Here is a 57350-nt window from a genome sequence, read left to right as displayed (position 1 = left end):
GGTGCGAAGACGGTCGAGCAGCTCGGTGCGGCTGTTCATCGCGGTCATGTTCGATCCGACCGACAGTGCCCCGCGGGCCGGGTGGTCGGCGGCGACGATCATGAGCCGGCCGTTTCCGCGGATGGTCTCACGAGTGGCGCGGGTTGCCCACGCTCGTTCGATGGCCTGCGGGTCGCTCGCACGAATGGCGGCAACCTCGGCGTAGCTGGACGCAGCAGGTGCAGGGGTCAAGGTGGTTTCAGACATCGACGGCCTCGGTCTTCTTCTCTTCTGGGGCGGAATCTTTTGCGAGAGCGGCGACCTCGGCCGCGGTGGGCATTGCGGTGGAGCACTCGAGCCGCGAGGCGACGATGGCGCCTGCAGCGTTTCCGTAACGGAGGATCTTCTCGAGTGGCCAGTCACCGAGCAGCCCGTGGCACAGCGAGCCGCCGAAGCTGTCGCCTGCACCGAGGCCGTTGACGACATCGACGAAATTGGGGGGAACGGTGACGGTTTCCGATCGGGTCTTGCCCATGACGCCCTTCGGACCCATCTTGACGATCGCGAGCGAGACTCCGAGGTCGAGAAGGGCGTCGGCGGCTTTGTGCGGGTCCGTCTCGCCGACGGCTACCTCGCACTCTTCCTTGTTTCCAACGGCAACGGTGACGTGCTGAAGTGCCTTCTGGACCTGCTCGGTTGCGGCAGCGGTGGTTTCCCAGAACATCGGGCGGTAGTCGAGGTCGAGAACGGTCAGTGGTGCGCGGCCGCGTGCCTCCCAGGCGGCGAAGTGCGCGCTGCGGCTCGGCTCCTCGGACAGCCCGGTGACGGTGGACCAGTACAGACGCGCGTTCTTCACGGCCTCGACGTCGATGTCTTCCGGTCGGATCTGCAGGTCGGGTGCGGACGGCTTGCGGTAGAAGTACAGCGGAAAGTCGTCGGGCGGGAAGATTTCGCAGAACGTGACAGGTGTTGCGTACTGCGAGTCCGTTACGACGAACCGATTGTCGACACCGAGACGGGCCAGTTCGCCTGCGACGTAACGGCCGAACGGATCGTTGCCGACGCCCGAGATCAGGGCGGACTTGTTGCCCAGGCGTGCTGCGGCGACGGTGACGTTCGCTGCGCTGCCGCCGAGGAACTTGCCGAAGGTCTCGACCTGTTCCAGCCCGACTCCGGTCTGCAGAGGGTAGATGTCCACGCCGCTGCGCCCGATGGCGAGGACGTCGAAGGCCGTGGTGTTCGCATCGGCTGAGGTGGTCAAGATCGACTCCAAAGGGTATCGGGGACACAACGTGCGAGGTGCTGCGCAGGAAAGCTTGTCTGCTAATACTGTGCTTCAGACCACAGCGTCATGTCAATACTTTGTCCTGACATTCTTACTTCCAGTCATGCCGATGTTAGTGTTCGCCTACACTCTCGATCAAGCTGGGCGTGGATCTGCTCGCCCTTCGAGGAGATATGGAGAGCTGGACTGTGACTACGTCCAACGTGTCCGCAGGCGAAACCGGCGCGCCCTCTGTGGGGGCGTCCGTCGCCACGCCCTTGTCCGTCGAGCTCGACAGGGGCAGCCCGGTACCTCTCTACTTCCAGCTCGCCCAAGCGATCGAAGCCGCGATTCTCGGTGGACAGTTGGCTCCGGGGGACCGGTTCGAGAACGAACTGGCCCTGGCCAAACGTCTCAATCTGTCGCGTCCGACCACCCGCCGCGCCATCCAGGAACTGGTCGACAAAGGCCTGCTCGTACGCAAGCGCGGCGTCGGGACCCAGGTCGTGCAGAGCCCGGTGCACCGCCCCGTCGAGCTGACGAGTCTGTTCGACGACCTGGCCCGAGCCGGCCAGAGTCCGTCGACCAAGCTTCTCGACTACCACGTCGGTATCGCGACGGACGAGGTCGCGCGTGAGCTCAACATCTCCGACGACACCGAGGTCACGACCATCCGGCGACTCAGGAGTACCAACGGCGAGCCGCTGGCCCTGATGACCAACCATCTGCCCACCGCTATCGCACCCGATCCGGACGAACTCGAGACGCACGGTCTCTACCAGTCGCTGCGGACGCGCGGAGTGCACATCCGGCTCGCGCGTCAGCGCATCGGCGCGAAGGCCGCGGACCGTGACGAGGCACTGCTGCTGGACGAGAAGTACAAGGCCCCGCTTCTCACGATGCATCGCACCGCGTTCGACGACTCCGGCAGCGTGGTCGAATTCGGATCGCACGCCTACCGGGCATCGCGATACTACTTCGACACCACGGTGGTCGACCGGTAGTACCTCAGCGCGGCGCCGCCGTCGAACCCCGAACCTGCAGGCTCGGGGGGATCAGTGTGAGCGTGCCTGGTGCGTCGGGATCCGAGATGCGGCCGACCAGCGCAGTAGCAGCAAGTCGTCCCAGTTCGTACGTCGCGTTGTCCACACTGGTGAGCCACACGTGCCGAAGTCCGGCGAGCGAGGTGTTGTCGTAGCCGACGATGGACATGTCCTCGGGCACGGAGATCCGACGTTCCTTGCAGGCTGTCATCGCGCCGATGGCCACGATGTCGTTGACTGCGAAGATGGCCGACGGTGCGTCGGCACCATCCAGAATCGCCGACGCGGCGGCATACCCGTCGTCCTCGGTCATTCCGCTCGGGAGGACCGAAGCGAATCGGTTAAGTCCGTGCTCGGCCATCGCCGTCCGGTAACTGGCGGCCCGAATGTCCGCCACCGCACCGGTTCCGGCGAGATGAGCGATTCTGCTGTGCCCGAGGGCGACCAGGTGATCGATCGCCAGTGCGGTGCCCACCGCATCGTCGTTCGCAACGACGTCCACGTCGGGCAGATCCAGATCGCGGCTCGCTACGACGACCGTCGGGATCGAACGCGCCGCCTCGAGGATCGTCGGAGTGGGTGTCCGGGTGCCGACGAGTGCGAGTCCGTCGAGTCGCAGGTCCATGAAACTTCGGACGAAGGACGAATCGGAGCTGCGGTCCAACCTGCCGTCGGCGAGGAACATCTTCAGATCTTGTTCCTGCAGAATCGAGTTCATGCCTTCGAGGCAGTCGACGAACCAGGGGTTGCGTAGGTCGTTGAGGAGCACGCCGACGATGTCGGTGCGGTGTTGGGTCAGGCTGCGGGCGCTCAGATTGGGGCGGTAGCCGAGCTCGGTGATGGCGTGCTCGACGGCGGCCCGTTTCTCGTCGCTGACCGAGCTGGATCCGCGGAGAACAAGCGACACAAGAGATTTGGACACGCCAGCATGGGCTGCAACGGTACGGATGGTCGGCCTGCTCACTGCGCCGTCCTCTCCTCGTATCCCGGTGGTCCGGGTGAACGCTAGCAGTTCGGTGTTGACGCGACCGTCTTGCGTGGTTCACACTTTACATTGATTGGACCGGTCCAAAACCGGTGACCACTCCCCATCGTCCCCTTCACTTGAGTGGAAATGTAGGCCCTGGCCTACATTTCCACTCACGTACACGTCAGGAGAACAGCTCGTGAGCCCAGTGCAGAACATTCGCGTCGGAGTTGCCGGATTCGGCTGGATGGGCCGGGTACACACTCAGGCCTACGCCCGTATCCGGCACCACTACCCGGATCTGGCGCTGACGCCCGTGCTGGCATCCGTCGCGGACGAGGTTCCCGGGCGCGCGGAGGAGGCCGCTGCGCAGTTCGGATTCGCCGACGCCACCACCGACTGGCACGACATCCAGAACGATTCGTCCATCGGTGCGGTGTCCATCACGGCACCGAACTTCCTGCATCGCACCATCGGCACCGCCATGGTCGAGGCGGGCAAGCACATCTGGATCGAGAAGCCCGTGGGACTGTCGTCCGACGATGCGCGCGCGGTCGCCGTCGCGGCGGACAAGGCGGGCGTGCAGACGGCCGTCGGCTTCAACTACCGCAACGCGCCCGCGGTCGAGGAAGCGAAAGCGCTCATCGCCGCAGGTGAGATCGGAACTGTCACCCACGCCCGTTTCCGGTTCTTCAGCGACTACGCCGCACACCCGGACGGCGCGCTGAGCTGGCGCTTCGAACGGGCTCGCGGCGGCAACGGAGTCCTCGGTGACCTGGCCTCGCACGGCGCCGACCTACTCTGGTATCTGCTGGGAGACATCGAGTCCCTCGTGGCCGACACCGCGGTGTTCGTCCCGCAGCGCGCCAAGCCGACCGGCGCGACCAGCGGACATGCGCTCGCCACGGGCGGGGAGCTGGGCCAGGTGGAGAACGAGGACTATGTCTCGAGCCAGATCCGGCTCGCCTCGGGTGCCCGCGCAACGCTGGAAGCCAGCCGAGTGTCGGTGGGGGAGCAGAACGCGTACGGCTTCGAGATCCACGGCACCAAGGGCGCTGTCTTCTGGGACTTCCGCCGGCTGGGTGAACTCGGAGTGAGCATCGGAGACAAGTACCAGGATCAGCCTGTCCAGACGGTGTACGTCGGTCCCGAGCACGGTGAATACAGTGCGTTTCAACCGGGTTCGGCGTCGTCGATGGGCTACGACGACCTCAAGGTCGTCGAGGCCGAGCGATTCCTTCGGTCGATCGCAGAAGGCAAGCCCGTCGGTGCGACGGTGTGGGACGCGGTCCGTAGCGCCGAGGTGCTCGATGCGATGACGAAGTCGGTCGCGTCGGGTAGCTGGGTGACGCCGGGCGAGTGATGCCGGATGTCACCCCGCTAGCGGGGTGACATCCCTGCAGCGCGGTAGGCGTCGTCGATCATCGCCATGTTCGTCACCGCGTCGGCTGCGTCGAGCGGAAGTGCTGCGCCGTTCACGACGTGGTCGGCAAAGGCTTCCAACTGATACGTGTAGGACGAGCGCGTACCGAGCTGTTCGACGGTGGTCGTCGACCCGACGGTGACGCTCACGCGATCGTCCTCGTTCGGCTTGATGTAGTTGTGCGCGAATGCTTCGCCCTTCGAGCCGACCACCTTCAGTGTGAACAGGTAGTCCGGGTCGATCATCGAGTTCCGCGACACACCCGTTGCCCCGCTCGGGAATTCGAGATCCACGTCGATCGACTCGTCGACTCCGGGGTAACGCTGCACCGCGGACGCCGACGCAACGATCGGTGCGCCGCCTGCGAACCGGCCGAACAGCCTTTGTGCGTGGAGCCCGTAGCAGCCGAGATCCATCATGACCCCGCCTGCCAAGTCGAGGGACCATCGCAGATCGGCGGGGTCCGGCGCGGGCATACGCATGACGACCTCGACGTGCCGAAGCTCGCCGAGGGTTCCGTCCTCCAGCAGCTGCTGAAGTCGACGAGTCACCGGATGGAACAGGTAGTGAAATCCCTCCATGACCGTGACTCCTGCCGACGCCGCAGCATCGCGAACTGTCGCGGCTTCGACTCGGTCACGCGCGAACGGCTTCTCGGTGAGCACGGGCTTGCCCGCCCGTACGGCCGCGAGATTCCACGGCGCGTGCAGCGAGTTGGCGAGGGGGTTGTAGACGACGTCGACTTCGGAGTCGTCGATGACATCCTGGTAGGAGTCGAGAACCCGGTCCACACCGTACTTTTCGGCGAAGACCGACGCTCGCGCCGTGTCGCGCGCAGCGCACGCGACAAGGCGATGGCCCAGGATCTGTGCCGGTTCGACGATGGCGACCTCGGCGATGCGTGAGGCGCCGAGGACTCCGATCCGTAGAGAGTTCACGGACTACGACGATACGCGGGCGTCGACGACACTCCGCAGGTATGCCACGCTGGCGATCACATCGGTGACAGGGCCCGCATCGGTAGGCTCCTCGGACAGGATGGTGTCCTGCTCGAGGACGAACCAACCGTCGAAACCTGAGTCGAGGAGCCCGTTCACGATCTTGCCGATGCCGACGTCGCCCGTTCCCAGCGGCGTGTACATGCCCTGCGCGACAGCCTCGGTGTAGGTGAGCTCCCCGGCCTGGACGCGTGCTGCGAGGGCAGCGTCGACGTCCTTGAGGTGAGCGTGTGTGATCCGAGACGCGTGGGCCTCGACGAGTTCGAGCGGATCGGTCCCGCCGATGAGGAGGTGGCCGGTGTCGAGGCACAGTGGGATGGTGGAGCCGTTCAGGACCCGGTAGACCTCGTCCCGTTTCTCGATCATGGTGCCGACGTGCGGGTGAAGTACCGCGCGGATTCCGCGCTCGGCCGCTGCTTCCTGTAGCCGATCGAGGTTGCGCAGCAACGTGTCCCATTGTTCGTCGTCGAGCTCGGGGCGCGAGTCGTAACCGTCGCTCCCAGTCGCCGCGGCGAGCACCAGCACCTCGGCGCGGGAGGCGATGAAGGCGTCGAGCAGCGGTGCGATTCCGGGAACAGGATCGTGGTGCGCGTGGTGCAGCAGCACCGGGGCGAACCCGCCGACGGACTTCAGGTCGAACGTGTCGAGCGTGGAGGCGAGCTCGTCCGGGTCGGCGGGGAGGAAACCCTCGGGTCCGACCTCGGTGGCGGTGAGTCCGGCGTCGCGCATCTCGGTGAGGACGCGGTCGGATGCGATCTGGTATCCCCAGCCGGGAACTTCGCAGACGCCCCAGGAGATGGGCGCGCCGGCGATTCGAATGTCGGTATGGGTCGTTGTCACAGTCGTACCTCGTCGATTCGCACCGGTCGATGCTGTTGCAGGGACAGGGTTGCCGCCTCGGCGATGTATGCCACTTCGAGAGCATCGCGTGCGGTGCAGGGGGATTCGATTCGTCCGGTGATCACGTCGACGAACGCGCCGAGCTCGGCCTGGTATGCCGAGGTGAAGCGGTCCATGAAGAACGAGTGAGGCGTCCCGCCCGGGAACGTCGATCCGGCCTCCAGATTTCGCACCGGGACCTGATCGTCCCAGCCGGCGACGACGGAATCGTCGGAGCCGTGCACTTCGAGCCTGCAGTCGTACCCGCGCGCGTTGTAGCGGGTGTTGGAGACGACGCCGATCGTTCCGTTCTCGAATGTCAGAGTGGTCGTGGCAGTGTCCACGTCTCCGTATTCGGTGAAGGCGGGATCACCCTGGTTCGAACCCGCCGCGTACACCTCGGTGACCTCGTGGCCGACGATCCAGCGGACGATGTCGAAATCGTGCACGCTGCAGTCGCGGAAGATGCCACCGGACACGGCGACGTAGTCCAGCGGGGGAGGCGCCGGATCGAGTGTGGTCGAGCGAACTGTGTGCAGCCAGCCGAGCTCACCGGAGGTCACGGCGCTCTTGGCGGCGGCGAAGGCAGGCGCGAAGCGACGGTTGTACCCGATCTGGACCGGGACGTCACTGCTGTCGATCGCGGTGACGACGGCCAGGCTCTCGCCGGGTGTCGCGGCGATCGGCTTTTCGCAGAACACGGGGATGCCGGCGTCGACGCAGGCGAGTACGAGCGCAGCATGTGCGGGTGTTGCCGCAGCGACGACAACTCCGTCGACTCCGGACTTCAGCAGTGCCTCAGCGCCGTCGACCGGCGTGGCGCCGAACTTCGATGCGACTGCGGAGGTGACGGCGGGACGCTCGTCGGTGACGACGAGTCCGTCGACCCCGGCGAGCGTGCTCAATGTGTCGGTGTGAAATGCGCCGATCCGGCCGAGGCCGATGACGCCGACGGTTACGCCCATCAGTGAAGGTCTTTCTGCAGGAGAAATGTAGACCTCGAGTGTGACTCAGATCGACGCGTAGGATCAACCGTCGTGACGCATCAAAAACGCCTCAGAGGATCGTCGTGACGCATCGCTACAAAGTCAATGAGATCGCCCAGCAAGCCGGGCTGAGTCGTGCCACCGTCGACCGCGTACTGCACGATCGACCGGGTGTGCGCAGTGCTACCAGAGCGGAAGTGCAGCAGGCGATTTCGGATCTGGACAAACAGCGGTCCCAACTGCGCCTGAACGGCAGGAAGTTCCTGTTCGACGTCGTCATGCAGACACCGGCGCGCTTCTCGAAAGAATTCAGGGCAGCGCTGGAGGCAGAACTGCCGATGCTCTCGCCCGCCGTGGTCCGGTGCAGGTTCCACTTCAGGGAGACCGAATCGGTGGCCGAGATGGTGGACACACTGGGCCGTTTCACCGCGCGCGGATCGCACGGTGTCATCGTCAAGGCGCCGGACGACCCCGAGGTGGTGGAGGCGGTCGACCGGCTCGTGGCACTCGGTATTCCCGTCGTGACGTACGTGACCGACGTGCCGAGCAGCGCGCGGCTCGGCTACGTCGGCATCGACAACCGGGCGGCGGGATCCACTGCGGCCTACCTGGTCGACTCCTGGCTGGGCGACGCGCAGTCCTCGGTACTGATCTTGCTGACCAGCAACATCTTCAGGAACGAGGGGGAGAGGGAGATCGGGTTCCGCAGCACGTTGCGGGCGCTGGACTCCGGGAGACGCGTCGTCGAGATATCCGACAGCGAAGGGCTCGACTCGACGGTGGAGGAACGGGTCTCGGCCGTGCTCGCGGAGTATCCGGACATCGAGGCCGTGTACTCCATCGGCGGCGGCAACACCGGTGCGGTCCGGGCATTCGAACGGGCGGGCAGGAGGTGCCGGGTGTTCGTCGCACACGACCTCGACGGTGACAACCGGCCGTTGCTGCGCACCGGGTCCCTGTCCGCTGTGCTGCACCACGACCTGCGCGCCGACGCCAGGACGGCCTGCCGCTTACTGATGCAGTCCGCGGGTGCCGTCGACGGCGTCACCGCCGAGCCGTCACCGATCCAGATCGTGACGCGGTTCAACACCCCGGCCGCGCGCTGAGGGCTCGGCGGACATCGCTACCGGGCGAACGGGCCGTCGGTGATCCCGAGCTGCCGGCGAATCGCGTCGATGATCGCCAATGTCTGCACTGCGTCCTCGATCGTGTGCACCGACGATTCCAGGCGGCCCTCGCCGATCGCGCGGGCGGCGTCGACGGCCGCGTAGTGGAGACCGTCCACCTGCACGCCCTTGTCCTCGCGGTACTCGAGTTTCTCACCGCTGCGGAGGGTCACGGTGAAGGATCCCGGCATGAAGAACGGGCCTTCGATCGTCAGTGTTCCGTCGCGGCCGCAGATCGTCGCCGACGTCGGAGTGTTGCTCAGGATCGTGGTGTTCATGACCGAATGGTTGCCGCCGGTGTGGGAGAGCACGGCGGAGACCTGACCGTTCAGTTCGTCGTTCGCGGGCTGGCCGACGGCGATGACGGACTCGGGTACGCCCAAGACCGCGTGGACGAACGACGCGTCGTAGGTGCCGAGGTCCAGCAACGGGCCGCCCGCGAGTGCCGGGTCGTAGATGCGGTGGTCGGTGGTGAAGTACTCGCCGTGGTCCACCAGGACCGTCCGGATCGGGCCGAGCACGCCGTTGTCGACGATCTGACGTAGGACGTCGAACTTCGGCAGGAACTTCGTCCACATGGCTTCCCCGACGAACACGCCTGCTTCGGCGCCGGCTGCTCCGATCTCGGCAGCGCGAGATGCATCGACGGCAAGTGGCTTCTCGACGAGCACGTGCTTGCCTGCAGCTATCGACGCGAGCGCGTTCGTGTGATGTTCGGTGTGCGGCGTCGCGATGTAGACGATGTCGATGTCCGGATCGGCAAGCAGCGCGCCGTAGCTGCCGTAGGACGTCGGCAGGGAGTGGCGCCCGGCGAATTCGGCTGCGCGATCTCCGCTTCGGGAGGCTACGGCCACGACCTGCTGAGTCGAGTTCTTCGCCAGCGATTCCGCGAAGCGGTCGGCGATCCAGCCAGGGCCGAGGATGCCCCAACGCAGTACCGGTGCCTCGTTCGGATTCGGCACGGTCGAGACGGGTAGCGCGGTCATCGGCACACCTGTTCTGTCGAAGGGTGGTTTGTCAGGACATCAGGATGTAATACTCGACACATGACTGTACGTGTTGGAATCATCGGAGTCGGCGTCATGGGTGCCGATCACGCTCGCAAGATCGACGGATCGATCTCGGGTGCGGAAGTGTCCGCGGTCGCCGATTTCGACACAGACCGGGCCAAGACGGTCGCAGCCGAGCTGAAGGCCGCAGACGTGGTGGCCGACGGCTTCGAGCTCATCGCCGACGACTCGGTCGACGCGATCGTCGTGGCGTCGCACGACTCCACCCATGCCGAGCTCGTGCATGCTGCGCTCGCTGCAGGCAAGCCGGTCCTGTGCGAGAAGCCGCTCGCACCGACGGCCGTCGAATGCCGCGAGATCATCGCCGCACAGGGAGACCGCAACCTCATCACCGTCGGGTTCATGCGCCGTTTCGACCCCGCGTACAACGAACTCAAGCGCGCCGCGGCACCCGAGCGGATAGGCGACACCCTCGTCGCGCACTGCGTCAGCCGTAATGTCGTGGCCGGTCCCGGCGACTCGGCGGCCACCATCACCAACTCGGCTATCCACGAGCTCGACATCATGCCGTGGTTGCTCGGTTCCCCTATCACGGAGGTCAGCTGGCATGCAGGCCGGACGTCGAAGCATTCCGGTATCCGTCAGGATCCGCAGATCATGTTGCTGCGCACCGAATCCGACGTCCTGATGACGGTCGAACTGTTCGTGGGCGCCCGCTACGGTTACGACACCCGCTGCGAGATCGTCGGCGAGGAGGGCGTCGCGTCGTTCGCGGTGCCGGCACACGTCATCGTCGACCGCGACCTGAAACGCTCCATCGAGTACCCGCTCGACTGGGTACCGCGTTATGCCGAGGCTTACCGTCTCGAACTGCAGGAATGGGTCGATTCGATCGAGCAGAACCGACCGTCGACGCTTGCCGACGCCGATGCCGGACTCCGCGCGGGGCTCGTCGCGGACGCTCTGGTGGAATCGATGAACGACGGCGGACGTACGGTTGTCGTCGAATACTGATCTAGTGTCTTCGGAGGTTTTCGTGTCACCTACCATCGGATTGAACGACGGAACTGCCCTTCCCGCTGTCGGACTCGGCACCGTGAAAGCCGACGGAGAGGACATGGCCGCGACGGTCACGTCCGCTCTGGACGCAGGGTATCGGTTGATCGACACCGCGCTCCGCTACGAAACCGAGCCCGGGGTCGGTCGGGCGGTAGCGGCATCCAGCGTGCCTCGCGGTGACATCCTGATCACCACCAAGATCCCTGGTCGACTGCACGGGTACGACGCGGCGAAGGAATCGGCGCGCACGTCTCTGGCGAATCTCGGCGTCGACTACATCGACCTGTTGTTGATTCATTGGCCGTTGCCGAAAGTGAACAAGTACGTCGATACCTGGCGCGCGATGATCGATCTGCAGAAGGAAGGGTTGGTCAAGTCGATCGGCGTCTCCAACTTCACGACCGAACATCTCGACCGTCTCGCCGCGGAGACCGGAGTTGTGCCGTCGGTCAATCAGATCGAACTCCACCCCTACTTTCCCCAGGCCGATCTACGCGCCTACCACGATGAACACGGCATCGTCACCGAGAGTTGGAGCCCCCTCGGACGCGGATCCGAGCTGTTGAACGCGGATCCGATCGCGACAGCAGCCGAGCGGCTCGGTGTCTCGCCGGGGCAGGTCGTGCTCCGCTGGCACGTTCAGCTCGGTGCGGTACCGCTGCCGAAGTCGTCCAATTCCGATCGACAGAAGCAGAACCTGGACATCTTCGACTTCGAACTCACCGATGACGAGATCGACGCGATCTCGGGCCTCGAGCGTGGACGGATCTGGGATCAGGACCCCGACACGTACGAGGAGTTCTGAACGCCCCGTCGGGCTCGGCCTTTCCGCGTGGACTCGCATTGCTCGTGGCGGGCGCGTACTTCATGGAGATACTCGACGCGACGGTGATCGCGACCGCTGTGCCCGCGATCTCGTCGTCGTTCGGTGTGGACGCCGTCGATGTCGGGATCGCGATCTCCGCATACATCCTGACGCTGGCCGTGCTCATCCCGGTCAGCGGATGGATGGCGGAACGGTTCGGGGTCCGGCGTGTGTTCCTCACTGCAATAGTGATCTTCACTGCCGCGTCCGTGGGCTGCGCACTCAGTCCGTCATTGCCGGTGCTCGTCGGAATGCGGGTGCTGCAAGGCGTCGGCGGAGCGATGATGGTGCCGGTCGGGCGCCTCGCGGTTCTGCGTGCGTCGACCAAATCCGAATATGTCCGGGCCATAGCCTATTTGACGTGGCCTGCTCTGACTGCCCCCGTGCTCGCGCCTGCGCTCGGGGGTGCGATCGTCACGTACCTGTCGTGGCGGTGGATCTTCTTGATCAATGTCCCTCTCGGCATCGTCGGGTTGATAGTCGGCCTGAAGGTGGTACGCGGCGACCCGAGTGCGACGGCAGCGCGGCCCCTCGACTGGCGCGGCATGGTGCTGACGACCGTCGGTATCGCCGCGTTGATCATCTCTCTCGACAGTATTCGCGCGGACGGAACACCCTGGGGCGGAGTAGGAATCGGGTTCGCCGTTGCGCTCGTGGCGACGGCTGTGGCCATCGTGCATCTCCGGCGCACCGAGCATCCGTTGCTCGACCTCACGGTGCTGAAAGTGGAGTCGTTCCGCAACACCGCGACGTACGGCTCGTTCTACCGCATGCTGATCACCGCGGTTCCGTTCTTGCTACCGCTCATGTTCCAACTGCGGTTCGGATGGTCACCGCTCGTGTCGGGGCTGATGGTGATCGCGCTCTTCCTGGGGAACATCGCTGTAAAACCGACGACCACTCCGTTGATGCGGCGCTTCGGTATTCGCACCGTGATCGTGGCCGACGGTGCGTTGTCGGTTCTCTGCTTCGCTGCGATCGCTTCGGTGGGTGTCGACACTCCTCCTGTTGCCGTCGCAGCGATACTCGTCGTCAGCGGGGCGCTCCGGTCCATCGGATTCACTGCCTACAATTCGCTTGCGTTCGCCGACATCTCGAGCGAGCGGCTGACACACGCGAATACGTTCAACGCCACTGTGCAGGAGTTGTTCTCCGGCTTCGGCGTCGCACTCGGCGCTATTGCGCTGACGGTCTCGACGTCCATTGTGACCGGGCTCGGCAAGCCGTCCGGCGATGCGTTCTCACTGTCGTTCGCGCTGCTGGGTGTCCTGATGGTCGTCATCGTGGTCGGTGGTGTTCTGTTGCCCAAGGATGCGGGTAGAGCGGTTACCGCTCGGGCCCGGTGACCGAGGCCAGAAGCGTCTTCTTCACCTCGTCCAGAGGTGTGCCGGCGCCGATTCGCGACCGAGTGAGGGCGACGGCGGCGACCACCTCTCCGTCACGGACGAGGGGAACGGCGACCGATTCCAAGTCCGGTCTCAGTGACCCGCTCGGTCCGACGGCGACACCGTCGGCGCGAATGGCGTCCAATTCGTCCAGCAGTGCCGTGGTTCGCTCCGGGTCGTCGCGGAGGTTCTCGGCCGCCCATGCGCGACGCGGCCGCGTCGGCATGTAGGCGAGCAGTACGCGTCCGCCCGCGGTGGAGGGCAACGGGTGACGCCAGCGGGTGGTGTCGACGAAGGCTGCGGCGTCGGTGAGCCCGACGGATTCGATGTTGACGGCATCGTCGCCGATGCGCACGACGAGCAAGGCTGCTGCTCCCGTGCGTTCGTGTAGGTCTTCGAGGCGAGTTCGCGAGAAGTCCGCAATTGCTGTGCGGCCGGAACGCCGTTCCAGCACGGCCGACAGCGGCCCGATCGTGTACCTTCCCTCGCGCTCGTCCAGAAATCCGGATGCGACCAGCCCGTACACGAGTTTCTGGACTGACGACAAGGGTGCGTCGATCGAGTGCGCCAGTTCGGTGAGCGTCAGCCCACGGGGTTCGGTGGTGGCGGCCCCGAGCAGCGCTGCGATTCGGTCGACCGCGCGGTGGTGTGGGCGGCGTTTGTCCTCGGCCATGCACCAACCCTAAATATACCTATATAGGTATGGCAACCACCTCATTGCGTAAAAGTAGTTAGCGTAGGTAAGTTTGATGTATCGGTCGGGGACGATGACAGGAGGAGCTCATGAACACACAGGGACCGCTCGACGGCGTTCGGGTGATCGATCTCGCCACCGTCGTCATGGGACCGTACGCAGCCCAGATACTCGGAGACCTGGGTGCCGACGTCGTCAAGGTCGAGTCACCGGCGGGGGACTCCACCCGGCGATCGGTGCCACGGAGAAACGACGGTATGGGCGCCCTCGCTTTGAACGTCAACCGCAACAAACGCAGTGTCGTGCTCGACCTCAAGACCGAGGCCGGCAAGAACGACCTTCATCGATTGTTGGCCGACGCCGACGTGCTCGTGACCAACATGCGGCCCGGTGCGTTGAGCCGGCTCGGATTCGACTACGACTCGCTGAAGGATAGGTATCCGCGCCTGGTCTACACGAGCGCGCAGGGATTTCGATCCGACTCCGAGTTCGCTGACCATGCTGCCTACGACGAGATCGTCCAGGCGGCCAGCGGCCTGACCGATCTGATGCGCCGTGCCACCGGAACTGCCAATTACGTCCCGACCATCCTTGCGGACAAGGTCTGCGCACTGACCATCGTCTACTCGACGCTGGCGGCCGTGATTCACCAGCGGGCGACCGGAGAAGGCCAACACATCGAGGTGCCGATGACCGACACCATGCTCGCGTTCAACCTCGTCGAGCATCTCGGTGGTCACACGTACGAGCCTCCGGTGGGGCCGACCGGTTTCTACCGGTCGATGAGCGCCGATCACGGTGCAGTGCAGACGAAGGACGGGTGGGCGTGCATCCTGCCCTACAGCCCGGCAAACGTGCACGACTTCTTCGAGGCCGCCGGCCACGGCGACTTGAACTCCGACCCCCGGTTCTCGACGTGGCAGGCGGTTCTCGACGACATGGGCGCGCTGTACGCGGCGATCGAGAAGATCGCACCCGAGCGCACCACCGCCGAGTGGGAGGGGCTGTGCGCCGCGCACAGCATTCCGATGGCCGCGGTATTGGACATGGAGAGCGCCACGGAGTCTCGGTACGTGCAGGACGGGCATCTCCTCGACGTCGCCGAGCATCCCACCGAGGGCAGCTACCGGGCGGTGGGAATCCCGATGCGGTTCAGCGGAACGCCGCTGTCGATTCGCCGCCCGGCGCCCAGCCTGGGTGAGCACAACGACGAGGTGTTCGGTGAGCTGGATCGGGTATCAGTCAGGACTACCGACAGGACGAAGGAGTCCCTTTCATGAGTAAGCACGAACCGCTGGGGCCGCTACAACCCGATTACCTTGCTGCCGATCTGTTCGGCTACCAGGGAATTCTGACCGACGACGAAGCGAAGATCGTGCTGAAGGTACGCGAATTCCTTGCCGCCGAGGTAGCGCCACGGGCCAACGAGTTCTGGGAGAAAGCTCAGTCTCCGGTGCATCTGCTGCCGAAGATCGCCGAACTCGAGATCACCGGGCTCGGCTACGAATTCGAAGGACGCACCGCCGCGCGCAAAGTGCTCACCGGGTGGCTCGGCTTGGAGTTCTCCCGGGTCGATCCGTCGACCGGGACGATGTTCAGCGTGCACAGCGGTCTCGCGATGAGCAGTATTTCCATTCTCGGTTCCGAGGATCAGCGTGAGCGCTGGCTGCCTGCCATGCGTCGGATGGAGAAGATCGGTGCCTTCGGACTGTCCGAGCCCCACGGTGGTTCCGACGTGTCGGGCGGACTCGAGACCACAGCACGCCTCGATGGCGACCACTGGATTCTGAACGGCAGCAAGAGATGGATCGGGAACGCGACGTTCGCAGACCTGATCATCGTGTTCGCCAAGGACGAGGCGGACGGTGAGGTGAAGGGCTTCGTCGTCGAGAAGGAGTTCGACGGCTTCCGTGCCGAAAAGATCGAGGGTAAGTACTCGCTCCGTGCCGTCGAGAACGCCGACGTGTACCTCGAGGACTGCCGAGTGCCGGTGGCCAACAAGCTCGAGAACGCCAACTCGTTCGCGGACACGTCCAAGGTGCTGCGCCTGACGCGCGGCGGCGTCGCGTGGGGAGCCGTCGGCGTCATGATCGGGGCCTTCGAACGGGCGGTCACCTACGCCCAGGAACGCGAGCAGTTCGGTAAGCCGATCGCGTCGTTCCAGCTCATCTCGGATCTGATCGCGCGGATGGCGGGCAACATCACCGCGTGTCTGGGCATGGCCTTGCGGGTGTCACAGCTTCAGGACTCCGGAATTCACTACGACGAACACGCGGCGCTGTCCAAGACCTACTGCACGACGCGGCTCCGCGAGGTGGTCGGCTGGGCACGAGAGATAATGGGCGGTAACGGAATCCTGCTCGAACACGACGTGATCCGATACTTCGCCGACGCCGAGGCTCTGTACTCCTACGAGGGCACATCCCAGATGAACAACCTCATCGTCGGCAGGGGAGTGACGGGCTTCAGCGCCTTCGTCTGACGCCCCACCCCGAACGCGAGAATGCGCCACTGCAGGGCAGTGGCGCATTCATGCTGTAGGGACCAAGCGACGAGCAAGCCGACTAGCGGGCGAACAACAGTGCGCGCTTGACTTCCTGAATAGCCTTGGTGACCTGAATGCCACGAGGGCATGCGTCGGTGCAGTTGAAGGTGGTGCGGCAGCGCCACACGCCTTCGACGTCGTTCAGGATGTCCAGACGCTCGGAGGCGCCTTCGTCACGGCTGTCGAAGATGAACCGGTGTGCGTTCACGATGGCGGCCGGACCGAAGTAGCTGCCGTCGCTCCAGAACACGGGGCACGACGTGGTGCAGCACGCGCAGAGGATGCACTTGGTCGTGTCGTCGAACCGGGCGCGGTCGGCCTGGCTCTGGATGCGCTCACGAGTCGGCTCGTTGCCACTGGCGATGAGGAACGGCTTGACGGCGCGGAAGGCGTCGAAGAACGGTTCCATGTCGACGATGAGGTCCTTCTCGACCGGCAGACCCCTGATGGGCTCGATCGTGATGGTCAGCGACTTGGACGAGTCCTTCGGCAGCATGTCACGCATCAGCACCTTGCAGGCGAGACGATTGACACCGTTGATACGCATGGCGTCGGAACCGCAGACACCGTGTGCGCAGGAGCGGCGGAACGTCAGGGTGCCGTCGAGGTAGCCCTTCACGTACAGCAGCAGGTTGAGCAGACGGTCCGTCGGTAGCGTCGGCACCTGGAAGCTGTCCCAGTGCTGTCCGTCGCCGTTCTCCGGGTTGAAGCGGGCGATCTTGAGGGTGACCATCACTGCGCCGTTGGGTACGGGCGGCTCGGCGACCTGATCTGGCTTGTCGAGAGTGGGGGCGCTCATATCAGTACTTCCGCTCCATCGGCTCGTAACGGGTCTGGATTACCGGCTTGTAGTCCAGACGGATGTCGGTGAGCAGGCCAGTGCCTTCTTTGTAGGCCATGGTGTGCTTCATGTACTCGTCGTCGTTGCGGTTGGGGTAGTCCTCGCGTGCGTGTCCGCCGCGCGATTCCTTCCGGTTGAGTGCTCCGACGACCGTGACCTCTGCCATTTCCAGCAGGAAGCCGAGTTCGACGGCCTCGAGGAGATCGCTGTTGTAGCGAGTTCCCTTGTCCTGCACGGTGATGTGGTTGTACCGCTCCTTGAGGGCGCGAACGTCCTTCAGTGCGGTCTCGAGGCGCTCCTCGGTGCGGAACACCGAAGCGTTGTTGTCCATCGACTGCTGCAGCTCGGTGCGGATGTCCGCGACGCGCTCGTGGCCGTGGTCGGACAGAACGAGTTCGAGCCACTCCTCGACCATCTTCGCCGGCTCCTCGGGGAGCGGAGTGAAGTCCACCGAGTTGGCGTACTTGGCCGCTGCGATGCCCGAGCGACGTCCGAAGACGTTGATGTCGAGCAGCGAGTTGGTGCCGAGACGGTTTGCACCGTGCACCGACACGCATGCGCATTCACCTGCCGCGTAGAGGCCGGGAACGATGTCGTCGTTGTTCCGCAGCACCTCACCGTTGATCTTGGTGGGGATCCCGCCCATGACGTAGTGGCACGTGGGGTAGACGGGCACGGGCTCCTTCACGGGGTCCACGCCGAGGTAGGTGCGCGAGAACTCCATGATGTCCGGGAGCTTCTCGTCGAGAACTTCCTCGGGGATGTGCGTGACGTCGATGTAGACGTAGTCCTTGTTGGGACCTCCACCGCGTCCTTCGAGGACCTCGAGGACCATCGAGCGTGCGACGATGTCGCGAGGCGCGAGGTCTTTGATGGTGGGGGCGTAGCGCTCCATGAAGCGCTCGCCCGACTCGTTGCGGAGGATGCCGCCCTCGCCTCGAACCGCCTCGGAGATGAGGATGCCGAGACCTGCGAGGCCTGTCGGGTGGAACTGGTGGAACTCCATGTCCTCCAGGGGAAGTCCCTTGCGGAAGACGATGCCCATGCCGTCACCGGTGAGGGTGTGGGCGTTGGAGGTGGTCTTGTACATCCGGCCCGAGCCGCCCGTCGCGAAGACGATGGACTTCGCGTGGAAGATGTGCAGCTCGCCCGTCGCCAACTCGTAGGCGATGATGCCGGTCGCGACCGGACCGTTGTCGGTCTCGGTCAAGCAGAGATCGAGTGCGTAGAACTCGTTGTAGAACTCCACGTCGTGCTTGACGCAGTTCTGGTACAGAGTCTGAAGGATCATGTGGCCGGTGCGGTCGGCGGCGTAACACGCGCGTCGGACGGGGGCCTTGCCGTGGTCACGGGTGTGGCCACCGAAGCGACGCTGGTCGATCTTGCCCTCGGGTGTCCGGTTGAACGGCAGACCCATCTTCTCGAGGTCGAGAACGGCGTCGATTGCTTCCTTGGCCATGATCTCGACGGCGTCCTGGTCGGCGAGGTAATCGCCACCCTTGACGGTGTCGAAGGTGTGCCACTCCCAGTTGTCTTCCTCGACGTTGGCGAGTGCGGCACACATGCCACCCTGTGCGGCACCGGTGTGCGAGCGCGTCGGGTAGAGCTTGGTCAGTACCGCCGTGCGGGCCCGGGGGCCGGCTTCGATGGCTGCTCGCATGCCTGCGCCACCGGCGCCGACGATGAGCACGTCATAACGATGTTCCTGCATGAATGCTTCAGTTCCCTTAGCTCGCCGAAATGTTCGGATCGAAGGTGAAGATGACGTAGGTGCCCAAGCCCATGATCAAGATCATCGACAGCACGAGCAGCGTCGTCAGCCAGAATCGGGTCGAGTCCTTGCGGGAGTAGTCCGCGATGATGGTGCGCAGGCCGTTGCCTCCGTGCAGCTGAGCCAGCCACAGCATCGTCAGGTCCCAGAACTGCCAGAAGGGGCTCGACCAGCGTCCGGCGACGAACGCGAAGTTGATGCGGTGCACTCCCTCGTCGAGCATCAACATGATGAACATGTGGCCCAGAACGAGGACGACGAGCGCGAGTCCGGAGAAGCGCATGAACAGCCATGCGTACAGCTCGAAGTTGCCGCGGGACTTCCGGCGCGGCGAGCGCGGGTTGTCCAGGCTGGCCGGTCGGTCGTAGGTCTTGCCGAGGGACTTGGCCTCGGATCCGTGTGTCGTTGCCATCAGTGCCCGCTCGCTGTGAACATGTTGTAGAAGATTCGGCCCGCTCCCGGAATCATGACCACGATCCACACCGCGGCGATGATCCACAGCATCAGCTTCTGGTACTTCGGTCCCTTGGACCAGAAGTCGACCAGCATGACGCGGATGCCGTTGAGTGCGTGGTACAGCACTGCAGCGACGAGACCGATCTCCATGAGGCCGACGAGCGGCGTCTTGTAGGTGTCGATGATCGCGTCGTACGTCTCGGGGTTGACCCGGACCATTGCGGTGTCCAGAACGTGGACGAACAGGAAGAAGAACACCAACACACCGGTGATCCGGTGCAGGACCCAGGACCACATTCCCGGATCACCGCGGTACAGAGACCGCTTACGCTCCTTGGCCGGAGCGACTTCCGTCGTGCTACTCATCGAGTGCAAAGCCTCCAACGTCATTGGTGGACGCGTCGAGCCTGGTAGCCGGGGCTTGAATGCCTGGCTCGATTTGTCTTACTCCGGCTCCGAACGGTTATCGAATGCCGCCGTCCTCGAACTCTAAACCCATTGGAAACTTGGAACTAATTCGACTCGAGATTCGTACTGACCTGCATTTCGTTGTTAGGTTTGCCTTCCCAATTCTTCGGTATCGGTTCAGTCGTCCGTGGTGCACGGGGGACTCGCTCGTGATTTGATTGTGAACATGCCTGAAATCGACTGGAAGACGTTGCGAGACAAAGCTCATGAGGTTATGAGGCAAGCCTATGCGCCGTACTCCGACTATCCGGTCGGCGCCGCGGCGTTAGTGGACGATGGGCGAATTGTCACTGGATGCAATGTGGAAAATGTCTCATATGGTTTGGGGCTCTGCGCCGAGTGCGGGCTCGTGTCCAACCTTCATTCGACCGGAGGCGGACGTTTGGTCGCCTTCGCATGTTGCGACAGCCGCGGGCAGAAGTTGATGCCCTGCGGCCGATGCAGGCAGTTGCTGTTCGAGTTCGGCGGGACCGGATTGCTCGTCGACACCGCCGCCGGACCGACCCCGTTGGGGGACCTGCTGCCGTCGGCCTTCGGTCCGGACGACCTCGAATCGGGCAGAGTGGGGAACCATGTCTGACGCCACTTCTGTCATCTCCGCCAAGCGCGACGGGCACGAGCTCACCGCCGACCAGATCGATTGGGTGATCGATGCCTTCACTCGAGGCGTCGTCGCCGACGAGCAGATGGCCGCGCTCGCCATGGCCATCTTCTGGCGCGGTATGACGCGCAGCGAACTGAGCCGATGGACGTCGGCGATGATCGCGTCGGGATCGACGATGGACTTCAGCGGGCTGTCCCGTCCCACCGTCGACAAGCACTCGACAGGGGGCGTGGGTGACAAGATCACGCTGCCTCTTGCTCCGCTGGTGGCCGCCTGCGGCGCCGCGGTCCCCCAGCTGTCCGGACGAGGACTCGGTCACACCGGCGGCACGCTCGACAAGCTGGAGTCGATCCCCGGGTGGCGTGCGGACCTGACCGGTGACGACATACACCGCATACTCGCCGATCCCGCGGTCGGTGCTGTCGTCTGTGCTGCCAATGCGGACCTCGCACCGGCCGACAAGAGGCTGTACGCGCTGCGGGACGTCACCGGCACCGTCGAGTCCATCCCGTTGATCGCCAGTTCGATCATGAGCAAGAAGATCGCCGAAGGAACCGGCGCCCTCGTCCTGGACGTCAAGGTCGGCTCCGGGGCGTTCATGAAGAACCTCGCCGACGCGCGGACTCTGGCGGAGGCGATGGTCGATCTCGGCAGCGACGCTGGCGTGCGCACGATCGCACTTCTGACCGCCATGGATTCACCGCTCGGACTCACAGCAGGCAACGCGCTCGAAGTCGAGGAATCACTCGAAGTCCTCGCCGGCGGCGGCCCGGCGGACATCGTCGAGCTGACCGTCACGCTTGCCCGAACGATGCTGTCCGCAGCCGGAATCGAAGGTGTCGACCCCGCGGACAAGTTGGCCGACGGCACGGCCATGGACCGGTGGAAGGCGATGATCTCCGCCCAGGGCGGAGATCCGTCGGCTCCGCTTCCGGACGCGGCCGAATCGCACGACATCACCGCCGAGACCGACGGTGTGATCACGGGCCTCGATGCGATGGGTGTGGGCATCGCCGCCTGGAGGCTCGGCGCGGGACGGGAGCGGCAGGGCGAGCCGGTGCAAGCGGGTGCGGGAGTGCGTCTGCACGCGAAGCCGGGAGACCGCGTCACCGCTGGGCAGAAGATCGCCACGCTCTACACCGACACTCCCGAGAAGTTCGAGTACGCGACGGCAGCGATCGTCGACGCGTGGTCGTTCGGAGACACGTTCGATCCGTCGCCGATAGTCTTGGAACGAGTGGGCGGGTAGCGCAGCCGTGGGTGCGGATCGGGGGCCGCACGGATCCGATGACACGCGAACGCTCCACGATCGCGCTACCGTCGGAACATGAGTACCGCGACCAGATCGACAGAGTCCACCGGCGGGTCGTCGCCGCTCGACCTACCCGCCATCGAGACCGCTCCGAAAGCACTGCTGCACGACCATCTCGACGGCGGTCTGCGGCCGCAGACCGTCCTCGAACTCGCCGGGGAATGCGGATACGACGGACTGCCCGAGACAGACGGCCAGGCTCTCGGAGAGTGGTTTCGCACTGCCGCCGACAGCGGTTCGCTCGAGCGGTACCTCGAAACTTTCGCGCACACCGTTGCGGTCATGCAGACACCGGAGGGGTTGTCGCGGGTTGCGCGTGAATGCGCCGAAGATCTCGCCGACGACGGTGTGATCTACGCCGAGGTCCGCTTCGCCCCCGAACAACATCTGGATCGAGGGCTCTCGCTCGACCAGGTCGTCGAGCACGTCCTCGAAGGATTCCGGGCCGGGGAGTCGGCCGCACGGGTGAACGGCAAGAGGATCCGGGTCGGCTGTCTGCTGACGGCCATGCGCCACGCCGCGCGGTCTCGGGAGATCGCCGAGCTGGCGGTGCGATTCCGCGATCGCGGTGTCGTCGGGTTCGACATCGCCGGTGCGGAAGCAGGCTTCCCTCCGAGCCGTCACCTCGACGCGTTCGAGTACATGCGAGCAGCCAACGCGCACTTCACCATCCACGCCGGTGAGGCCTTCGGGCTGCCGTCGATCCAGGAGGCCGTTGCGTTCTGCGGGACGGACCGCCTCGGGCACGGAGTGCGGATCATCGACGACATCGACGTCTCCTCCGACGGCGTCCCGAATCTCGGTCTGCTCGCCGCGTACGTGCGGGACAAGCGGATGCCCCTGGAGCTGTGCCCCAGCTCCAACGTTCAGACGGGTGCAGTCGACAGCCTCGAGAAGCACCCGTTCGATCTGTTGGCCCGGCTGCGTTTCCGCGTCACCGTCAACACCGACAACCGGTTGATGAGCGACACGACCATGTCACGCGAGATGCACAAGCTGGTGACCACGTTCGGATACGGCTGGACTGACCTCGAGCGGTTCACCATCAACGCCATGAAGTCCGCGTTCATCCCGTTCGACGAACGACTCGAGCTGATCGACGACGTCGTCAAACCGGGATACGCGGTACTCGTCGGCTGAACAAGCGCGCCGGACGCACAGATCACTCCTTGCGTAGGCGGGCCTCGAAGTCGCGTTCGAGCGCCCGCCACGCCTCGGCTTCGACGGCGAACGGCGGACTCGGCGCGAGCCTGTTCGGATCCGGCTCGAGGGTGTACGACACGTACCAACCCAAAGGCGTGGAACTGGCGAGCGCTTCCTCCACCGAATCGTCGTCGGCGAAGTCCGCGGCGTCGGTGAACAATTCGACGGCCAGATCCAGCTGGTCGGTATCCACCGAATCCGGACCCTCGGCCAAGTCGTCGGCGAGACCGGGGAGGACGTAGACGTTGTCGTCGGTCACCTCGATCTGCAGTGAGCCGTCGATCGCGGCCGTCTGAACGTCGGCGAACGTGCTGACCTTGGCGAGATCGTGATCGTGATCGTCGGCGAGGTAGCGGGCCAGCGAACGCTCGGACCCGAACACGGTGATGGACCCGGTGCGCCCGAGGAAGATCGGCTCGTCGTCGATGTAGCACCGCAGGGTGTAGTAAGTGTCCTCGGAGGTGATGATGCGCACCGGGTCGATACCGACGCCTGCCCAGAAATCGTCCTCGGCGGCGTGCACGGCAATGGGATCCGGGTCCTCCTCGGTGTCGCTCTCGCCGTCCTCGGTGTCCTCGTCGGTGTCGTCCTCGCTCAGATCGTCGGCGTCGACGATGTTCTCCGCGGCGGCCAGTAGTTCCGCCTCCGCGACGTCGACGGCCTTGGCATCGACGTCGGGTGTGGTGACCACCGAGTCGATGGCGTCGATGATGTCGTCCCAGCTCTTGGCGATGGACGCACCGATGCGGTCCCACAACTTCTGGCCGTCCTTGCCGACGTAGGCGTCGACGCCGAGGCCCACCGAACCCAGGTGGGGGTTGCCGGCGAAGAACGAAGCGACAGAGTTGATCTCGCAGACATCGCCGATGGTCTGAACCATCTCGAAGATGGCGGTGAGCTCGGCTAGGACGTCGGAGTCGGGTTCCTCGGCGACGAGCTCCGGCACACCGACCAGATCGAATCGGTGGAGATCGTCGGGCTCGAGCTCGTTCGCTGCAAGCGAGGACACGACCGTCCACGACGGATGGTCGACGAGGTCGTTGTCGTTGTCGTTCCGGATGAATGCGGCGAGGTGAGCCACGGCTTCGAAGCCGTAGAGGTCCTCCTCGTGCCCGAGGAACGCCTCCCACTCGTCGTCGCCCTCTCGCCACTCCGGAGCCCACAGGGTGACGAAGTCGCCGCGGGTGAGACCAAGTTCGATCGGGATGATGTCGCCAGCCATGGCCGGAAGCCTATCTCAGGTCTCTGAGAGGGAACTTTGCATCCTGTCCACGATCGCCGCGCGACGTTCGAGAGCTTCCCGTGCCGCGTCGGAGGACAGTTCGACGATTGCCTTTTCGAGGTCCCGGGCCGACTCCCCCCTGAGGTCGGATGCCAGTTCCAGCGCAGTCATCGCACCGCTGCCGTCGACGGTGACCGACACGTTCCCGTCCTCGGTGCGGCGTGTGACCTGCAGCGATGCCAGCGCCTCCGACGCGCCGTGCAGGGTGTCCAGAGCGCGCTCCGCGCGTGCCACGAGCATGTCGATTCGATCGGTCACAGTGGTGTCATCCACGACGACGGTGGCTGCTCGGCCCCCATCAGTTCGTTCTCCGCGTCCGCGACGGCGGATGCGGTAGGCAGACCCAGCATGTCGAGGACGTCTTTGTCCATCCCCGACTGTTCGAGAAGTGTTCTCCGTTCGGCACGCGCACGTTCGGTTGCGCGCTTGCAGAGATCGAGGACCGTGGCAGCCAATTCTGCACCGCCGTAGCGGAGTTCGCCCGGATCGATCTGGATCGACACGGGCGTGCCGGACTCGGACGCTCGGACCCGTACCGAGTTGTCGCGGGTTGCCGACTGCGCGATCATCACCTCGCCCACCATCTCGTTCGTCATTCGGTCGGCCTGTAGAAGCCCTTGAAGCCCATACCGGCGTTGGTCGTTCTGATCTCACCGACCTGAACCGGATCACCCGCCTCGACGAGTTGGCCGTTGCCGATCACCATCGCGACGTGCCCGTCCCATATCGCCAGATCGCCGGGCATCAGCTCGTCCTGACCGACCTGGGTGCCGACGTTCTGTTCCTGCGCCAGCCGCGGAAGCTCCACACCCTGTTCTCCGTATGCCCACTGGGTCAGCCCGCTGCAGTCGAGGCCCTGCCCGGGGGACGTGCCTCCCCACACGTACGGGGTGCCCTGCTGAGTCAGAGCACTTCTGACTGCGCCCGCGGCTTGTTCGTTGGGCGCAGTCGCGACGCTGCCGTCGGGGAGGGCGACCTGAACGCCGCGGCCGGGTGCACCGGTGTCCGCTGTCGTGCGGTCCGGAGTTCCGGTGTACATCGACATGCCCGACGGGGGAGACGATGCCGCCGGAGCCGCGGACGGTGAGATGGGCGAGGACGGCGCGTCGGGCATCGAGGGCGCCGACGCGGAGACGGTGCGAAGAAAGTTCTGACCGAACTGGCTGCCTGGATCGGATACAGGTGCCGAGGCCGTCACGGTCCTGACCGGGGTCGGGGCGGGGGAGCCGGCGGCGGACGTAGTTCCGGCGGGCTCGGGAACCGGCGGAGGCGCCGCGTACGCGCCGATCTCCGCTGCGTGTCCGGCGAGTTCGGCGCGCACACGTGCGACGACGGCGAGGGCACGCTGCAGATGATCGATGGCTGCACCGATCAGCATGGTCGACCCGGCCGGAGTGAACAGCACGGGGGCTGCAGTGGTGGCCACGGCGACGAAGGACTGCAGGATGCCCTGAAGCTCGACCAGACCCGCTTGAACCTTGTCGCACGCGCGGTCCACGACGGCCGCGATCTCGTCACCGTGCTCGGACAACCCGACCGCGCTCGTCTGCGCCCGTCCGGCGAGGTCGAGCGCCGCCGTCGCGGCCGGACCACTCCACGTGGTAGCCAACTCGCCGATGGCGGACCGTCCGACGCTCTGGACGGAGTCGAGAACCCGGGACGACGATCTCAGCACATCCGCCGGGCCGCCCGCGGGAATCACCCCTGACCCGAACGCGCCCAGCAGATCCGTGATCGGTCTCGCCAGCAGGTCGATCACGCCAGACTCGCAGCCGTCGACGCATCGGTGATGTCGTACCCAGCGGCCGACGTGGACGCAGCAACCCCGATGCTCGCGACGGTGCCGGCCAACCGGGAGACCGCGGCGGTATGGGCGCTGTGCACCGCGGTGAACGCGGCGAGGAATTCCGTCCCGATCACGCCGAACACGGGTGCGAGCACGGCCGGACCCGTCGCGGCCGTGGCGGCGGCCGCGACGGCGACCTCTCCCGCCATGGACCCCGCCGTCGACGAGAACGCGTGTATCCCCGCTGCCACTGCCGAAATCTCTGTCACCGGTTCCCCCAGGTTGCTCGAGCCGCTCGATCCACGCAGGGAAATCCCTACATCTATCTTCGACGCAACCGAGGCCCGATCGGTTCCCACAATTATCCTTGGATCCATGGAAACTCACGTGGTCGAACATCCACTGGCCGCAGCACTGCTCACGAGGATGCGCGACGAGCGCAGCGACAACGCAACCTTCCGATCCGCACTTCGCCAACTCACCCACATGTTGGTCTACGAAGCCACTCGCGACGCGGCGATCGAGACCTTCGATGTCAAGACGCCGGTCGCCGTCACCAGTGGCACTCGGCTCAGCAAGCCGCCGCTGCTCGTTCCCGTCCTCCGCGCCGGACTCGGGATGGTCGAGAAGGCGAGTGGTCTCATCCCGCAGTCCCGCGTCGGTTTCGTCGGGATGGCGCGTGACGAGCAGACGCACCAGCCGGTGCCGTACATGGAATCACTGCCCGACGACCTGTCGACGACGCCCGTGTACGTGCTCGACCCCATGCTGGCTACCGGCGGGTCCATGGTTCACACGATCGAACTGCTCGTCGAGCGAGGTGCAGCCGACGTGACGTGCATCTGTGTCGTTGCCGCGCCGGAGGGCGTGGCGGCGTTGGAGGCGTCGGGACTGCCGGTGCGACTGGTCGCCGCGAGTATCGACGACGGTCTGAACGAGGACGCCTTCATCGTTCCCGGTCTCGGCGACGCCGGTGACCGTCAGTTCGGTCCACGCTGAACGTCTCGCTGGTCCTCGGGGTCACCTGGCCTGCGCAGGAGGGTGACCCTCGGTTGCGTGTGCTGGACGTCGAGTCGCGTGAGGTGAGAACGGTCGATCTGCGCGGTGGGCATCTCGGGTTCTTCGCGCTCGGTGCCCAACGGTGGTGCACCGGGCGCGTGGCGTTCGGGCCGGCGCCCGGATATGTGCCGTGCCCGGAGCAACGTCCCGTGGACAGCGGTAGTCAGTGCGAGGAATGCGAGTCGAAGGATCCGTTCCGGTTCGTGCACACCGTCCACCGCGGAGGATTCGTGTCGAAAGATCTCGAACCTCATGTGATGCAGCCGCATTGGTTGTACATTGCGACGTTCGCCAATGCGGTGCACAAGGTCGGTACCGCAGCGGATACCAGGAAATGGGGCAGGCTCGCCGAGCAGGGAGCGGTCTGCGCCGAGTACGTGGCACGGGCCGAAAACGGGAAAGTCGTGCGGGTGCTCGAAGATCGCGTCACCGAGCGACTCCAGATTCGCCAAGCCGTCCGGTCGTCGGCGAAGGCCGCGGCTCTGGCACTTCCCGTCGACACTGCGCGGTTGGGTGCTGCTACGGCGTCATTGGCGACGGCGGTGCGCGAGGACCTCGCTCCGGTGTCCGAAGACTCCGGGTACCGCGTCGTGACCGAAGCGTGGGAAGTGGCTGGGTTTCGCGACCTAGCCTCCGGGAACAGGCTCGCCTACCCCGGCGACCTCACGAGCGGCCCGCACGGATTCTCCGTGAATGCCTGCATCGGTCAAACGGCCATCGTGGAGATCACCACGTCGACCACGGGACGAGACGCCGACGACGAGACGTCGTACGTGGTGGATCTGCACGCACTGAAGGGGCGCCGAATCAAGTTCGGCGACTACACATCCGACCTTCCCGCCGTCCAGACCGCACTGTTCTAGGTCACAGGTTCTGCGCGAAGGCCCTCAGTTCGTCGAGCGTCGCCTCCGCCCGGACTCGTGCATCCGCCAGTCCCTCGGGGGAGTCGACGGGTTCGACGACCTCGAGGTACGCCTTCACCTTGGGCTCCGTCCCGGACGGGCGAACGATGACGCGTACGCCTTGTCCGGCGAGCTCCACCGCGTCGGTGCGCAGCGAGCCTGCATTCTGAAGGAAGTCCGTGACGGTGACTGCACGAGAAGCCAATTCGGTCGGCGGGTCGTGCCTGAGTTCCTCCATCATCCGAGAGATTCGATCGGTGTCCTCGACTCGCGTGGACACCTGTGCGCCTGCGTGCACCCCGAACTCGACCGCCAGATCGTCGAGTGCGTCCAGCGGCGTCCGTCCGTTCTGTTTCAGTGTCGCGACGAGATCCGCGAGCATCACGGCTGCGGAGATGCCGTCCTTGTCGTTGACCGACTGCGGGTCCACGCAGTGGCCGATCGCTTCCTCGTAGGCGTACACCAAGCCATCGCCCGCACGGACGAGCCACTTGAACCCGGTGAGGGTCCGTGCGTAGCGCGCCCCCCGGGCGGGCGCGAGCGCCGACAGCAACTGTGAGGAGACGATGGTGTTGGCCACCAACGAGTTCGCAGGTGCGCTGCGCAGTATGTGCTCCGCGAGCAGTGCGCCCGTCTCGTCTCCGCTGAGCATGCGCCATCCGTTCGGGCCGGGGATCCCGATCGCGCAGCGATCTGCATCCGGATCCAGTGCGATCGCCAGATCTGCCTCGATCTCGTGGGCCAGTGCGAGCACGGCATCGGCGGCGCCCGGCTCCTCCGGGTTGGGGAAGGTCACCGTCGGAAATTCCGGGTCGGGGTCGAATTGGCTTGTCACCACTGATATGTCGCGGAATCCGGCACTGCGGAGCGCCGCGATCGCGACCTCGCCGCCGACGCCGTGCATCGGCGTCAGTGCGATGCGGATGCCGCGTTCGGTCGAACGTGCCAGGGGCGCCATCGTGTCGAGGTAGCGCGCGGTGATGTCCGAGCCACCCGAGAGGACGATGGTCCGTGGGACGTCGACGGCTCGGCCGACTGCGGCGATCTCCGCCTCGATTTCCTTGTCGGCCGGTGGAATCAGCTGAGCGCCCCCGCCGAGGTAGACCTTGTACCCGTTGTCCGCAGCGGGATTGTGCGACGCCGTGATCTGGACGCCCAACTCCGCGTTCAGGGCTCGCACTGCGAACGCGAGGACGGGCGTCGGCAGTGGCCGGGGGAGCAGGACGACGTCGAACCCCTGTGCAGCGAAGATTTCCGCGGCCGCTGTCGCGAAAGAGTCGGAACCGTGCCGCGCATCACGCCCGACGACGACCGTGCTTCCGCCGAGCTTCTGCACGCGCAGCCACGCTGCGATTCCGGCGGACGTGCGGGTGACGACCGCGACGTTCATGCCGTTGGGGCCTGCGCGCACTGCACCTCGTAGTCCTGCGGTGCCGAAACTCAGTGGGCCCGAAAATCGTTTCGTGAGTTCGCTTTCCGAAAGCTCGGCCAGCTCCTCCCGGGTGGCGGGGTCCGGATCGGCGTCGATCCACGCCGCGACCTGCGCCTGAAGGTCGGAGGTCACAGTGCGCCGACCAGGCGGTGCAGCAGCTCGCCCATTCGCTCCGCCGACGCCTTCCCGGCTTCGAGTACTTCTTTGTGATCGAGGTGCTCGCCGGTCATTCCGGCCGCAAGGTTGGTCACGAGCGACACGCCGAGGACACGGGCGCCGAGCGCACGTGCGGCAATGGTCTCGTGCACCGTCGACATACCGACCAGGTCTGCACCGAGCACCCGCAGCATCCTGATCTCGGCGGGAGTCTCGTAGTGCGGGCCGGGCAGGCCCGCGTAGACACCCTCCTCCAGGGTCGGATCGATCTCACGGGCCAGTTCACGCAGATCGGACGAGTAAGCATCGACGAGGTCGACGAACTCGGCGCCGATCAGTGGGGATCGCGCCGTCAAATTGAGGTGATCGGAGATCAGCACGGGCTGCCCGACGCTCATGCCCTCGCGGATTCCGCCCGCGGCGTTGGTGAGTACCACCGTGCCGACACCCGTCGCGATGGCCGAGCGAATCGGGTGGACGACCCGGCGAAGCTCGTGGCCCTCGTACGCGTGGGTGCGTCCCTGCAGCAGCAGGGTGTCGGTGTCGCCGACCTTCACGGATGTGATGGTGCCCGAATGCCCGGACGCCGACGGCGGGGCGAACCCGGGGAGGTCACTCATCGAGACCGTGGCGGTCGGTTCGCCGAATCGGTCTGCTGCGGCCTGCCACCCGGAGCCGAGCACGATCGCGACCGAATGCGACGTGACGCCGGTCGCGTCGGCGATGGCCTGCGCGGCGGTAGCGGCTGCACCGGTCGGGTCGATTGTCGGGTCTGCAGTGCTGGTGTTCGAGTCAGAAGTTCCCACGGTTGACCACCCTAGGAGATAGGTGTCCCACGGTTCTTGGACCATCGCATGTTACCGATGGGTAGGATCGCCGCATGCCATATCTCGAGCGCAACGGTGACGTCCACATTCTCTTCCTCGGCGACCAAGACGGTCCAGAGAACAACGAGAACCGCTTCCATCCCGACTGGATCGACCGTGTGCATGCCCTGCTCGACGAGGTGGAGGCCGTGGAGGGCCCGGCAGCATTGGTGACGACGGCGACCGGCAAGTTCTTCACCAACGGACTCGACACCGACTGGCTGTTCGCGAACCTCGACAAGATCACGTCCTATCTCGACCGAGTCCACACGCTCTACACGCGGCTGCTGACCTTCCCGATGACGACGATCGCCGCGGTGCAGGGCCATGCCTTCGGGGCAGGCGCCATGCTGGCCACCGCACACGATTTCCGGATCGTACGGGCCGACCGAGGGTTCTACTGCCTTCCGGAGGTGAACCTGAACATGCCTTTCACGGTCGGCATGTCGGCGCTGATCAACGGCCGGTTGCCGAAGCAGACCGCGGTCGAGGCCATGACGACAGGACGACGCTACGGAGGTGCCGACGCGGTCGCGGCAGGGATCGCCGACGCCGCCGTCGACGAGGATCAGGTGCTGGCCGCTGCGGTCGAGCGGGCAGTGGCGTCGACGAGCACGCGCGGGAAGAACCTGGCGGGGATCAAGGCAGGGATCCACGCCGACGTTCTCGCGGCGTTGAATATTCCGACGGGCGAGAGCAACTTCAGCTTCGGAAACCAGTAGTGACAGACTGGTGCGGTGATCGATGAGACCGACAGCGGTGTCCAACGCGCCGCACCAGAGCTGCTCGCGCTGTCGCATTCGATTCATTCCGAACCCGAACTCGCCTTCGAGGAGCATCGAAGCGTCGCCAAACTGACCGATCTGCTCGCCGGCCACCAATTCGAGATCGAACGCGGTGTGGCCGATCTCCCCACTGCGTTCACGGCGACGTTCGGCAGCGGTGATCTGGTGATCGGGATCTGCGCCGAGTACGACGCACTCCCGGAGATCGGCCATGCGTGCGGGCACAACATCATCGCCGCAGCCGCAGCGGGTGCAGCGGTGGCACTTGCCCCGCTCGCCGAGAGGCTCGGCATCACCGTGCGTCTCCTCGGCACGCCCGCCGAGGAGAGTGGCGGCGGCAAGGTTCTGATGCTCGAACGCGGGGTGTTCGACGGTGTCGGGGCAGCGCTGATGGTGCACCCAGGCCCCTTCGACATCGTCGGGGCGACGTCGTTGGCGCTGTCCGACGTCGCGGTGACGTACACCGGACGCGCAGCCCACGCGTCGGCTGCACCGGAGTGGGGAATCAACGCGGGAGACGCCGTCACCGTCGCGCAGGTCGCCGTCGGTCTTCTGCGGCAACACTTGTCGCCGGGGCAGCAACTGCACGGCATCGTCGGCGACGGCGGGCTGGCGCCCAACATCGTTCCCGGCCACGCCGAGCTTCTGTACTACCTGCGGGCGACGACGTCGGAATCGCTTGCGGCACTGACAAGCAAAGCTTTCGCCTGCTTCGAGGCGGGAGCCGTCGCCACGGGATGCACTCACGAGATCCGCACCGTGTCGCCGACCTACGAGGAACTGACCCCCGATCCGTGGTTGGTCGCGCAGTTCCGGCGCGAGACCGAAGCGATCGGACGTTCACCATTGGCACCTGAACTGGAAGGATTCCGCCCGCTGGGCAGCACCGACATGGGAAATGTGACAAATGTTCTGCCGGGGATCCACCCGGTCATCGGCTTGGATTCGGCAGGTGCGGTGACGCATCAACCGGAGTTCGCGGCAGCCTGCATCACCGAGTCGGCGGATACCGCGGTGTTGGACGGCGCGCGGTTGCTCGCGCGAACGGCCGTGCGCGCGGCACAGGACCCGGCTGTTCGCGATCGCCTGCTCGACGGTGTGGAAGCGCGGGCAAGCAGATGACGACGACGTCGACCGACGATCGGTTCGCCCTCGTCGACACATGGATCCTCGACCACACCGACGAGCTGTCGGAGTGGCGTCGTCACATTCACGCCAACCCCGAGCTCGCTCGCCAGGAGTTCGCCACCACCGCGTTCGTCGTCCAGAAGCTCGAAGCCGCCGGCCTGAGCCCGAAGCTTCTGCCGGGCGGAACCGGACTGACGTGCGACATCGGACCCAGCGGCCCTCGCGTCGCGCTGCGCGCGGACATGGATGCGCTGCCGCTGCAGGAATTCACGGGGGCGTCGTACAGCTCGACGGTGCCCGGCGTGTCCCACGCCTGCGGACACGACGCCCACACCACAGTTCTTCTCGGCACGGCCCTGGCGTTGGCGTCCCTGCCGGACCTGCCGTTCGGAGTCAGGTTGATCTTCCAGCCCGCCGAAGAGGTCATGCCCGGTGGTGCTCTCGACGTCGTCGCGGCAGGTGGTCTCGACGGTGTGTCCAAGATCTTCGCACTGCATTGTGATCCGAGGCTCGAGGTCGGCAAGGTGGGAGTGCGCGTCGGCGCCATCACGTCGGCGGCGGACACCGTCGAACTACGCCTGGACTCTCCTGGCGGTCATACGTCCCGACCGCACTTGACGGCAGATCTGGTGCACGCGCTCGGAACCGTCATCACAGGGCTGCCCGGGATGCTCAGCCGGAGGATCGACCCGCGGACGAGCACAGTGATGGTGTGGGGCGCGGTGGTCGCAGGTCAGGCACCGAACGCGATCCCTCAAACCGGCATGCTCACCGGAACCGTCCGTACCGGTGACCACGAGACCTGGGCGCTGCTCGAGCCTCTCGTGACGGAAATCGTGGCGGGCTTGCTCGCCCCGACAGGCGTCCGATTCGAACTGAACTACCGGCGCGGGGTTCCGCCCGTGGTCAACGGACCCGAGGTGACGCGAACGTTCGAGAACGCCATCCGCAGGCTCGGGCAGACGGCACTCGCGGACACGCCTCAGTCCGGCGGAGGCGAGGATTTCTCCTGGTACCTGGAGGACATTCCAGGTGCCATGGCCAGGCTGGGAGTGTGGTCCGGCTCCGGACCTCAGCTCGACATTCACCAGCCGACGTTCGATCTCGACGAGCGCGCCCTCGCGGTGGGCGTCAAGGTGCTGACCGGAATCGCCCTCGACCCCCACTGACGTGAGCTAGGGGGTGCCGGGGCCGACGTTCCGGCTGTTCCGAGTGCGGAGGTCTCGGACGTACTCGGCAGGCGCCCCGGCGATTTCCGCGGCCTCGGCCATGACACCGAGGTAGCGTGCCGACGGCAGACCACCCTCGTAGGCGTCGAGAACGTAGAGCCACGCGAGCACCGGCCCGTCCGCGGTGTCGACACGCAAGCGAACCTTGCGGTGGATGCCGAGCTCCGAACCCTCCCACCTGTCCAGGCTCTGCTCGTCCTCGTCGGACACGTCGTAGAGCACGACGAAGACCTTCTCGTCTGGGTCGGGTGCAACGGTGGCCAGCGCACCTTCCCAGCCGATATCGCCGCCCCCGAACGTCAGGCGCCACCCGTGCAACCATCCTGTTCCGGACAGCGGGGAGTGTGGGCAACGCTGCAACATCTGCTCCGGATGCATGTTCGATCCGTAGGCGGCATAGATTGGCACGTCGGCCAGCCTAAACCGTCGGCGCGCAGTCGGTCGCGGGCCGACCCCGGATCACGGCGTTCGTGCTGGTCGAGGCGAAGTGAAGTAATCCTTACCGCTGCATGACGCGCGTCACTGGAATAGCCTCGACGTCAGCAACGAGGCTCCCCCAATCTCCAGAAAGAGGATCAATGACGACGCGGATCGTGATCATCGGTGGCGGACCCGCTGGGTACGAGGCAGCACTGGTGGCGGCGCAGCACGGGGGAACGGTGACGCTCGTCGACGCGGACGGAATCGGCGGCGCGTGTGTCCTGTGGGATTGTGTGCCGTCGAAGACGTTCATCGCGTCGACCGGCATCAGAACGGAGATGCGGCGCGCGAGCGATCTCGGCATCGCCCTCGACCCGTCGCAGGCGGCGATCGCTCTGCCGCAGATTCACGAGCGTGTGAAGTCGCTCGCGCAGGCGCAGTCTGCGGACATCGCCGCCCGCGTGCGATCGGTGGGTGTCGAGCTCATCTCGGGTCGGGGCGAGCTGATCGACTCGAAAGTGGGAATGGCTGCGCATCAGATTCGCGCGACGCTCGCCGACGGGTCCGAGCGGATCCTCGACGCCGACGTCGTACTCATCTCGACGGGAGCGAGCCCGCGCATCCTGAAGGGCGCCGAGCCCGACGGTGAGCGCATTCTCAACTGGCGCCAGCTCTACGATCTCGACGCACTTCCCGAGCATCTGATCGTCGTCGGATCCGGTGTGACCGGTGCCGAGTTCGTGTCGGCGTACACGGAGATGGGCGTGAAGGTCACCGCCGTGTCCAGCCGCGATCGTGTGTTGCCGCACGAGGACGAGGATGCAGCCCTGGTACTCGAGGACGCGTTCAACGAGCGCGGCGTCACCCTCGTCAAGCATGCCCGCGCAGATTCGGTGGAGCGCACCGACAACGGTGTCGTCGTGAAACTGGCCGACGGGCGCACGGTCGAGGGATCGCACGCGCTGATGACGGTCGGTTCGGTCCCCAACACCTCCGGGCTGGGGCTGGAGAACGTGGGGATCGAGCTCGACAAGGGTGGTTACCTGCGCGTCGATCGCGTCTCTCGCACATCCGTTGCCGGTATCTACGCCGCAGGTGACTGCACCGGATTGCTGCCGCTGGCCTCGGTCGCGGCAATGCAGGGCCGCATCGCGATGTACCACGCTCTCGGGGAGGGCGTCACCCCGATCAAGCTGAAAACCGTTGCATCGGCGGTGTTCACGCGTCCGGAGATCGCGTCGGTGGGCGTCAGTCAGTCCTCGATCGACAAGGGTGAGGTGCCGGCCCGGACTGTCATGCTTCCCCTGGCGACCAACCCCCGGGCCAAGATGTCCGGCCTCAAGCGAGGTTTCGTCAAGATCTTCTGCCGCCCCGCGACGGGTGTGGTCATCGGCGGCGTCGTAGTCGCCCCGACAGCATCGGAACTGATCCTGCCGATCGCGATGGCCGTGCAGAACAACCTGTCCGTGGGTGATCTTGCCGCGACGTTCTCGGTGTACCCGTCGCTGACGGGATCGATCACCGAAGCTGCTCGTCAACTCATGCGGCACGACGACCTGGACTAGTTCTCGTCTCGAGATGTGAGATTCATATTTCATATCTTGAATTGTCATGACATAGTGGAGGAGCCGACCACCATACGGCTCCTTCACACCCCAGTCGATCCTCGGGTTCTTCACACACATCCGACACTGGGAGATGTCATGACTGCTACCTTTCCGGCCCTGGCCCATCGACTCGACTCCGTGCACAGTTCCGCCATACGTGATCTCCTCGCGCTCACCGCGCGAGGCGACGTGATCAGCATGGCGGGCGGACTTCCGGCCACGGAATTCGTTCCGTTGCAGAGGATTCGCGAGGCCGCGCACGACGTTCTAATTGAGACCGCGTCGGTTCAGTACGGCGAGACATCCGGCGTCCGCGACCTCCGAGGCATCGTTGCCGCCCGGGAATCGGACGCGATCGGGCGAAGGGTCGACGCCTCCGAGGTCGTCATCACACACGGTTCGCAACAGGCCCTGACCCTGGTCGCGCAAGCAGTGGTCGACCCGGGCTCAGTCGTCGTCGTGGACGAACCCGCTTATACCGGTGCGCTGCAGGTCTTCTCGATTGCCGGTGCCGACATTCGTGCGGTTCCGATCGACGACGACGGCATGGACGTCACCGCGCTGGAACTGTTGTTGGCAGACGGGCTTCGTCCTGCCCTCGTCCATACCGTCAGCAACTTCCACAATCCGCGCGGAGTGACGATGTCGTCCGATCGTCGACGCGCACTTGCCGAGCTGGCCGAACGATACGGTTTCTGGATTCTCGAGGACGACCCGTACGGGGAGATCTGGTTCGACTCGCAGCCCCCTGCACCGATCGCGTCGTACTCGGACCGCGTCATCAGACTGTCCAGTGCGTCGAAAATTCTTGCGCCTGCGCTGAGGGTGGGATGGATGATCGCGCCGAGACCCGTGTGCGACGCCGTCGAGTTGCTCAAGCAGGGCGCGGATCTGTGCGGATCGACGATGACGCAGCAGATGACGGCACGGTTGCTGGCCGACTCGCCGTGGCTGACTGCACACCTGGCCACGTTGAGGGCCGAGTACGGCAGCCGCGCATCCGCATTGCATCGTGCTCTCACCACCACGTTCGGTGACGCCATGTCGGTGTCGCCTGCGGACGGCGGCATGTTCGTGTGGGCGACGCTGAACGACGGTACCGACGCGACGGCTCTGCTTCCGCGCGCACTCGACCACGGCGTCGCGTTCGTCCCGGGTAGGGCTTTCGCCGACGACCCGGCGTACGAAAACGCCATGCGGTTGTGCTTCGCCAGCGCCGAACCCGACGTTCTACGCGAGGCCGTGCGCAGGTTGGCGTCGGCTCACGCGCTGTCGTAGGTACGCTCGACTGCTCGATTCCACCTGGCGTACATCTCGTCACGGACGGTGGGATCGAGGTCGGGTTCCCACGTCTTGTCGTCGGACCAGTTCGCACGTATGTCGTCTTCGCCGCTCCAGTAGTCGACGGCGAGTCCGGCAGCGTACGCGGCGCCGAGTGCGGTGGTTTCGTTGACGACGGGGCGCACCACGGGAACGCCGAGTATGTCGGACTGGAACTGCATCAGAAGTTCGTTGACGACCATCCCTCCGTCGACCTTGAGTGTGGTCAGTTCCACGTCGGAGTCGGCGCGCATCGCGTCGATCACTTCCCTGGTCTGAAACGCTGTGGCTTCCAATGCTGCTCGTGCGATGTGGCCCTTGTTGGCGAATCTGGTCAGTCCCGAGATCACGCCGCGGGCGTCGGGGCGCCAGCGCGGCGCGAACAGCCCGGAGAACGCGGGCACGAAGTAGACGCCGCCGTTGTCCTCGACGGTGCCCGCCAGGTCTTCGATGTCCTTCGCGTTCTTGATGATTCCGAGGTTGTCACGTAGCCACTGGACGAGCGAACCGGTGACGGCCACGGAACCCTCCAAGGCGTAGACGGTGTCCTTGTCTCCCAGTTTGTAACAGACGGTGGTGAGAAGTCCGTGCTCACTGCGGACGGGTGTGGTTCCGGTGTTGAGCAGCAGGAAGTTTCCGGTTCCGTAGGTGTTCTTCGCTTCACCGGGTTCGAGGCACGCCTGGCCGAACGTGGCGGCTTGCTGGTCGCCGAGGATGCCGGCGATCGGTACTCCGGCAAGCACTCCTTTCGGGCGTACCTCGCCGTAGATTTCCGAGGAGGTGCGGATCTCCGGGAGCATCGAGACGGGAATGTCGAAGTCTGCGCAGATGTCCTCGCGCCACTGCAACGTCTCGAGATCCATCAGCAACGTGCGTGAGGCGTTGGTGACGTCGGTGACGTGGATTCCGCCGTCGGTCCCTCCGGTCAGGTTCCACAGGACCCAGGAATCCATCGTGCCGAAGCACAACTCACCGGCCTCGGCGCGCTCACGTACGCCGTCGACGTTGTCCAGGATCCACCGAATCTTCGGACCGGCGAAGTACGTGGAGAGGGGAAGGCCGGTGATGTGCTGGTACCGGTCCGTTCCCATGTCGCCGGCCAGCCGGGTGCACAGTTCGTCCGTGCGGGTGTCCTGCCACACGATCGCGTTGTACACCGGCTTTCCTGTTGTCCGGTCCCACACCAGCGTCGTCTCACGCTGATTGGTGATGCCCACCGCGGCGATGTCCTCGGCCTTCACATCGGCGTTGCCGAGCGCAGCGCCGACCACCTCACGTACGTTGACCCAGATTTCCTCGGCGTCGTGTTCGACCCAGCCCGCCCGCGGAAAGATCTGCTCGTGTTCCTTCTGCGCGGAGCCCACAGGCTTCCCGTCGTGGCCGAAGATGATGCACCGGCTCGAGGTCGTTCCTTGATCGATCGATGCGATGAAGGTGTCCGAGGTCACGTCTCTCCTTACGTAGTGCACATGCACGGGGCGGGTACTCGCCTCGAACGGTAGCCTTGATTCGGCGCCGACAGACGGACAAACGAACCATCCACGTGGGGAGCGAGCTCTTGAGCAACCGATCGAACACCACCTTCCTTGGCCCGCAGGCACGTGAAGATGCATGGCAAGCGCTCGGTTCGGAACAGTTCGACGTGGTCGTGGTCGGCGGTGGCGTCGTCGGTGCCGGCGCTGCACTCGACGCCGCGACGCGAGGTCTGAAGGTGGCGCTCGTCGAAGCACGCGACTTCGCGTCCGGCACGTCGAGTCGATCGTCGAAGATGTTCCATGGTGGCCTTCGCTACTTGGAGCAGCTCGAGTTCGGCCTGGTGCGCGAGGCGCTGCACGAGCGTGAGCTGTCGCTGTCGACGCTGGCGCCGCACTTGGTGAAGCCTCTCGAATTCCTCTTTCCGCTGACCCATCGTGTGTGGGAACGACCGTACATCGCAGCCGGGATCTTCCTCTACGACACCATGGGCGGTGCCAAATCCGTTCCGGCGCAAAAGCATCTGACTCGCTCCGGTGCGTTACGGATGGCTCCGGGCATGAAGCGCAAGTCCTTGATCGGTGGGATTCGCTACTACGACACCGTCGTCGACGACGCACGGCACACCATGAGCGTCGCGCGCACCGCAGCTCACTACGGCGCCGTCGTGCGTACGTCCACCCAGGTCGTGGGCTTCCTGCGCGAAGCCGACCGAGTGTCCGGTGTGCGCGTGCGTGATTCGGAGAACGGTGCGACGACGGAGGTGCGTGGCCACGTCGTCATCAACGCCACCGGGGTGTGGACCGACGAGATCCAGGCGTTGTCCTCGCAACGAGGACGCTTCCGCGTGCGCGCGTCGAAGGGCGTGCACATCGTGGTTCCGCGCGACCGTATCGTCAGCGAGGCAGCGATCATTCTGCGCACGGAGAAGTCCGTGCTGTTCATCATTCCGTGGGGCGCACACTGGATCATCGGTACGACGGACACGGACTGGAAGCTCGACCTGGCGCACCCGGCAGCAACCAAAGCGGACATCGACTACATCCTCGGCGAGGTCAACTCGGTGCTGGTCACTCCGTTGACGCACGAGGACATCGACGGTGTCTACGCCGGTCTTCGTCCGCTGCTGGCAGGGGAGAGCGACGAGACCTCGAAGCTGTCCCGTGAGCATGCGGTCGCGCGCGTCGCGCCCGGGCTCGTCGCGATCGCTGGCGGAAAATACACGACGTATCGCGTCATGGCGGAGGACGCCGTGGACCTCGCCGCCGACGACATCCCGGCGCGGGTCGCGTCGTCGATCACCGAGAAGGTGCCTCTGGTCGGCGCCGACGGATACTTCGCTCTCGTCAACCAGACCCATCACCTCGCGGAGATGTACGGACTCCATCCGTACCGGGTGACGCATCTGCTGGACCGCTACGGCTCCTTGATCGACGAGGTGCTCGAACTGGCCAAGGACAAGCCGGAACTGCTGCAGCCGATCACCGATGCGCCCAGTTACCTCCAGGTCGAGGCCGTGTACGCGGCGGCAGCGGAGGGGGCACTTCATCTCGAGGACATCCTGTCGCGGCGAACGCGTATCTCCATCGAGTACTCGCACCGCGGCGTCAACTGCGCAGGTCAGGTCGCCGCACTCGTCGCACCTATCCTCGGTTGGGACGACGCAACCGTGGACCGTGAGGTGGAGACCTACACCGCTCGCGTCGAAGCCGAGGTCAAGTCTCAGATGCAGCCCGACGACGAATCGGCCGACGCCCTGCGCGTCGTAGCTCCGGAGGCGCGCCAGGAAATTCTGGAGCCGGTACAGCCGCTGACGAAGTGACCCAAGACCACTCCGCGGTCACGTTGGCGACATACCAAGCCGCAGCCAGGGTCTACCAAGAGCGGACGAATCGCGACAGACCCGAAATCATCGACCTGGTACAGAAGATGATCGACGTGATCGGTTTCGGGCACGTGCTCGAGGTGGGCAGCGGACCGGGATGGGATGCGTCGCTGATGGAGTCGATGGGCGTCCAAGTCGACAGGACCGACGGCGCCCAGGCTTTCGTCGACATGATGCGAAGCCAAGGCGTGTCGGCCAAAAAGCTCAATGTAGTGGTCGACGACCTCGACGGAGTGTTCGACGCAGTGTTCGCCAATGCTGTTCTGCTTCATCTCAGCCGCACTGAGCTGGGTTTTGTGATGGAACGATTACGCGCAGCCGTCCGGCCGGGTGGAGCGCTGGCCTTCACGGTGAAGGAAGGCGACGGTGATGGTTGGAGCACAGCGAAGCTCGGGTTGCCCCGACACTTCACATATTGGCGCGAGTCATCCCTTCGGAAGGTCTTGAACGAGTCAGGATGGACTGTCGTGTCCCTCGATCACATCGGCGAAGGCGATGAACAGCCGTGGCTGTTCGTGTTGGCTCGAAACTGACCGAGTTCGAGCGTCCTCACCAGACGCCCGCTGGTGTTTCCGCGGGTGTGCCGCGGCGCTGGTCCGGGGTCTGAACGAGGCTCCGGGGCGCACGGGATGCCACGGCTCCGGATACCGCCATCACTGCCACAGTGAGAATTGCCAAGAAGATCATGACTCGATGGTGAGAGTCGAACCTGTGGATCAGCTGGGACGAGGCTGGCAATACGGGCACGAATAGATCTGGCGCTCCTCGAGCGGATTGTCTCCCAACAACCCGAATTCGACGGTGGTGCTGCATCGTCTGCACGGCTTGTTCTCTCGTCCGTACACCCAGAAGTGGCGCCCCGCTCGGCGGTCACCGGTGGTGACCCGTTGGTTGCGGTCCTTGTTGGCCATGATGGTGCGGAAGGAGAGGTCGACGAATTTGGCGATGCTGCCTGCGTCCTTCACTGGTGTGCGCGGATCGACGCCGCGAAGAAAACAGATTTCGTTGCGGTAGACGTTGCCGAGCCCGGCCAGGTTGCGTTGGTCGAGGAGAGCGAGCCCGATGGGGCGTTCGGGATCCGATTCCAGGTTCCGTACGGCCAGCGCAGCGTCCCAATCCGGTCCGAGGAGATCCGGCCCGAGGTACCCGACGGCGTCGTTCGCGTCTTCGACGATATCGAGCACACCCAGTTCGAAGCCGACGGCCTGTGATCGATCGGTGGTCAGGATGATGCGAGCTTGAAACGCCGGACGACGCCACCGCTGGCCCGATTCGTAGACCTGCCAGGTTCCCTCCATCTTGAGGTGACTGTGGATCCAATGGTCGTCGACCCCGATCAGCAGGTGCTTACCTCGTGACTGCACCGAGTGCACAGTCTGTCCGGTGAAATCGACTGTGGCGTAGCGCGGAACACGGATGTCGCAACCGGTGAGTTCCTTGCCTTCCAGTGCAGCGCGCAATCTGTTGGCCGACCGGTAGACGGTATCGCCTTCGGGCACGTCAGTTCCTCAGCCGTAGGCCACGAGGTGTGGCGGAAAAACCTGCTTCGGTCAGCATTCGGGAGAAGCCGGTGCCATGGATATCCTGCCCGTCGACACGTTCGACGAGCAATTTGTCCACCCCGCCGCGTTTGACGACCCCGGCGAGCGCACCCGCGGCGGCTGCTGTCACCGCATCGTCGTCGGAGAAAGTGAGAACGGTTTTGCCACCGCGCTCGACGTACAACGCTAGCTCGCCCTCGTGCAGAACGACCAGCGCACCTGCTTTGCGACCAGGGCGATGGCCCGGTCCATCTTCTCCTGTGTCCCGTTTGGGCCATGTCAGGGCCGCGCCGTACGGGTTGGCAGGGTCGCAGGCGGCGAGCACCAGCGCGCCTGTCTTTTCTCGCTCCTCGTAACTGCGCAGTCGGTCCACCACCTCGGACGTCGAGAACTGAGCACCACCGAGGGTGTCCACGAAGTAACCGCGCCTGCTACGGCCGGAGTCCTCGAACGTGGTCAGCACCTTGTACATCGTCGCGAATCCCCCGGGCACACCTTCGTTCATGACCGCACCTCGAGTGACGACGCCGTATCGCTCGAGCAGAACGTCCGCGGTGGCGTGCGCTCGAACGGTCGCATCGGGTTCGATTTCGGGGATGCGGGACCACCGGCCGCCCGCAGTGGGCGGACCGGTGCGGGTCGGTAACGACGGCCGCTCGAACCGTCGGTACGACCGCAACCGTGGGGTCCTCCGTGGGGAGCGATGGCTCGGGGCTGCTCGTGTCGTCGAGTTGAGCAGTGCCCGCAGCGGCGCGAACGTGTCGTTACCGATTCGACCCGCCCACACCAACTCCCAGAGCGCCGCGTGCAGACTGTCGTCGTCCGTGCTTCCGACGGTGTCGGAGAGTTGCCGGAAGAAGTACGCGCCACCGGCCGCGACGGCGTCGAGAACCGAGATCTGCAGTTCGGAAAGATCCGATTCCGCAGGAGGGGCCAAGGTGAGGGGAGCGGTGTCCGCCATGTGCAGGCACACCCATCCGTCCTTGGACGTGATCGACCCGTGGCCGGACCACAGAACCTCACCGGTCGAGGTCAATTCGTCGAGCATCGCGGGTGAATAGTCCCGAACACGGGACGACAGGACCAGCGACTCCCACGCCGACGCGGGAATGGGTACTCCGGCCAACTGTTCGACGACCGTCGCGACACCGTCTATGCCGGACAGCTGCCTGCTCTGCACGTGTTGCCAGGCGGGCAGGAAACGTCCGAGCGTGGCGGTGGCGACGGGTTCGACTTCCTGCCGGGCCGCGGCGAGGGATCGCCGACGCAAGCGACGCAGGACCTCGGCGTCGCACCACTCCGACCCTGATCTGTCCGGACGGAACTCACCTTCGATGATCCGCTTGTCGGCGGCGAGGCCCGCCAGAGATGCTCGAGCGACAGCGATTCCAAGGCCGAACCTCTCGGCGAGGTCGTCGACGGAGAACGGGCCGTGGGTGCGCGCATACCGGCTGACCAGGTCGGTCAGGGGGTCGTCGACCGGTTCGATGAACGCTGCGGGCGTCCCGATGGGAAGGGGCACACCGAGTGCATCGCGCAGCCTGCTGGCGTCCTCGATAGCCACCCACCAGGACGTGCCGGCGAACGTGACCTCCATGGCGCGCTTGGCGGAGACCAACTCCGCCAACCACATCGGCGATTCCTCGCCGTCCGTTCGGGCAGCCACCTCGTCGGTGGTCAGCGGCCCGAGCATCCTGACGAGGTCTGCGACACCCTCGATGTCCTTGGCATGACGGTCCTCGGCGAGGCGCTGCAGCTCCAGTTCCGTCGTCTCGATGACGGCCTGATCCAGAAGCTCACGCAGCTCGACACGTCCGAGCAGTTCCGCGAGCAGCGTCGAGTCGAGCGACAGAGCTTGGGCACGGCGTTCCGCGAGGGGGCTGTCGCCCTCGTACATGAACGCGCCGACGTAGTTGAACAGCAACGAGTTCGCGAACGGTGACGGGGTAGGGGTCTCGATCTCGACGATGCGAATCTGGCGCCGGCCGATCTGCGCGAGGATGTCCTCGAGCGCAGGCAGGTCGTAGACGTCCTGCAGGCACTCACGGACCGTCTCGAGCAGAATGGGGAACGTCGGGTACTTCCGCGCTACATCGAGCAGTTGCGCCGACCGTTGCCGTTGCTGCCACAGCGGTGCGCGTTTGCCGGGATTACGGCGCGGGAGCAACAGTGCACGAGCGGCGCATTCGCGGAAGCGTGATGCGAAGAGCGCCGATCCACCGACCTGCTCGGTGACGACGTCGGCGATCTCGTCTTTCTCGAACACGAACAGATCCGCGCCGGGCGGCGTGTCCTCGGTATCGGGGAGCCGGACGATGATGCCGTCGTCGGACGCAGTGGGTGCCGCGTCGATTCCGTATCTCTCGATCAGCCGTGCTCCGATCGCCAGCGCCCACGGTGCGTGCACTTGCTGCCCGTAGGTCGAGTGCAGCACCAGACGCCAGTCTCCGAGCTCGTCCCGGAACCGCTCCACGATCATCGTTCGGTCGGTGGGCAACTGACCGGTCGCTTCCTTCTGATCGTCCAGCAATGCAACGAGATTGGTCACGGCGTTGGGGTCGAGGCCGTCACCGGCGAGACGCTGTTCGAGATTTTCTCGCTCGGACGTACTACGCAGGAACTCGCCCAGGGCGCGGCCCAGCTCGGCGGGACGCCCGAGTCCGTCGCCGTGCCAGAACGGCAGTCGTCCGGGTTGACCGTACGCAGGGCTGACGAGTACCCGATCATGTGTGATCTCTTCTATCCGCCAACTGGTCGCGCCGAGCGCGAACACGTCCCCGACGCGAGACTCGTACACCATCTCTTCGTCGAGTTCGCCGACACGCGAGGCTTTTTCACCCACCATGTACACCGTGAACAACCCACGGTCCGGGATGGAGCCACCGGAAGTGACCGCGAGGCGTTGTGCACCCGGCCTGCCCGTCAGCGTGTTCGCGTCACGGTCCCACACGAGGCGAGGGCGAAGTTCGGCGAACTCGTCCGACGGGTACCGACCGGACAACAGGTCGAGGGTCGACTCGTACGCAGACCTGGGCAGTGTTGCGAAGCTCCCGGTCCGACGCACCGCGTCGTACCAGTCGTGAGCATCGATGGGCTCGAGCGCGCACGCTGCCACCGTCTGCTGGGCCAGAATGTCCAGCGGATTCGCAGGAACGAACAAAGCCTCGATCTTGCCCGTCGTCATCCGCTCGACCGTCACCGCGCAATGAATCAAGTCGGTTCGGTGCTTGGGGAACAGCACTCCCTTGGAGATCTCACCTACCTGGTGGCCTGCACGCCCCACGCGCTGCAGACCGCTCGCGACCGAGGGCGGTGCTTCGACCTGGATGACCAGATCGACCGCGCCCATGTCGATTCCGAGCTCGAGGCTGCTGGTCGCCACGACGCATCGCAGGCGTCCGGTCTTCAGATCGTCCTCGATGAGGGCGCGCTGATCCTTGCTCACGCTGCCGTGATGTGCGCGCGCCAGCAGTGGTTCGGCACCGTGGCCCACGTCGCTGGAGCTACCGATGAGCGACGCGGGGCCGTGGGCGGTGTCGACCCCGTCGCCGAGACGTTCGGCATAGATCTCGTTGAGACGAGCGGTGAGACGCTCGGCCAGGCGTCGGGAATTGGCGAACACGATGCACGACTTGTGGTCGAGAACCAAGTCCACGACCTTCTCCTCGACGTGCGGCCAGATCGATCCGTGCTGCGGCGCAGCCGAGGCATCACCTTCCGCTGTCTCCACGACACCCAGTTCCGTCATGTCCTCGACCGGGACCTGAACCGTGAGATCGAACGTCTTCGGTGACGGGGGAGCAACGATCTCGATGGGGGCTGCGCCGGTGAGGAACCGTCCCACCTCCTCGTGGGGTCGCACCGTCGCCGACAGCCCGATCCGTTGCGCGGGTGTGCCGAGCAGCAGATCCAGGCGCTCCAGGGACAGTGCGAGGTGCGAGCCACGTTTGCTGCCGGCCACCGCATGGACCTCGTCGACGATGACCGTCTCGACCGAGTCGAGCGATTCCCTGGCCGCGGAGGTGAGCATCAGGAACAAAGACTCCGGGGTCGTGATCAAGATGTCCGGGGGAGTCTTCAGCATGGCCCGACGATCTGCCTGACTGGTGTCGCCGGAGCGGACTCCGACCGAGATGTCCGGTGGTTCGAGGCCGAGTCGTTTGGCCGTCTGCGTCACCCCGACGAGTGGTGCGCGGAGGTTTCTCTCGACGTCGACCGCCAACGCTTTGAGCGGCGAGATGTACAGAACTGTCGTCTTCCGCTCCGCGGGCACCTCACGGACCGTGAGTCGATCGATGGACCAGAGGAACGCGGACAGGGTCTTACCCGAACCGGTGGGAGCGACGACCAGAGTGTGCCGACCACTGGAAATGGCCTCCCATGCACCAGCCTGTGCCGACGTGGGGGCGTCGAATGCGCCGGTGAACCACTCCTGAGTGGCGGGAGAGAACTTGGCCAGCGCCGGGTCCACCTGCTGCGCGTTAGTTTTCTTGCCGGCCATCCCACCATGATGCCCCGAGGTACCGACAAACAATCACAGGTGTAGGACCGTCGTCTCGTGGGTACGGGATACCGATGACCGACGACCAAGAGATCATGCAGAAGATTTCCGCAAAGCTCGACGCTCGTCTCGGTGAGAAGACGAACGGCCTGCAGAACGAAGTCCCGCCGGGTTCCAGCATTCAACGCGACGACGAGGACGGTGAGCGGGGCCCACTCGGCCGTGATTACCACCTGGCCAGCAAGTACGCGCAGGCCTTCGCGATCGGCGAGCCCCAACTGGTGGACCGCGACGAATTCGATCGGCTCGTCGCCGAGTACGGCTGACCGCTCACTCGGGCCACGTCGGCCACCACACAGCGTTCTCACAACTACACAGCGTTCTCCCAACCACACAGCGTCCTCACAACACCGCCGTGTGTTCACAACCGTCATGACGGTTGTGAACACACGGCGGTGTTGTGTCCACGTGCGGCCACCCTCGCCGTCAGGTCACGATACGAGACCGATTCCCCCGTTACGGCACGATTGCCTTTAGTATTCGTTGGACCGACTCGGGGAGTGGAGTTCTTCAATTGTTGACCGTGTTCATCGTGTGTTTCGTCGTGGGCGTCGTCGGACTGGTCGGAACGTTCACCGTCGGCGAGTACTCGGATCTCGGTGACAGTCACGGCGACGGTGTGCCGTTCCTGTCGCTGACGACGATCGCGACGGCGCTGTTCGGTTTCGGCGCGGCAGGATGGATTTCGGCGCTCACCGAACTACCCGATCCGATTGCAGCTCTCGTCGGCATCGCGGTGGCGGCGGGTCTCGTGATCGTGACGCGAGGGCTGTTCGTTCCGTACATGATTCGGCAGCAGGACAATTCGCACATCGGGCGAGCGTCGTACATCGGGCTGCTCGGCACCGTCACGCTGGACGTCACGGCGGACGGATGGGGCGAGGTGTCGTTCGCGGACGGTGAAGGCAATCGCGTCGGCGCACGGGCTGTCAGTTCGGGCAAGGTAGCACTTCTGCGAGGTGTCACCGTCTACATCGCCGATGTGGACGACACCTATCTCCACGTCGTGGCCGTCGACGACGTCGTGGACGGTCGATGATCGGAAAGACCTGCACGGTGGGGGCTTTCGACTACAAAGAGTTCGTGAGGGGAACTGATACATGCTGACAACAATCGTGATCGCGGCGATCGTCGCGCTGATCGTCTTCGTCGTGCTGCCGACGGTGTACGTCAAGAACTACATCAAGGTTCCGCCCAACGAGGTCGCGGTGTTCACCGGTCGAGGCAAGCCCAAGGTGGTGCGCGGTGGTGCCCGCTTCAAGGTGCCGGGCATCGAACGCGTGGACATCATGTCCCTGGAACCGTTCAACATCAGCATCAACCTGCAGAACGCACTGTCCAACGACGGTGTCCCGGTCAACGTGGAAGCAGTGGGCCTGGTGCGTATCGGCTCGGCCGACGAAGCGGTTCAGACTGCGGTGCAACGCTTCCTGACGTCCGACCTGACGGAACTGCAGCGTCAGATCAACGACATTCTCGCCGGTAGCTTGCGAGGTATCACCGCGACGATGACCGTCGAGGATCTGAACTCCAACCGTGACACGTTGGCGCGCAGTGTCATCGACGAGGCCGGGAACGATCTCGCGCGCATCGGCATGGAAGTCGACGTCATCAAGATCGCCGGGATTTCCGACAAGAACGGCTATCTCGAATCTCTCGGACAGCGTCGTATCGCCGAGGTCAAGCGTGACGCAGCGGTCGGAACTGCGGATGCCGAGCGCGACGCCCAGATTCGTTCGGCCAAGGCACGTCAGGAAGGTTCGGTGGCGCAGGCCGAAGCCGACACGGCCATCGCGACCGCGAATCAGCGTCGTGACGTCGAGTTGGCACGCCTCCGTGCGCAGACCGAAGCGGAGAACGCCGAGGCGGACCAGGCTGGCCCGCTCGCGCAGGCCACCGCGGCGAAAGCAGTCGGCATTGCGCGGGAACAGGCCGAAGCCGCACGGGTCGAGGCACGTACCGAGGTGGAACGGCGTCGCTCGCAGCAGTCGGAAGCGGCACTGCAGGCGGACGTCATCGCGCCCGCCGAAGCCGAACGTCAGGCCGCGATCGCGAGGGCCGAAGGTGAGCGTCGAGCTGCAATTCTGCGTGCGGAAGCACAAGCCGAATCGGCGCGTCAGTCAGGAGCGGCACAAGCGGATTCGCGCAAACTCGTCGCAGATGCCGTGCGGTCCGAGCAGCAGGCAGACGCCGACGGTCTGCGGGCGAAACTGGAAGCAGAGGCAGAAGGCCGCAAGGTGGCGGCGGATGCATTGCGCGCCGAGCAGCAAGCAGAGGCCGACGGTCTGCGGGCCAAGCTGGAAGCGGAAGCGGCTGGTAAGCGTCAGATCGCCGAGGCGCTCAATTCCTACACGCCGCAAGCAGCCCGGTTGCTCACGCTCCCGGACGTGCTGGCTGCGCTCGTCGAGGCGACGGCGGCAGCAGCGAAGCCGGTGGGCGACATCGACCGCATCTCGATCATCGGCGGCGCCGACGGCGCGAAGGGATCCATCGGTTCAGTGCTCGGCATCAGCCCGCAGGTCATCGCAGGCGTGATCGAGACGCTGGAAAGTTCGGGCGTGAACGTCACCGGTCTGCTCAACAACCTCGACGGCAAGAACAATTCGGCAGGAAGCGACGACCTGGACGAGGACAAGGCCACCTCGAACGGGGTGGCGCACTCCGAACCGATCAGCTGACACGACGAAGGGCCCCACGGACTTCACTGCCGTGGGGCCCTTCGCGTGGTGACTCGGTGCAGCTGCAGCGGCTCAGGGCCTGCCGGTGAAGTAGTCGAACGCGGCCGACTGCAGCGGGTAACCTCCGGTGTTGATCAGGCCGATCACTCCACCTGCGGCGGCGCCGACGAGGACACCGGGGATGCACCCGACGAACACGCCGACGACGCAGCCGATGACAAGTCCGATGCCGGCACCGATGGCGGCGCTGACCCCGGCGCCGAACGATGCCTTGTTCAGTTCGTCGAGAAAGCGTGCCTGCGAGTTGACGTCGGTGACGGGCAGGACCGACCGAGCCACCGGGGTGGCGAGCGCTGGATCCGTTGCGGGCGTGAGCGTCAATTCGCGGTCGTCGACTCCGATGAGAGGCGCGATGGAGAACTCCTGTTCACCGACCCGGTAGGCGAGCGGGATCGTCGCGACGGACGTGCCGGCGGCGTCGAGGACCTCGACGGTCTCCGATGTCGCGTCGAGTCGGAAGGATCCGGTGTCGAGGATCGTCGTCACGGCCTTGCCGTCCTCGGTGGTGGTGGTGCTGTAGGCGATGCCCTGATCGGTGCCCGTCACCAGTGGTGCAGGCTCCGCATGCGCAGTGCCCGTGGCGACCGCCAGCGCAGAGACGGCGATGACAGCTGTCACCGTTGTTCGTGCAAGTCGAGCGAACTTCATGAGACTCCCCGTGGTCCGAAGTGAACGATCCCCCTGAGGTCGACGACGGCGTCGGCCCGGATCGACGTGAGTACCCTAGCGGAATACGGGCGTTTCCGGCAGTGAGGATGTTCAGCGGAGGAACGGCGGTGCAGCAGTGGTGGAACGGAAGAAACCAGGGGTGACGTTCGAGTCCTTCGTGGACCGACAGATCCGCGAGGCGCAGGAGCGCGGCGAGTTCGAGAATCTCGAGGGGGCGGGTAAACCGTTGCCCAGTTCGGCTCACGACGATCTGTGGTGGGTGAAAGGGTTTCTGAAGCGGGAGAACCTGTCGACGGACGCATTGCTGCCCGAGTCTCTGCAGTTGCGCAAGGAGATCGAGAAACTTCCGACCACGTTGATCGAGCTGCGTGAGGAGTCGTCGGTTCGAGAAGCGTTGCAGGACCTCAATGCGCGTGTCGTGGCGTGGATCCGTATGCCATCGCCGCCGCTGGTGCCGATCGGCCCGGTCGACGTCGAGGACTGGGTGACGCAGTGGAAGCGCAACCGGGCCGCGGCGGATGCCGAGGCACGCGAGGCATTGTCGTCGCGGACGGCGAGCGGCCCCGGCAGATCTACCGTACCGAGGAGTGGGCGCGTGAGCTGGTGGGTTCGGCTGCTCCACCGACGAGATCGATGACCTCGTCGACGGATGTCGCGGTGGTTGTTCGGGTCTTGGTACGCCCGCGGAGGTCGTGGGCGCGTACACGACGGGGAAGTAGTCCGTCGGCGGGATTGACGGGGTGGTGCCGCCGGAGTCTGCGCAACGTCTGCTTCGGTGCGGGCGTGTGATCTCCGATGTCGACGACGGTGACGGTCGATCCGAAGTTCAGTCGCGCGTAGTCGGCTGCGTTGGCGACGGCGTCGTCGAATTCCGCGGCAGTGACGCGTCCTCGCGGCCCCGTGCTGAGCCCGTGACCTGGTAGGTCGAGCAGGACGGTGGTGATGCCGGCGTGGGCGAGTTCCTGGGCGACAGGTGTCAGATAGCGGGCATGCAGTCCAGGGCGCACGGGCACGACAACCGTCGGTCCCTGTGCCGAGCCTCGGTGCAGTTCGATGTGAAGCCGACCCGAGGTCGTTGTGATCGACACGTGCTCACCGCCGACGGTGCCGACGAACCTCGATGCCGGTTCCAGTGCTGCCTCGCAGGCGTTCTGGCTGGTCAGGGCGTGCTCGGCGCCCAGAATCGGCTTGCCCTGCAACAGGACCATGACGGCGGCGCACTCGCGTGAGGTGAGAGTGGGTGTCCAGCCAGTCTTCTCGCTCAGCGCAGTGGAGTCCACGACGGGCTCGCCCGCAGTGACCCACTGACCAGAGAACGGGGTGAGTCCGAGTCGGAATGCGAGATTCGCAGCCGCCACGGCAGGTTTCTCGGGCACGTCGAACAGGATCTGGCCCTGCATACGCGCAAGTTCGCGGACCGGCGTCCAGTCGCGTGGGCCCACGTTGTAGGGGCCGATCAGGTCCTGCTTGGCGGCGCGGTGGAAGGCGTCGGCCAGGTCGTTCTGGTGCAGGAACTGGTAGCTGGCCCGGTCCGCCTGTGGGAATGCACCGACCCGGCCGGTGAACTGATCGATGCCGTCGTTGGCGAAGTCGGGACCGATGATGTACGTCGGTCGCAACATGGATACAGCCATCTCGCCGGGGTGGCGGCGGAGCCACCACTCCGCGTAGTGCTCCACCTCTGCTTTGTCGTGGAAGTAATACCTGTCGGGATCGCCGGCGGGGTAGTGACTTTCGTCGAGGGGCTTGTCGTGAATGTCCGCACCGTACGCATTGATGCTCGAGGTGATCACGAGCCTGCCCACCCCTGCGGCGTACGCGGAATCGAGAACGTTCCGTGAGCCACGTTGGTTGATGTCGTGTGTCTCGGTCTTGTCGCGTAATTCTTCGACGACGAAGGCCAGATGGATGACGACGTCGCAGCCTCGAAAAACTTCTTCGAGTCGGGGTGACCGTATGTCGGCACGTACCGATTCGAGTTTGGAATGCTGCATTCGGAGCGGACGCCGGGCGATCCCGACCACGGAGTCGACGTCGTCGTCGGCGAGCAGGGAAGGCAGGATCGCTGCGGCGAAATCGCTCGTTGCGCCCGTGACGGCGATGCGAAGGGTCACGAGGGCAACTCCGCGACCGTCTCCGCGATGGTGGCGATGGCGGTTCGGATCTGTTCGTCGGTGTGGGAGGCCATCACGCAGAGTCGGAGCAGCGCACCGTTGCGGGGGACCGCCGGATGTAGGGCCGCCGAGGTGAAGACACCCTTGTCGAACAGTTGACGCCACAGATTCATTGCGGTGAGGTCGTCCCCGATGTGCAGCGAGACGATCGGTGACGCGGTGTCTCCTCCCGGTATCGGGGACCTGGCGCCGACGTCGAGTCCTTCGGCAGCGAGTCCACTGCGCAAGGATTCGGCGTGTTCCAACACCCGACGCGCTCGCTGACGGCCTTCCTCGCTCCTGATGAGCTTGATCGACGCGAGGGACGCGCCGACTGCGGCGGGCACGCCCGATGTCGTGAACAGGAATGCTCTCGCATGTATTCGAAGACTGTCGAGGAGGTCGTGGGATCCTGCGATGAAGCCCCCGGTGGAGCTGGGGCTCTTGGACAGAGACGCCATTCTGATGTCGGTGTCGCCTGCCGTGCCGAACAATTCCGCCGCGCCGGTGAGGCTTTCGCCGTAGATGCCGAGGCTGTGGGCCTCGTCGACCATCAGCGCAGCACCGTACTTCGTGCACAGTGCTGTCACCTGGTCCAGAGGCGCCAGGTCACCTTCCATCGAGTACAGGCCGTCGACGATGACCAGGACGGCACCGTCGCCGACGACAGGCCCCTGCAATTGGAGTTCGAGGTCGGCCATGTCGTTGTGAGCGAATTTGCGAATGGTTGCTCCGGACAGTTGACTTCCGTCGCGGATGGACGCATGTGCGGCAGAGTCGACCACGATCACGTCGCCCTTACCCACGACGGCGGCGATCGTTCCGAGGTTCGTCTGGTAACCGGTGGTGAACACCATCGCGTCCTCGGTGCCGTGCCATTCCTTGATCTCGTTCTCGAGCTCCAGGTGAATGTCCATGGTGCCGTTGAGCAGTCGACTGCCGGTGATGGCGGAGCCGAAGGTGTCGAGTGCGTCCTGCGCGCCCTGCGTGATGTCCGGGTGGTCGGCGAGCCCCAGGTAATTGTTGGAGCCCAGCATGATCTTGTCCTTGCCTTCCACCTGGACGATGGGTGCGGTGGCGGACTCCATGACGCGGAAGTACGGGCTCACGTCGGATTCGCGCACGGCGCGAAGGAGGTCGACTCGGTCGTCGCCGTCGAGTCGTTTGATCAATCGGTTGACGGTCATCGCTGCAGGTTCTCCTGACACAGGGTGGGTTTGGAGTCGGTCGTCGAACGATGGTCGCGAATTGTGATTCGGCTCCATGGGATGGGCAGGATTGGTTCGAATCAAACAAATTTTCATTACTCCAGGTGGGAGGCCATAACAAACTCGTCGCCCAGTTTCGAAAAGGAGGGAAGTTTACCTACTCTTGGATGTTTTGCCTGGTAGAACGGTGGGTAGTGAGCACGAGGTTGCGAATTCGATTCACCTTTGTCTGCCATGCGAATTTCAAATTGTTAGGGAGAGTCATGACTGCATTGATGGTTCGAGAACGCGAAATTCTGGAACAATACATTCCGGGTTTACTGGATTATCTGGACCGCACGCCACTGAAAGACCTCGAAAGCAGGGACGGCGAAGCAATCGCCAAATTCAAGGAGTTCGGCGGCACCTCGCTCATCGTTCCCACGGAGCTGGGCGGTAGCGGCGCCTCCGCGCTCGACGCCGTGCGCGCACAGCGGGCGATCGGATCGAGATCGCCGTCGCTCGGAGCGGCGACGACCATGCACCATCTGTCGATCGCGTCGCTCAACGAGTTCGCCACGGGAGCCAGCGAAGAAGATCGTGCGCTGATGAAATCGCTCATCGAGCAGAAGGCCGTGATCGCGTCGGGGTTCTCGGAAGGCACCCCGGGGGGCAGCGTCTTCATTCCCACGATGAAGGCGAAGCGTGTCGGCGACGTGTACGTGATCAACGGAAGCAAGAAGCCCTGCAGCCTGTCCGGTTCGATGGATCTGTTGACGGCCAGCGTCGAGGTCGAAGGTGTCGGCGCGAAGGACGGCGAACGCGCAGTTGCCTTGATCCCCGCGTCGCTCGACGGAGTGTCCGTCACGAAGTTCTGGGAGACACCGTTCCTCGAAGGCTCGCAGAGCGACGAGGTCGTTCTCCGCGATGTCGAGGTACCGGCGGACCTGGTGCTACTCAACAGCGACGACGACCCGGACGGCGTCCACGAGATGACCGGGTACCTGTGGTTCGGAATGTTGATCAGCGCCAACTACCTCGGCGCTGCGACGATGCTGCTGGAGAAGATGCTTGCGCAGGACAAAGGTGACTACGAGGGTTACACCCGAGCTGCGGCGGAGATCGAGAACAGCATCGCGGCTATCGAGAGCGTGGCACGTGCCGTCGACGACGGTGAACGGGGCCAGGACATCTCCGCGCGACTGCTGTTCTGCCGCATAGCTATTCGAGATGCGCTGGTTCGGGCGAGTTCGACAGCGATGGAATCCCTCGGCGGAATCGGATTCATCACCTCGCCCGACATCGGGTACCTCGCAGCTGCGTTGCAGGCCTACGCGTTTCACCCGCCGTCCAGGCGGTCCATCTCCGAGACCCTCGCGAAGTACCACGGTGGTGACGAGTTCGCGTTCGTCAAGTAGTCCCGGAGTGATCGAGTCGAGGAGGGTCGCGGACGATCAGTCGCGGCCTTCTTCCTCGTCCAGTCGATCCTGGCCTCGGTTGCGGAAGAATTTGAACCCGGGTATGCCGATCACTGCGCGACGGACATCCTTTGTCACGCCGAGCAATTCGTGGATCTCCGGTGCGACGGAATCGAGGGTTGCCAGGATGGGTATGACCGCTTCCATGTGCTCGACGAGTCCGGGGAGTTGGTCGACCATGGCGATGGCCGCATCGACCTCGTTCTCGTCGAGGTGGTCGACGAATTTCTTCGCGAACGGCGCGGAGCGCTGCGCTATCGGGTCGAACAGTTCGACCAGCTGCAGTGCGGTCACCGACGCCTTGGATGCGGAATCGACCACACCTTCCGCCGAGCGGGTGGTCGTCGCAGCCTCGGCGACGACGAGCTCGGCAGCGTCGACGACGGCGTCGATTCGGGCCATCAGCGCTGTCACCTCGTCGAGAAGCGCCTCGATGCGGCCGGGAAGCCCGAGTGCGAAGACAGCTGTGTCCCGGGTCCACCGCACCCCGTATCGCACTACGTCGAGTCCGATCCTCGCAGCGACGAGGCCGCCGGCAGGATCGGGAAGCCGCACGCCTGCGAGCACCAACGCCATGTGTCAAACAATGCCACACCGCGTTCGTCCACCGACGCACACCGCGGCCGACAATGCGGCGCCGAGCACACCTTCGGCACAACTGTCGCGAGCCGGTTAGCCTTGGCGAGCATGAGAGTTCTCGTGACGGGGGCAAGTGGGTACATCGGTTCGCGTCTGGTCGCCGCGTTGCTCGACGACGGCGACACCGTCGTGGCTGCGTCTCGTCGGCCGGAAAGCCTCGATCGCTTCGACTGGCGAGCCGAGGTGGAGACGGTGGCGCTCGATGCGGGTGACACGAGCTCGCTGGCCGACGCCTTCGACGCCGCCGGCGACATCGATACCGCGTACTACCTGGTGCACGCCATCGGCCAGGAAGACTACCGAGCCCAGGACCTGCGTTCGGCGGGGCAGTTCGCCGAAGCGGCGGCAGCGGCCGGTGTGAGGAGAATCGTCTATCTCGGCGGTTTCGCTCCGGAAGGCGAAGCGCTGTCCGAGCACCTCGGAAGCCGCGCCGATGTCGGCGAAGCACTCGACGTCGACGGCGTGGAGGTGGTGTGGCTCAAGGCCGCGATCGTCCTCGGCGCAGGCTCGACGTCCTACGAGATGCTGCGCTATCTCGCCGATCGCCTGCTGGTGTTGCCGCTACCGAGCTGGCTGAATCGGCCCGTGCAGCCCATCGCCGTCGACGACGTCCTGTTCTACCTGTTGGCTTCCAGGCAGGAGGTGCCCGCGGGCGCATACGACATCGGCGGGCCCGACGTGGTGCCCTACCGAGACCTGCTGTTCGCCTACGTCGACGCGGCCGGCCTGACGCGGATCGGCGTGTCCGCTCCCGGCGTCCCCACCGGCCTCGCAGGTCGTGTCATCGGGAAGATCATCCCCGTGCCCGATGCCCTGGCCGAGGACCTCGTTCATTCCCTTCACAACACGATGACGGCGACCGAAAGTCGGATCGTCGATCTCGTGGGGGAGAAGGAGGGCGGTCGGACCACTATCGACGAAGCAATGCGTCGCAGTGTTCTCGGCACCGTCGGTGAGCCGCCGGGAGTTCGTGCGTCCAAGGATCCGCTCCGGCTCGCACACACCGACGCGGTCTGGAGCGGCGGCGACGCAATCGGAATCCGCCGCTACGGCGTCGCAGCGTCGTCCGACGAGACGTGGAGCCTGCTCGAAGCCCTCGGTGCACGCAAAATGCTGTACTCGTGGCCGGTGGCAGCGGTGGTGCGCACCAACCTCGACGTCGTCGGCGGTGTTTCGGAACGCGCGAGATCGGTGATACGACGCGTGCGCGGGGGATCGAACGACGAACACGGCGGGGACGAGGAGGCTTGATGGCGACGTGGCAGACCACGGTGGTCGACGTGATGAAGTCCGCGCTCGTGGACAAGGTCGACCGTGATCACCGGCAGTCCGATCGCGCTTTCCTTCGCCGACGCATCGTCGTCGGCGTCACACTCGTCGTCGGAGCAGTTCTTCTCGGTGTGTCTCTGTCGGTGAGCCCGGGGGACAACGCCTTCTACCCGCTGACGATCGCGCTGGCGGCAACGTGGATCATCGGCGGATTCGTCTCCGGCCCGCTCCACCTCGGACGCATCACGTTCAACGGCTCCATGCGTCGGCCGATCATCACACCGATACTCATCGGCCTTGCTGCCGGCGGTGTGTTCGTCGTCGGTGGGCTCGTCGTTCGCCAGATTCCGCCTCTCGCGGACTTCGTCGCCAACGTGCTGGCGCACGCAACGATGGGGTCGATGGGTCTGATCGTGTTCATCACGCTTCTCAACGGTGTAGCCGAGGAGATTTTCTTCCGAGGCGCACTTTTCGCTGCGATCGGACGCCGCAAGCCGGTTCTGATCTCGACGCTCGTCTACACGGTCGTCACCCTCGCCAGCGGCAACCCGATGCTCGCGTTCGCCGCTATCACCCTCGGATTCGTGCTGGCGCTCCAGCGCCGGTCCTCCGGCGGCATCCTGGCGCCGATGCTGACTCACGTCGCTTGGTCGACGGTGATGGTGTTCGCTCTACCCCCACTCTTCGTCTGACCGCTACCGTCCGCTCCTGCCGGCTGGGTCACTCCGCAGGGTCTGGAGTAGTTCGGCTTTGATCCGGGGCCGTCCCGCGCCGACGAGAGTGAACGTAGCCTCCCGCATCAGACGCTCCGGCGTGCCGTGCCCGACGATTGCTCCCGAACCGGTGGCGGTCACCAGCGCCGCCGCC

The 57350-nt window shown here is 65.0% G+C and carries 56 protein-coding genes (2 of these 56 running past the window's edge); 27 read left to right on the top strand and 29 right to left on the bottom strand.

Features of this window, described 5'->3' with window-relative positions; translation table 11 throughout:
- Positions 1–246, bottom strand: the beginning of a protein-coding gene (locus CH293_RS01095) for a hypothetical protein (protein ID WP_037111264.1). The gene continues 657 nt to the left of window position 1, outside the view; the window shows 246 of its 903 coding nt (coding positions 1–246); the start codon lies at positions 244–246; the stop codon falls past the left edge of the window.
- On the bottom strand, positions 239–1240 hold the full coding sequence (gene iolC, locus CH293_RS01090; protein ID WP_037111545.1) for a 5-dehydro-2-deoxygluconokinase: 1002 nt from the start codon (positions 1238–1240) through the stop codon (positions 239–241). The genes CH293_RS01095 and iolC overlap by 8 nt, the downstream gene beginning before the upstream one ends.
- A gap of 197 nt (positions 1241–1437) precedes the next feature.
- On the opposite strand from iolC, the gene CH293_RS01085 reads away from it, so the two are divergent.
- On the top strand, positions 1438–2247 hold the full coding sequence (locus tag CH293_RS01085; protein WP_241483823.1) for a GntR family transcriptional regulator: 810 nt from the start codon (positions 1438–1440) through the stop codon (positions 2245–2247).
- A gap of 4 nt (positions 2248–2251) precedes the next feature.
- On the opposite strand, the gene CH293_RS01080 is transcribed toward CH293_RS01085, so the two are convergent.
- Complete coding sequence (locus CH293_RS01080; RefSeq protein WP_037111262.1) at positions 2252–3250, bottom strand: LacI family DNA-binding transcriptional regulator; 999 nt, start codon at positions 3248–3250, stop codon at positions 2252–2254.
- Positions 3251–3461: 211 nt separating this feature from the next.
- Between CH293_RS01080 and CH293_RS01075 the strand changes: the two genes are divergently transcribed.
- The gene (locus tag CH293_RS01075) at positions 3462–4616 is read left to right on the top strand and encodes a Gfo/Idh/MocA family protein (RefSeq protein WP_094719100.1); all 1155 of its coding nucleotides are present in this window, start codon (positions 3462–3464) and stop codon (positions 4614–4616) included.
- A gap of 17 nt (positions 4617–4633) precedes the next feature.
- Here the strand turns inward: CH293_RS01075 and CH293_RS01070 are convergent, their stop codons facing one another.
- The 3 genes from CH293_RS01070 to CH293_RS01060 are packed head-to-tail and all read right to left on the bottom strand — an operon-like array spanning position 4634 to position 7518.
- Entirely contained in the window at positions 4634–5614 is a 981-nt protein-coding gene (locus CH293_RS01070) for a Gfo/Idh/MocA family protein (protein ID WP_094719099.1), read from the bottom strand.
- A gap of 3 nt (positions 5615–5617) precedes the next feature.
- Positions 5618–6514 (bottom strand): sugar phosphate isomerase/epimerase, encoded by an 897-nt coding sequence (locus CH293_RS01065; protein WP_037111258.1) that lies wholly within the window; start codon positions 6512–6514, stop codon positions 5618–5620.
- Positions 6511–7518, bottom strand: a complete 1008-nt coding sequence (locus CH293_RS01060) for a Gfo/Idh/MocA family oxidoreductase (protein ID WP_094719098.1) — start codon at positions 7516–7518, stop codon at positions 6511–6513. Before CH293_RS01060 ends, CH293_RS01065 begins: the two co-directional genes overlap by 4 nt.
- Before the next feature lie 104 nt (positions 7519–7622).
- Here CH293_RS01060 and CH293_RS01055 point away from each other — a divergent pair, with 104 nt between their 5' ends.
- A complete protein-coding gene (locus CH293_RS01055; RefSeq protein ID WP_176459862.1) occupies positions 7623–8645 on the top strand; it encodes a LacI family DNA-binding transcriptional regulator in 1023 nt (340 codons plus the stop codon).
- Between the two features lie 17 nt (positions 8646–8662).
- Here the strand turns inward: CH293_RS01055 and CH293_RS01050 are convergent, their stop codons facing one another.
- Positions 8663–9691: a Gfo/Idh/MocA family protein gene (locus tag CH293_RS01050; RefSeq protein WP_094719096.1), complete on the bottom strand. Its 1029-nt coding sequence runs from the start codon at positions 9689–9691 to the stop codon at positions 8663–8665.
- Between the two features lie 60 nt (positions 9692–9751).
- Between CH293_RS01050 and CH293_RS01045 the strand changes: the two genes are divergently transcribed.
- The 3 genes from CH293_RS01045 to CH293_RS01035 are packed head-to-tail and all read left to right on the top strand — an operon-like array spanning position 9752 to position 12985.
- Positions 9752–10729: a Gfo/Idh/MocA family oxidoreductase gene (locus CH293_RS01045; protein WP_037111251.1), complete on the top strand. Its 978-nt coding sequence runs from the start codon at positions 9752–9754 to the stop codon at positions 10727–10729.
- A gap of 22 nt (positions 10730–10751) precedes the next feature.
- On the top strand, positions 10752–11579 hold the full coding sequence (locus tag CH293_RS01040) for an aldo/keto reductase (protein WP_037111250.1): 828 nt from the start codon (positions 10752–10754) through the stop codon (positions 11577–11579).
- A gap of 38 nt (positions 11580–11617) precedes the next feature.
- A complete protein-coding gene (locus CH293_RS01035) occupies positions 11618–12985 on the top strand; it encodes an MFS transporter (protein ID WP_255122642.1) in 1368 nt (455 codons plus the stop codon).
- Here the strand turns inward: CH293_RS01035 and CH293_RS28050 are convergent.
- Entirely contained in the window at positions 12966–13697 is a 732-nt protein-coding gene (locus CH293_RS28050) for an IclR family transcriptional regulator (protein WP_176459861.1), read from the bottom strand. The genes CH293_RS01035 and CH293_RS28050 overlap by 20 nt on opposite strands.
- Positions 13698–13807: 110 nt before the next feature.
- Between CH293_RS28050 and CH293_RS01025 the strand changes: the two genes are divergently transcribed.
- Positions 13808–14998 (top strand): CaiB/BaiF CoA-transferase family protein, encoded by a 1191-nt coding sequence (locus tag CH293_RS01025; protein WP_094719095.1) that lies wholly within the window; start codon positions 13808–13810, stop codon positions 14996–14998.
- Positions 14995–16200 (top strand): acyl-CoA dehydrogenase family protein, encoded by a 1206-nt coding sequence (locus CH293_RS01020; protein ID WP_094719094.1) that lies wholly within the window; start codon positions 14995–14997, stop codon positions 16198–16200. Before CH293_RS01025 ends, CH293_RS01020 begins: the two co-directional genes overlap by 4 nt.
- 82 nt (positions 16201–16282) lie before the next feature.
- Here CH293_RS01020 and CH293_RS01015 read toward each other — a convergent pair whose 3' ends face one another.
- From CH293_RS01015 to sdhC, 4 genes are read right to left on the bottom strand one after another with little or no spacing between them, the layout of a single operon-like run.
- Positions 16283–17062, bottom strand: a complete 780-nt coding sequence (locus CH293_RS01015; RefSeq protein WP_037111246.1) for a succinate dehydrogenase iron-sulfur subunit — start codon at positions 17060–17062, stop codon at positions 16283–16285.
- 1 nt (position 17063) lies between these two features.
- A complete protein-coding gene (gene sdhA / locus CH293_RS01010; RefSeq protein WP_019666215.1) occupies positions 17064–18815 on the bottom strand; it encodes a succinate dehydrogenase flavoprotein subunit in 1752 nt (583 codons plus the stop codon).
- A gap of 16 nt (positions 18816–18831) precedes the next feature.
- On the bottom strand, positions 18832–19287 hold the full coding sequence (locus CH293_RS01005; protein ID WP_019666214.1) for a succinate dehydrogenase hydrophobic membrane anchor subunit: 456 nt from the start codon (positions 19285–19287) through the stop codon (positions 18832–18834).
- Positions 19287–19697 (bottom strand): succinate dehydrogenase, cytochrome b556 subunit, encoded by a 411-nt coding sequence (gene sdhC, locus CH293_RS01000; RefSeq protein WP_094653291.1) that lies wholly within the window; start codon positions 19695–19697, stop codon positions 19287–19289. Before sdhC ends, CH293_RS01005 begins: the two co-directional genes overlap by 1 nt.
- Positions 19698–19965: 268 nt before the next feature.
- Between sdhC and CH293_RS00995 the strand changes: the two genes are divergently transcribed.
- The 3 genes from CH293_RS00995 to CH293_RS00985 all read left to right on the top strand — a co-directional run bounded on the left by CH293_RS00995 (position 19966) and on the right by CH293_RS00985 (position 22855).
- Positions 19966–20379 carry a cytidine deaminase gene (locus CH293_RS00995; RefSeq protein ID WP_080733029.1) on the top strand — a complete coding sequence of 138 codons (414 nt, stop codon included), beginning with the start codon at positions 19966–19968 and terminating at the stop codon, positions 20377–20379.
- Positions 20372–21652, top strand: coding sequence for a thymidine phosphorylase (locus CH293_RS00990; RefSeq protein ID WP_037111244.1), 1281 nt, complete (start codon positions 20372–20374; stop codon positions 21650–21652). Before CH293_RS00995 ends, CH293_RS00990 begins: the two co-directional genes overlap by 8 nt.
- A gap of 78 nt (positions 21653–21730) precedes the next feature.
- The gene (locus tag CH293_RS00985) at positions 21731–22855 is read left to right on the top strand and encodes an adenosine deaminase (RefSeq protein WP_094719093.1); all 1125 of its coding nucleotides are present in this window, start codon (positions 21731–21733) and stop codon (positions 22853–22855) included.
- 22 nt (positions 22856–22877) lie between these two features.
- Here the strand turns inward: CH293_RS00985 and CH293_RS00980 are convergent, their stop codons facing one another.
- From CH293_RS00980 to CH293_RS00960, 5 genes are read right to left on the bottom strand one after another with little or no spacing between them, the layout of a single operon-like run.
- On the bottom strand, positions 22878–24140 hold the full coding sequence (locus CH293_RS00980) for a primosomal protein (protein WP_094719092.1): 1263 nt from the start codon (positions 24138–24140) through the stop codon (positions 22878–22880).
- 15 nt (positions 24141–24155) lie between these two features.
- Positions 24156–24458, bottom strand: a complete 303-nt coding sequence (locus CH293_RS00975; RefSeq protein WP_241483822.1) for a YbaB/EbfC family nucleoid-associated protein — start codon at positions 24456–24458, stop codon at positions 24156–24158.
- Complete coding sequence (locus CH293_RS00970) at positions 24455–24796, bottom strand: hypothetical protein (protein ID WP_094719091.1); 342 nt, start codon at positions 24794–24796, stop codon at positions 24455–24457. The genes CH293_RS00975 and CH293_RS00970 overlap by 4 nt, the downstream gene beginning before the upstream one ends.
- Entirely contained in the window at positions 24793–25959 is a 1167-nt protein-coding gene (locus tag CH293_RS00965) for a C40 family peptidase (RefSeq protein ID WP_094719090.1), read from the bottom strand. The genes CH293_RS00970 and CH293_RS00965 overlap by 4 nt, the downstream gene beginning before the upstream one ends.
- Complete coding sequence (locus CH293_RS00960; protein WP_176459860.1) at positions 25956–26255, bottom strand: type VII secretion target; 300 nt, start codon at positions 26253–26255, stop codon at positions 25956–25958. The genes CH293_RS00965 and CH293_RS00960 overlap by 4 nt, the downstream gene beginning before the upstream one ends.
- Before the next feature lie 106 nt (positions 26256–26361).
- Between CH293_RS00960 and upp the strand changes: the two genes are divergently transcribed.
- Together upp and CH293_RS00945 are read left to right on the top strand one after the other, a co-directional pair.
- The gene (upp, locus tag CH293_RS00955; RefSeq protein ID WP_026347964.1) at positions 26362–26985 is read left to right on the top strand and encodes a uracil phosphoribosyltransferase; all 624 of its coding nucleotides are present in this window, start codon (positions 26362–26364) and stop codon (positions 26983–26985) included.
- Positions 26986–27044: 59 nt separating this feature from the next.
- Positions 27045–27908: a DUF2797 domain-containing protein gene (locus CH293_RS00945; protein WP_255122646.1), complete on the top strand. Its 864-nt coding sequence runs from the start codon at positions 27045–27047 to the stop codon at positions 27906–27908.
- Between the two features lies 1 nt (position 27909).
- Here CH293_RS00945 and CH293_RS00940 read toward each other — a convergent pair whose 3' ends face one another.
- Positions 27910–29511, bottom strand: coding sequence for a phospho-sugar mutase (locus CH293_RS00940; protein WP_094719089.1), 1602 nt, complete (start codon positions 29509–29511; stop codon positions 27910–27912).
- Positions 29508–30341 (bottom strand): purine-nucleoside phosphorylase, encoded by an 834-nt coding sequence (locus tag CH293_RS00935; RefSeq protein WP_037111528.1) that lies wholly within the window; start codon positions 30339–30341, stop codon positions 29508–29510. The genes CH293_RS00940 and CH293_RS00935 overlap by 4 nt, the downstream gene beginning before the upstream one ends.
- Before the next feature lie 74 nt (positions 30342–30415).
- Between CH293_RS00935 and CH293_RS00930 the strand changes: the two genes are divergently transcribed.
- The 3 genes from CH293_RS00930 to CH293_RS00920 are packed head-to-tail and all read left to right on the top strand — an operon-like array spanning position 30416 to position 33483.
- Complete coding sequence (locus CH293_RS00930) at positions 30416–31123, top strand: enoyl-CoA hydratase-related protein (protein ID WP_094719088.1); 708 nt, start codon at positions 30416–30418, stop codon at positions 31121–31123.
- A 15-nt stretch (positions 31124–31138) separates the two neighbouring features.
- The gene (locus CH293_RS00925; RefSeq protein ID WP_094719087.1) at positions 31139–32308 is read left to right on the top strand and encodes a M20 family metallopeptidase; all 1170 of its coding nucleotides are present in this window, start codon (positions 31139–31141) and stop codon (positions 32306–32308) included.
- Positions 32305–33483, top strand: coding sequence for a M20 family metallopeptidase (locus CH293_RS00920; protein WP_094719086.1), 1179 nt, complete (start codon positions 32305–32307; stop codon positions 33481–33483). The genes CH293_RS00925 and CH293_RS00920 overlap by 4 nt, the downstream gene beginning before the upstream one ends.
- 6 nt (positions 33484–33489) lie before the next feature.
- Here the strand turns inward: CH293_RS00920 and CH293_RS00915 are convergent, their stop codons facing one another.
- Positions 33490–33951, bottom strand: coding sequence for a gamma-glutamylcyclotransferase (locus CH293_RS00915; protein WP_037111231.1), 462 nt, complete (start codon positions 33949–33951; stop codon positions 33490–33492).
- Between the two features lie 170 nt (positions 33952–34121).
- Between CH293_RS00915 and CH293_RS00910 the strand changes: the two genes are divergently transcribed.
- A complete protein-coding gene (locus CH293_RS00910; RefSeq protein ID WP_094719085.1) occupies positions 34122–35528 on the top strand; it encodes an NAD(P)H-quinone dehydrogenase in 1407 nt (468 codons plus the stop codon).
- A 138-nt stretch (positions 35529–35666) separates the two neighbouring features.
- Entirely contained in the window at positions 35667–36848 is a 1182-nt protein-coding gene (locus tag CH293_RS00905) for a PLP-dependent aminotransferase family protein (RefSeq protein WP_094719084.1), read from the top strand.
- Here CH293_RS00905 and glpK read toward each other — a convergent pair.
- Positions 36833–38338 carry a glycerol kinase GlpK gene (gene glpK, locus CH293_RS00900; RefSeq protein ID WP_037111227.1) on the bottom strand — a complete coding sequence of 502 codons (1506 nt, stop codon included), beginning with the start codon at positions 38336–38338 and terminating at the stop codon, positions 36833–36835. The two genes, CH293_RS00905 and glpK, sit on opposite strands and share 16 nt — an antisense overlap.
- Before the next feature lie 110 nt (positions 38339–38448).
- Here glpK and CH293_RS00895 point away from each other — a divergent pair, with 110 nt between their 5' ends.
- Both CH293_RS00895 and CH293_RS00890 read left to right on the top strand, forming a co-directional pair.
- Positions 38449–40185: a glycerol-3-phosphate dehydrogenase/oxidase gene (locus tag CH293_RS00895; RefSeq protein WP_037111526.1), complete on the top strand. Its 1737-nt coding sequence runs from the start codon at positions 38449–38451 to the stop codon at positions 40183–40185.
- Entirely contained in the window at positions 40182–40781 is a 600-nt protein-coding gene (locus CH293_RS00890; RefSeq protein ID WP_052059323.1) for a class I SAM-dependent methyltransferase, read from the top strand. Before CH293_RS00895 ends, CH293_RS00890 begins: the two co-directional genes overlap by 4 nt.
- A 16-nt stretch (positions 40782–40797) precedes the next feature.
- Here CH293_RS00890 and CH293_RS28045 read toward each other — a convergent pair whose 3' ends face one another.
- From CH293_RS28045 to CH293_RS00880, 3 genes are read right to left on the bottom strand one after another with little or no spacing between them, the layout of a single operon-like run.
- On the bottom strand, positions 40798–40935 hold the full coding sequence (locus CH293_RS28045; RefSeq protein ID WP_170945120.1) for a hypothetical protein: 138 nt from the start codon (positions 40933–40935) through the stop codon (positions 40798–40800).
- 29 nt (positions 40936–40964) lie between these two features.
- Entirely contained in the window at positions 40965–41747 is a 783-nt protein-coding gene (locus CH293_RS00885) for a DNA-formamidopyrimidine glycosylase family protein (protein WP_037111226.1), read from the bottom strand.
- A 1-nt stretch (position 41748) separates the two neighbouring features.
- Complete coding sequence (locus CH293_RS00880) at positions 41749–46290, bottom strand: ATP-dependent helicase (protein ID WP_094719083.1); 4542 nt, start codon at positions 46288–46290, stop codon at positions 41749–41751.
- A gap of 74 nt (positions 46291–46364) precedes the next feature.
- Here CH293_RS00880 and CH293_RS00875 point away from each other — a divergent pair, with 74 nt between their 5' ends.
- From CH293_RS00875 to CH293_RS00865, 3 genes are all read left to right on the top strand, one after another.
- Entirely contained in the window at positions 46365–46616 is a 252-nt protein-coding gene (locus tag CH293_RS00875) for a hypothetical protein (protein WP_019666186.1), read from the top strand.
- A gap of 257 nt (positions 46617–46873) precedes the next feature.
- Positions 46874–47389 carry a hypothetical protein gene (locus CH293_RS00870; protein ID WP_255122645.1) on the top strand — a complete coding sequence of 172 codons (516 nt, stop codon included), beginning with the start codon at positions 46874–46876 and terminating at the stop codon, positions 47387–47389.
- Between the two features lie 61 nt (positions 47390–47450).
- Positions 47451–49028, top strand: coding sequence for a flotillin family protein (locus CH293_RS00865; RefSeq protein ID WP_037111223.1), 1578 nt, complete (start codon positions 47451–47453; stop codon positions 49026–49028).
- Between the two features lie 72 nt (positions 49029–49100).
- Here CH293_RS00865 and CH293_RS00860 read toward each other — a convergent pair whose 3' ends face one another.
- Positions 49101–49736 carry a hypothetical protein gene (locus tag CH293_RS00860; protein ID WP_037111222.1) on the bottom strand — a complete coding sequence of 212 codons (636 nt, stop codon included), beginning with the start codon at positions 49734–49736 and terminating at the stop codon, positions 49101–49103.
- Between the two features lie 139 nt (positions 49737–49875).
- Between CH293_RS00860 and CH293_RS00855 the strand changes: the two genes are divergently transcribed.
- Positions 49876–50394 carry a DUF1992 domain-containing protein gene (locus tag CH293_RS00855; protein WP_255122641.1) on the top strand — a complete coding sequence of 173 codons (519 nt, stop codon included), beginning with the start codon at positions 49876–49878 and terminating at the stop codon, positions 50392–50394.
- Here CH293_RS00855 and CH293_RS00850 read toward each other — a convergent pair.
- Together CH293_RS00850 and CH293_RS00845 are read right to left on the bottom strand one after the other, a co-directional pair.
- Positions 50330–51871, bottom strand: a complete 1542-nt coding sequence (locus tag CH293_RS00850; RefSeq protein ID WP_094719080.1) for an NAD-dependent epimerase/dehydratase family protein — start codon at positions 51869–51871, stop codon at positions 50330–50332. The genes CH293_RS00855 and CH293_RS00850 overlap by 65 nt on opposite strands.
- Positions 51868–53097, bottom strand: a complete 1230-nt coding sequence (locus CH293_RS00845; protein ID WP_170945119.1) for a pyridoxal phosphate-dependent aminotransferase family protein — start codon at positions 53095–53097, stop codon at positions 51868–51870. The genes CH293_RS00850 and CH293_RS00845 overlap by 4 nt, the downstream gene beginning before the upstream one ends.
- A 284-nt stretch (positions 53098–53381) precedes the next feature.
- Between CH293_RS00845 and CH293_RS00840 the strand changes: the two genes are divergently transcribed.
- Positions 53382–54515, top strand: coding sequence for an acyl-CoA dehydrogenase family protein (locus CH293_RS00840; protein ID WP_037142780.1), 1134 nt, complete (start codon positions 53382–53384; stop codon positions 54513–54515).
- Positions 54516–54551: 36 nt separating this feature from the next.
- On the opposite strand, the gene CH293_RS00835 is transcribed toward CH293_RS00840, so the two are convergent.
- Entirely contained in the window at positions 54552–55151 is a 600-nt protein-coding gene (locus CH293_RS00835) for a hypothetical protein (protein WP_019666178.1), read from the bottom strand.
- A 111-nt stretch (positions 55152–55262) separates the two neighbouring features.
- Between CH293_RS00835 and CH293_RS00830 the strand changes: the two genes are divergently transcribed.
- A complete protein-coding gene (locus CH293_RS00830) occupies positions 55263–56465 on the top strand; it encodes an NAD(P)H-binding protein (protein WP_037111215.1) in 1203 nt (400 codons plus the stop codon).
- The gene (locus CH293_RS00825) at positions 56465–57175 is read left to right on the top strand and encodes a CPBP family intramembrane glutamic endopeptidase (protein ID WP_094626504.1); all 711 of its coding nucleotides are present in this window, start codon (positions 56465–56467) and stop codon (positions 57173–57175) included. Before CH293_RS00830 ends, CH293_RS00825 begins: the two co-directional genes overlap by 1 nt.
- A gap of 3 nt (positions 57176–57178) precedes the next feature.
- On the opposite strand, the gene CH293_RS00820 is transcribed toward CH293_RS00825, so the two are convergent.
- Positions 57179–57350 carry the 3' portion of an acyl-CoA dehydrogenase family protein gene (locus CH293_RS00820; protein WP_094719078.1) on the bottom strand. The gene runs 860 nt beyond the window's last position, so the window shows 172 of its 1032 coding nt (coding positions 861–1032); the start codon falls outside the window, past its right edge; it ends in the stop codon at positions 57179–57181.

Origin of the sequence: Rhodococcus sp. 14-2470-1b (assembly GCF_002259415.1) — a bacterium.
GTDB lineage: Bacteria > Actinomycetota > Actinomycetes > Mycobacteriales > Mycobacteriaceae > Rhodococcoides.
Note: the sequence above shows the minus strand (reverse complement) of the source record. Positions and strands in the feature narration are given on the sequence as shown.

Coding starts and splice junctions, on each gene's coding strand:
- CH293_RS01085 (WP_241483823.1), top strand. CDS start 1,438: ATGGAGAGCTGGACTGTGACTACGTCCAACGTGTCCGCAGGCGAAACC.
- CH293_RS01060 (WP_094719098.1), bottom strand. CDS start 7,518: ATGGGCGTAACCGTCGGCGTCATCGGCCTCGGCCGGATCGGCGCATTT.
- CH293_RS01050 (WP_094719096.1), bottom strand. CDS start 9,691: ATGACCGCGCTACCCGTCTCGACCGTGCCGAATCCGAACGAGGCACCG.
- CH293_RS01045 (WP_037111251.1), top strand. CDS start 9,752: ATGACTGTACGTGTTGGAATCATCGGAGTCGGCGTCATGGGTGCCGAT.
- CH293_RS28050 (WP_176459861.1), bottom strand. CDS start 13,697: ATGGCCGAGGACAAACGCCGCCCACACCACCGCGCGGTCGACCGAATC.
- CH293_RS01025 (WP_094719095.1), top strand. CDS start 13,808: ATGAACACACAGGGACCGCTCGACGGCGTTCGGGTGATCGATCTCGCC.
- CH293_RS01020 (WP_094719094.1), top strand. CDS start 14,995: ATGAGTAAGCACGAACCGCTGGGGCCGCTACAACCCGATTACCTTGCT.
- CH293_RS01015 (WP_037111246.1), bottom strand. CDS start 17,062: ATGAGCGCCCCCACTCTCGACAAGCCAGATCAGGTCGCCGAGCCGCCC.
- sdhA (WP_019666215.1), bottom strand. CDS start 18,815: ATGCAGGAACATCGTTATGACGTGCTCATCGTCGGCGCCGGTGGCGCA.
- CH293_RS01005 (WP_019666214.1), bottom strand. CDS start 19,287: ATGGCAACGACACACGGATCCGAGGCCAAGTCCCTCGGCAAGACCTAC.
- sdhC (WP_094653291.1), bottom strand. CDS start 19,697: ATGAGTAGCACGACGGAAGTCGCTCCGGCCAAGGAGCGTAAGCGGTCT.
- CH293_RS00995 (WP_080733029.1), top strand. CDS start 19,966: ATGCCTGAAATCGACTGGAAGACGTTGCGAGACAAAGCTCATGAGGTT.
- CH293_RS00990 (WP_037111244.1), top strand. CDS start 20,372: ATGTCTGACGCCACTTCTGTCATCTCCGCCAAGCGCGACGGGCACGAG.
- CH293_RS00985 (WP_094719093.1), top strand. CDS start 21,731: ATGAGTACCGCGACCAGATCGACAGAGTCCACCGGCGGGTCGTCGCCG.
- CH293_RS00980 (WP_094719092.1), bottom strand. CDS start 24,140: ATGGCTGGCGACATCATCCCGATCGAACTTGGTCTCACCCGCGGCGAC.
- CH293_RS00970 (WP_094719091.1), bottom strand. CDS start 24,796: ATGACGAACGAGATGGTGGGCGAGGTGATGATCGCGCAGTCGGCAACC.
- upp (WP_026347964.1), top strand. CDS start 26,362: ATGGAAACTCACGTGGTCGAACATCCACTGGCCGCAGCACTGCTCACG.
- CH293_RS00930 (WP_094719088.1), top strand. CDS start 30,416: ATGCCATATCTCGAGCGCAACGGTGACGTCCACATTCTCTTCCTCGGC.
- CH293_RS00920 (WP_094719086.1), top strand. CDS start 32,305: ATGACGACGACGTCGACCGACGATCGGTTCGCCCTCGTCGACACATGG.
- CH293_RS00910 (WP_094719085.1), top strand. CDS start 34,122: ATGACGACGCGGATCGTGATCATCGGTGGCGGACCCGCTGGGTACGAG.
- CH293_RS00905 (WP_094719084.1), top strand. CDS start 35,667: ATGACTGCTACCTTTCCGGCCCTGGCCCATCGACTCGACTCCGTGCAC.
- CH293_RS28045 (WP_170945120.1), bottom strand. CDS start 40,935: ATGATCTTCTTGGCAATTCTCACTGTGGCAGTGATGGCGGTATCCGGA.
- CH293_RS00880 (WP_094719083.1), bottom strand. CDS start 46,290: ATGGCCGGCAAGAAAACTAACGCGCAGCAGGTGGACCCGGCGCTGGCC.
- CH293_RS00875 (WP_019666186.1), top strand. CDS start 46,365: ATGACCGACGACCAAGAGATCATGCAGAAGATTTCCGCAAAGCTCGAC.
- CH293_RS00865 (WP_037111223.1), top strand. CDS start 47,451: ATGCTGACAACAATCGTGATCGCGGCGATCGTCGCGCTGATCGTCTTC.
- CH293_RS00860 (WP_037111222.1), bottom strand. CDS start 49,736: ATGAAGTTCGCTCGACTTGCACGAACAACGGTGACAGCTGTCATCGCC.
- CH293_RS00845 (WP_170945119.1), bottom strand. CDS start 53,097: ATGACCGTCAACCGATTGATCAAACGACTCGACGGCGACGACCGAGTC.
- CH293_RS00840 (WP_037142780.1), top strand. CDS start 53,382: ATGACTGCATTGATGGTTCGAGAACGCGAAATTCTGGAACAATACATT.
- CH293_RS00835 (WP_019666178.1), bottom strand. CDS start 55,151: ATGGCGTTGGTGCTCGCAGGCGTGCGGCTTCCCGATCCTGCCGGCGGC.
- CH293_RS00830 (WP_037111215.1), top strand. CDS start 55,263: ATGAGAGTTCTCGTGACGGGGGCAAGTGGGTACATCGGTTCGCGTCTG.
- CH293_RS00825 (WP_094626504.1), top strand. CDS start 56,465: ATGGCGACGTGGCAGACCACGGTGGTCGACGTGATGAAGTCCGCGCTC.